Source organism: Ottowia thiooxydans DSM 14619 (genome assembly GCF_000422885.1).
Taxonomy (GTDB): Bacteria; Pseudomonadota; Gammaproteobacteria; order Burkholderiales; family Burkholderiaceae_C; genus Ottowia; species Ottowia thiooxydans.
This window is the reverse complement of the sequence record NZ_AUGX01000017.1, coordinates 56,413-112,559: the sequence shown is the minus strand read 5'-3', so window position 1 is coordinate 112,559 and position 56,147 is coordinate 56,413. Positions and strand designations below refer to the sequence as shown.

General features: G+C 59.4%; 55 protein-coding genes (2 of these 55 only partly in view). 36 read left to right on the top strand and 19 right to left on the bottom strand.

What is annotated here, in order from left to right:
• From G518_RS0116520 to G518_RS35490, 8 genes are all read left to right on the top strand, one after another.
• On the top strand, window positions 1-605 hold the 3' portion of the coding sequence (locus G518_RS0116520) for an ABC transporter substrate-binding protein (protein WP_028603507.1). 538 nt of this gene lie to the left of the window's left edge; 605 of the gene's 1,143 nt are visible here — the last part of the coding sequence; the start codon falls outside the window, past its left edge; the stop codon is at window positions 603-605.
• A gap of 11 nt (window positions 606-616) precedes the next feature.
• Window positions 617-1,483, top strand: a complete 867-nt coding sequence (locus tag G518_RS0116515) for a branched-chain amino acid ABC transporter permease (RefSeq protein ID WP_028603506.1) — start codon at window positions 617-619, stop codon at window positions 1,481-1,483.
• Window positions 1,483-2,424, top strand: coding sequence for a branched-chain amino acid ABC transporter permease (locus tag G518_RS0116510; protein ID WP_169457958.1), 942 nt, complete (start codon window positions 1,483-1,485; stop codon window positions 2,422-2,424). The genes G518_RS0116515 and G518_RS0116510 overlap by 1 nt, the downstream gene beginning before the upstream one ends.
• Window positions 2,421-3,167, top strand: coding sequence for an ABC transporter ATP-binding protein (locus G518_RS0116505; protein ID WP_028603504.1), 747 nt, complete (start codon window positions 2,421-2,423; stop codon window positions 3,165-3,167). Before G518_RS0116510 ends, G518_RS0116505 begins: the two co-directional genes overlap by 4 nt.
• A gap of 1 nt (window position 3,168) precedes the next feature.
• On the top strand, window positions 3,169-3,888 hold the full coding sequence (locus tag G518_RS0116500) for an ABC transporter ATP-binding protein (RefSeq protein WP_028603503.1): 720 nt from the start codon (window positions 3,169-3,171) through the stop codon (window positions 3,886-3,888).
• Between the two features lie 312 nt (window positions 3,889-4,200).
• Window positions 4,201-5,241 carry a MerR family transcriptional regulator gene (locus tag G518_RS0116495; RefSeq protein WP_028603502.1) on the top strand — a complete coding sequence of 347 codons (1,041 nt, stop codon included), beginning with the start codon at window positions 4,201-4,203 and terminating at the stop codon, window positions 5,239-5,241.
• Window positions 5,242-5,276: 35 nt separating this feature from the next.
• Complete coding sequence (locus tag G518_RS0116490) at window positions 5,277-6,692, top strand: carotenoid oxygenase family protein (protein WP_028603501.1); 1,416 nt, start codon at window positions 5,277-5,279, stop codon at window positions 6,690-6,692.
• Between the two features lie 226 nt (window positions 6,693-6,918).
• Complete coding sequence (locus G518_RS35490) at window positions 6,919-9,318, top strand: DUF3772 domain-containing protein (protein ID WP_036595021.1); 2,400 nt, start codon at window positions 6,919-6,921, stop codon at window positions 9,316-9,318.
• Between the two features lie 32 nt (window positions 9,319-9,350).
• Here G518_RS35490 and G518_RS35485 read toward each other — a convergent pair whose 3' ends face one another.
• The 5 genes from G518_RS35485 to G518_RS0116460 all read right to left on the bottom strand — a co-directional run bounded on the left by G518_RS35485 (window position 9,351) and on the right by G518_RS0116460 (window position 13,715).
• Window positions 9,351-10,235 (bottom strand): enoyl-CoA hydratase/isomerase family protein, encoded by an 885-nt coding sequence (locus G518_RS35485; protein WP_051236843.1) that lies wholly within the window; start codon window positions 10,233-10,235, stop codon window positions 9,351-9,353.
• A gap of 73 nt (window positions 10,236-10,308) precedes the next feature.
• The gene (locus G518_RS0116475; RefSeq protein WP_036594975.1) at window positions 10,309-11,274 is read right to left on the bottom strand and encodes a Bug family tripartite tricarboxylate transporter substrate binding protein; all 966 of its coding nucleotides are present in this window, start codon (window positions 11,272-11,274) and stop codon (window positions 10,309-10,311) included.
• A 34-nt stretch (window positions 11,275-11,308) separates the two neighbouring features.
• Window positions 11,309-12,304, bottom strand: coding sequence for an NADPH:quinone oxidoreductase family protein (locus tag G518_RS0116470; RefSeq protein ID WP_028603499.1), 996 nt, complete (start codon window positions 12,302-12,304; stop codon window positions 11,309-11,311).
• A complete protein-coding gene (locus tag G518_RS0116465; RefSeq protein WP_028603498.1) occupies window positions 12,301-13,059 on the bottom strand; it encodes a crotonase/enoyl-CoA hydratase family protein in 759 nt (252 codons plus the stop codon). The genes G518_RS0116470 and G518_RS0116465 overlap by 4 nt, the downstream gene beginning before the upstream one ends.
• A complete protein-coding gene (locus G518_RS0116460) occupies window positions 13,056-13,715 on the bottom strand; it encodes a TetR/AcrR family transcriptional regulator (protein WP_051236873.1) in 660 nt (219 codons plus the stop codon). Before G518_RS0116460 ends, G518_RS0116465 begins: the two co-directional genes overlap by 4 nt.
• 126 nt (window positions 13,716-13,841) lie before the next feature.
• Here G518_RS0116460 and G518_RS0116455 point away from each other — a divergent pair, with 126 nt between their 5' ends.
• The 7 genes from G518_RS0116455 (at window position 13,842) to G518_RS35480 (ending at window position 20,421) form a co-directional block, all read left to right on the top strand.
• On the top strand, window positions 13,842-15,065 hold the full coding sequence (locus G518_RS0116455; RefSeq protein ID WP_028603496.1) for an acyl-CoA dehydrogenase family protein: 1,224 nt from the start codon (window positions 13,842-13,844) through the stop codon (window positions 15,063-15,065).
• Complete coding sequence (locus G518_RS0116450) at window positions 15,062-16,249, top strand: CaiB/BaiF CoA transferase family protein (protein ID WP_028603495.1); 1,188 nt, start codon at window positions 15,062-15,064, stop codon at window positions 16,247-16,249. The genes G518_RS0116455 and G518_RS0116450 overlap by 4 nt, the downstream gene beginning before the upstream one ends.
• Window positions 16,242-17,132, top strand: coding sequence for a MaoC/PaaZ C-terminal domain-containing protein (locus tag G518_RS0116445; RefSeq protein ID WP_051236841.1), 891 nt, complete (start codon window positions 16,242-16,244; stop codon window positions 17,130-17,132). Before G518_RS0116450 ends, G518_RS0116445 begins: the two co-directional genes overlap by 8 nt.
• A gap of 41 nt (window positions 17,133-17,173) precedes the next feature.
• Window positions 17,174-18,322 carry a CaiB/BaiF CoA transferase family protein gene (locus G518_RS0116440; RefSeq protein WP_028603493.1) on the top strand — a complete coding sequence of 383 codons (1,149 nt, stop codon included), beginning with the start codon at window positions 17,174-17,176 and terminating at the stop codon, window positions 18,320-18,322.
• A 57-nt stretch (window positions 18,323-18,379) separates the two neighbouring features.
• Entirely contained in the window at window positions 18,380-18,823 is a 444-nt protein-coding gene (locus tag G518_RS0116435) for a PaaI family thioesterase (RefSeq protein ID WP_051236839.1), read from the top strand.
• Window positions 18,824-18,904: 81 nt separating this feature from the next.
• Window positions 18,905-19,300 carry a DUF1398 domain-containing protein gene (locus G518_RS0116430; RefSeq protein WP_028603491.1) on the top strand — a complete coding sequence of 132 codons (396 nt, stop codon included), beginning with the start codon at window positions 18,905-18,907 and terminating at the stop codon, window positions 19,298-19,300.
• A 203-nt stretch (window positions 19,301-19,503) separates the two neighbouring features.
• Window positions 19,504-20,421, top strand: a complete 918-nt coding sequence (locus G518_RS35480; RefSeq protein WP_051236837.1) for a DMT family transporter — start codon at window positions 19,504-19,506, stop codon at window positions 20,419-20,421.
• A 12-nt stretch (window positions 20,422-20,433) separates the two neighbouring features.
• Here G518_RS35480 and G518_RS0116420 read toward each other — a convergent pair whose 3' ends face one another.
• Window positions 20,434-21,627 carry a serine hydrolase domain-containing protein gene (locus tag G518_RS0116420; RefSeq protein WP_245597987.1) on the bottom strand — a complete coding sequence of 398 codons (1,194 nt, stop codon included), beginning with the start codon at window positions 21,625-21,627 and terminating at the stop codon, window positions 20,434-20,436.
• 503 nt (window positions 21,628-22,130) lie between these two features.
• Window positions 22,131-23,201, bottom strand: coding sequence for a GlxA family transcriptional regulator (locus G518_RS0116415; RefSeq protein ID WP_084651904.1), 1,071 nt, complete (start codon window positions 23,199-23,201; stop codon window positions 22,131-22,133).
• Between the two features lie 54 nt (window positions 23,202-23,255).
• Here G518_RS0116415 and G518_RS0116410 point away from each other — a divergent pair, with 54 nt between their 5' ends.
• The gene (locus tag G518_RS0116410; protein WP_028603488.1) at window positions 23,256-23,999 is read left to right on the top strand and encodes an SDR family oxidoreductase; all 744 of its coding nucleotides are present in this window, start codon (window positions 23,256-23,258) and stop codon (window positions 23,997-23,999) included.
• Window positions 23,996-24,973 carry a bestrophin family protein gene (locus tag G518_RS0116405; RefSeq protein ID WP_028603487.1) on the top strand — a complete coding sequence of 326 codons (978 nt, stop codon included), beginning with the start codon at window positions 23,996-23,998 and terminating at the stop codon, window positions 24,971-24,973. The genes G518_RS0116410 and G518_RS0116405 overlap by 4 nt, the downstream gene beginning before the upstream one ends.
• A 77-nt stretch (window positions 24,974-25,050) precedes the next feature.
• Here G518_RS0116405 and G518_RS0116400 read toward each other — a convergent pair whose 3' ends face one another.
• Entirely contained in the window at window positions 25,051-25,962 is a 912-nt protein-coding gene (locus tag G518_RS0116400) for a LysR family transcriptional regulator (RefSeq protein ID WP_028603486.1), read from the bottom strand.
• 107 nt (window positions 25,963-26,069) lie between these two features.
• On the opposite strand from G518_RS0116400, the gene G518_RS0116395 reads away from it, so the two are divergent.
• Window positions 26,070-27,236 (top strand): mandelate racemase/muconate lactonizing enzyme family protein, encoded by a 1,167-nt coding sequence (locus G518_RS0116395; protein WP_028603485.1) that lies wholly within the window; start codon window positions 26,070-26,072, stop codon window positions 27,234-27,236.
• A 108-nt stretch (window positions 27,237-27,344) separates the two neighbouring features.
• Here the strand turns inward: G518_RS0116395 and G518_RS0116390 are convergent, their stop codons facing one another.
• Entirely contained in the window at window positions 27,345-27,809 is a 465-nt protein-coding gene (locus tag G518_RS0116390; protein WP_028603484.1) for a GNAT family N-acetyltransferase, read from the bottom strand.
• A gap of 615 nt (window positions 27,810-28,424) precedes the next feature.
• Between G518_RS0116390 and G518_RS0116385 the strand changes: the two genes are divergently transcribed.
• Window positions 28,425-30,494 (top strand): PhoX family protein, encoded by a 2,070-nt coding sequence (locus tag G518_RS0116385; protein ID WP_028603483.1) that lies wholly within the window; start codon window positions 28,425-28,427, stop codon window positions 30,492-30,494.
• A gap of 232 nt (window positions 30,495-30,726) precedes the next feature.
• On the opposite strand, the gene G518_RS0116380 is transcribed toward G518_RS0116385, so the two are convergent.
• A complete protein-coding gene (locus tag G518_RS0116380) occupies window positions 30,727-31,626 on the bottom strand; it encodes a crotonase/enoyl-CoA hydratase family protein (protein ID WP_028603482.1) in 900 nt (299 codons plus the stop codon).
• Window positions 31,627-31,734: 108 nt separating this feature from the next.
• Here G518_RS0116380 and G518_RS0116375 point away from each other — a divergent pair, with 108 nt between their 5' ends.
• Window positions 31,735-32,358: a TetR/AcrR family transcriptional regulator gene (locus G518_RS0116375; RefSeq protein ID WP_028603481.1), complete on the top strand. Its 624-nt coding sequence runs from the start codon at window positions 31,735-31,737 to the stop codon at window positions 32,356-32,358.
• Between the two features lie 152 nt (window positions 32,359-32,510).
• Window positions 32,511-32,999, top strand: coding sequence for a RidA family protein (locus tag G518_RS0116370; RefSeq protein WP_028603480.1), 489 nt, complete (start codon window positions 32,511-32,513; stop codon window positions 32,997-32,999).
• Window positions 33,000-33,102: 103 nt separating this feature from the next.
• On the opposite strand, the gene G518_RS0116365 is transcribed toward G518_RS0116370, so the two are convergent.
• A complete protein-coding gene (locus G518_RS0116365) occupies window positions 33,103-34,236 on the bottom strand; it encodes a zinc-binding dehydrogenase (RefSeq protein ID WP_028603479.1) in 1,134 nt (377 codons plus the stop codon).
• 246 nt (window positions 34,237-34,482) lie between these two features.
• On the opposite strand from G518_RS0116365, the gene G518_RS0116355 reads away from it, so the two are divergent.
• The 6 genes from G518_RS0116355 to G518_RS0116325 all read left to right on the top strand — a co-directional run bounded on the left by G518_RS0116355 (window position 34,483) and on the right by G518_RS0116325 (window position 39,791).
• Complete coding sequence (locus tag G518_RS0116355; protein ID WP_028603478.1) at window positions 34,483-34,809, top strand: ArsR/SmtB family transcription factor; 327 nt, start codon at window positions 34,483-34,485, stop codon at window positions 34,807-34,809.
• Window positions 34,810-34,960: 151 nt separating this feature from the next.
• Window positions 34,961-36,247, top strand: coding sequence for an arsenic transporter (locus G518_RS0116345; protein ID WP_028603477.1), 1,287 nt, complete (start codon window positions 34,961-34,963; stop codon window positions 36,245-36,247).
• 15 nt (window positions 36,248-36,262) lie between these two features.
• Entirely contained in the window at window positions 36,263-37,450 is a 1,188-nt protein-coding gene (chrA, locus tag G518_RS0116340; protein WP_028603476.1) for a chromate efflux transporter, read from the top strand.
• Window positions 37,451-37,469: 19 nt separating this feature from the next.
• Window positions 37,470-37,901 carry an arsenate reductase (glutaredoxin) gene (gene arsC / locus G518_RS0116335; protein WP_028603475.1) on the top strand — a complete coding sequence of 144 codons (432 nt, stop codon included), beginning with the start codon at window positions 37,470-37,472 and terminating at the stop codon, window positions 37,899-37,901.
• Window positions 37,888-38,604: an arsenical resistance protein ArsH gene (gene arsH, locus G518_RS0116330; RefSeq protein ID WP_028603474.1), complete on the top strand. Its 717-nt coding sequence runs from the start codon at window positions 37,888-37,890 to the stop codon at window positions 38,602-38,604. Before arsC ends, arsH begins: the two co-directional genes overlap by 14 nt.
• A 14-nt stretch (window positions 38,605-38,618) precedes the next feature.
• Complete coding sequence (locus tag G518_RS0116325) at window positions 38,619-39,791, top strand: MFS transporter (protein WP_028603473.1); 1,173 nt, start codon at window positions 38,619-38,621, stop codon at window positions 39,789-39,791.
• 66 nt (window positions 39,792-39,857) lie between these two features.
• Here G518_RS0116325 and G518_RS0116320 read toward each other — a convergent pair whose 3' ends face one another.
• From G518_RS0116320 to G518_RS0116290, 7 genes are all read right to left on the bottom strand, one after another.
• Window positions 39,858-42,227: a DNA polymerase II gene (locus G518_RS0116320; RefSeq protein WP_028603472.1), complete on the bottom strand. Its 2,370-nt coding sequence runs from the start codon at window positions 42,225-42,227 to the stop codon at window positions 39,858-39,860.
• Between the two features lie 37 nt (window positions 42,228-42,264).
• Entirely contained in the window at window positions 42,265-42,666 is a 402-nt protein-coding gene (locus tag G518_RS0116315; protein WP_028603471.1) for a VOC family protein, read from the bottom strand.
• A gap of 43 nt (window positions 42,667-42,709) precedes the next feature.
• Window positions 42,710-43,975, bottom strand: a complete 1,266-nt coding sequence (locus G518_RS0116310; RefSeq protein ID WP_028603470.1) for an Hsp70 family protein — start codon at window positions 43,973-43,975, stop codon at window positions 42,710-42,712.
• A 151-nt stretch (window positions 43,976-44,126) separates the two neighbouring features.
• Window positions 44,127-44,870, bottom strand: coding sequence for an anti-sigma factor (locus G518_RS0116305; protein ID WP_036594970.1), 744 nt, complete (start codon window positions 44,868-44,870; stop codon window positions 44,127-44,129).
• Window positions 44,867-45,475 carry a sigma-70 family RNA polymerase sigma factor gene (locus G518_RS0116300; RefSeq protein ID WP_425414290.1) on the bottom strand — a complete coding sequence of 203 codons (609 nt, stop codon included), beginning with the start codon at window positions 45,473-45,475 and terminating at the stop codon, window positions 44,867-44,869. Before G518_RS0116300 ends, G518_RS0116305 begins: the two co-directional genes overlap by 4 nt.
• Before the next feature lie 39 nt (window positions 45,476-45,514).
• Window positions 45,515-46,087 carry a DUF3455 domain-containing protein gene (locus tag G518_RS0116295; RefSeq protein ID WP_028603467.1) on the bottom strand — a complete coding sequence of 191 codons (573 nt, stop codon included), beginning with the start codon at window positions 46,085-46,087 and terminating at the stop codon, window positions 45,515-45,517.
• Window positions 46,088-46,252: 165 nt separating this feature from the next.
• Window positions 46,253-46,894: a TetR/AcrR family transcriptional regulator gene (locus tag G518_RS0116290; protein WP_028603466.1), complete on the bottom strand. Its 642-nt coding sequence runs from the start codon at window positions 46,892-46,894 to the stop codon at window positions 46,253-46,255.
• A 151-nt stretch (window positions 46,895-47,045) separates the two neighbouring features.
• On the opposite strand from G518_RS0116290, the gene G518_RS0116285 reads away from it, so the two are divergent.
• Genes G518_RS0116285 through G518_RS0116250 form a run of 8 tightly spaced genes read left to right on the top strand, consistent with a single transcriptional unit; the run spans window position 47,046 to window position 54,093 of the window.
• Window positions 47,046-48,383, top strand: a complete 1,338-nt coding sequence (locus G518_RS0116285; protein WP_028603465.1) for an NAD(P)/FAD-dependent oxidoreductase — start codon at window positions 47,046-47,048, stop codon at window positions 48,381-48,383.
• A complete protein-coding gene (locus G518_RS0116280; RefSeq protein ID WP_028603464.1) occupies window positions 48,380-49,132 on the top strand; it encodes a DUF1365 domain-containing protein in 753 nt (250 codons plus the stop codon). Before G518_RS0116285 ends, G518_RS0116280 begins: the two co-directional genes overlap by 4 nt.
• Window positions 49,129-50,403, top strand: coding sequence for an SAM-dependent methyltransferase (locus G518_RS0116275; protein WP_028603463.1), 1,275 nt, complete (start codon window positions 49,129-49,131; stop codon window positions 50,401-50,403). The genes G518_RS0116280 and G518_RS0116275 overlap by 4 nt, the downstream gene beginning before the upstream one ends.
• Complete coding sequence (locus G518_RS0116270; protein ID WP_211231724.1) at window positions 50,400-50,978, top strand: chalcone isomerase family protein; 579 nt, start codon at window positions 50,400-50,402, stop codon at window positions 50,976-50,978. The genes G518_RS0116275 and G518_RS0116270 overlap by 4 nt, the downstream gene beginning before the upstream one ends.
• Window positions 50,979-50,995: 17 nt before the next feature.
• Complete coding sequence (locus tag G518_RS0116265; RefSeq protein ID WP_028603461.1) at window positions 50,996-52,270, top strand: MFS transporter; 1,275 nt, start codon at window positions 50,996-50,998, stop codon at window positions 52,268-52,270.
• On the top strand, window positions 52,267-52,851 hold the full coding sequence (locus G518_RS0116260) for a DUF3833 domain-containing protein (protein WP_028603460.1): 585 nt from the start codon (window positions 52,267-52,269) through the stop codon (window positions 52,849-52,851). The genes G518_RS0116265 and G518_RS0116260 overlap by 4 nt, the downstream gene beginning before the upstream one ends.
• 4 nt (window positions 52,852-52,855) lie before the next feature.
• Complete coding sequence (locus G518_RS0116255) at window positions 52,856-53,647, top strand: SDR family NAD(P)-dependent oxidoreductase (RefSeq protein ID WP_028603459.1); 792 nt, start codon at window positions 52,856-52,858, stop codon at window positions 53,645-53,647.
• A gap of 5 nt (window positions 53,648-53,652) precedes the next feature.
• A complete protein-coding gene (locus G518_RS0116250) occupies window positions 53,653-54,093 on the top strand; it encodes a nuclear transport factor 2 family protein (protein WP_028603458.1) in 441 nt (146 codons plus the stop codon).
• 80 nt (window positions 54,094-54,173) lie between these two features.
• On the opposite strand, the gene G518_RS0116245 is transcribed toward G518_RS0116250, so the two are convergent.
• Window positions 54,174-55,100 carry a LysR family transcriptional regulator gene (locus tag G518_RS0116245; RefSeq protein ID WP_028603457.1) on the bottom strand — a complete coding sequence of 309 codons (927 nt, stop codon included), beginning with the start codon at window positions 55,098-55,100 and terminating at the stop codon, window positions 54,174-54,176.
• 168 nt (window positions 55,101-55,268) lie between these two features.
• Between G518_RS0116245 and G518_RS0116235 the strand changes: the two genes are divergently transcribed.
• Window positions 55,269-56,147 carry the 5' portion of a 2Fe-2S iron-sulfur cluster-binding protein gene (locus G518_RS0116235; protein WP_028603456.1) on the top strand. 105 nt of this gene lie beyond the right edge of the window, so 879 of the gene's 984 nt are visible here — the first part of the coding sequence; the start codon lies at window positions 55,269-55,271; its stop codon lies beyond the right edge, outside the window.

Genomic DNA, 56,147 nt, shown 5'->3' with positions numbered 1-56,147 from the left:
AGTTCGGCAAGGCCTGGGTGGAGACCTTCTCGGAAGGATGGAAGAAAGCCGGTGGCCAGGTTGGAGCCTTGTCCACCTGGGTGATCGGCGCGACCGACTTCTACCCACAACTCACCTCGTTGTTGCGCGACAAGCCAGATCTCATAGGATTGCCGGGCGCTTGCCCCACGATCGCACCCATCATCAAGCAGTCGCGCGAGCTCGGCTTTACGGGTGACTTCATTGTCGACCTCGCGTGTGACCCCCACGAGCTGGGCAAGTTCGTCAAGGCCGATCAATACAAGAACTCGTATTTCCTGGGCTCGCAGTGGAACCTGGATAGCGCGGCCGCCAAGCGCTTTAGAGAGCAGTACGCCAAGGTCAGCAAAACCGATCCAACGGTGATCAGTGTCGACGGGTATGGACAGACGATGCTGGTGCTCAAGGCCATGGAAAAAGCCGGCACTATCACCGATGCGTCCAAGATTCGCCAGTCCATGGGTGAAGTTCTCGCAGGTGACTGGAACCTGCTTGGCATCAGCAACCTTCAAGCCAACGGCGAAACCACGGCTAATGTCTTTCCGCGCCGCTTCCTTGACGCAGGAAAGATGGACAACCTCAACTGAGGCGTAAGTTCATGCACGATTTCGCCCAAATTCTTGCCAATGGATTGATGGCAGGGTGTGTCTACGGACTCGTGGCCGTGTCTCTGGCGCTGGTATTCGGGGTTCTGGAAATACCGCAATTTGCCTTTGGCGCGCATGCGATGATCTCGGCATACGCGCTGGCCTACCTGACATCAAACGAGTTTTCGTACTTTACGGCTCTGGCGATGTCGGTTCTGGTCGGTATGGGGCTGGGCGCGATCGTGCAGTATCTGGTTTTCGAACCGCTTCGCGACAAACCCCATGCCACGCTGTTTATCGCGGCCTTCGGCTTGCTGCTGATTCTGCAAGGCATTGCCTTGCTGACGTTTGGACCCAACCCCATGGTGGTGGAGCCGCCTGTGTCTGGTGCGGTTGAAATCATGGGAGCCCGGGTGACCTATCAGCGCCTGATTATCATCGCCGGGGTCCTGCTGGCGGTCATGGGCTTGAACGTCTTCCTGACGAAGACGCGCCTGGGGCACGCGATCCGTGCGGCCGGACAGAATCCGTTCGGTGCGCTCGTGGTGGGCATCTCGCCGCGGAAGATCGCGATGCTGACGATGGCGGTGGGCAGTGGTTTGTCGGCGGTGGCTGGCGGGCTGCTGGCGCCCATCTCGCAGGTCTATCCCACCATGGGGGATTTTCTGGTCCTCAAGGCCTTCATCATTGTGGTGATGGCAGGCATGGGCTCCATCAATGGTGCCCTGGCGGCGGGGCTTTTTGTCGGCATTACCGAATCCTTTGGGTCAGCATATTTCTCCCCCCATATCCGTGATGCCTATTCGATTATTTTCCTGATCGCCGTCTTGATCTTCAAGCCCAGTGGCGTCTTTGGAAAGGCTGGGAGGGTTGGATGATGGAGCGCAAATCCTTGTTCGTGTGGCTGGTGGTCTTCTTTGTACTGGTCCCGCTTTTTTTCGGGTCAGACTATCACCTCCAACTGGCCACCCAACTGCTGATTTTCGTCATTCTGTTCGTCGGGGTCGATATCGCTGTGGGCCATGCCGGTCTGGTATCGGTGGCGCATGGCGCCTTGTTCGGCGTGGGTGCCTATGCCACGGCGGTGCTAACGGTAGACCATGGACTAAATTTCTGGTGGAGCATTCCTGCAGGCATTGCTCTGGCTGCGATTTTTGGACTCCTGATCGGGGTGCTTACGCTGAAGCTCGCGGGGCACTACTTTGTGATTGCCACGATGGCGTTTGCGCTTCTGATTCACATTGCGGCCAAGAATCTCAACATTACCCATGGCGAACTCGGAATTTCCAACATCGCCAAGCCGGGTGTTCTCGAGTGGCTTCCAGAAAACCAAGCCTTGGCCTTCTATTTTTTGATCGCCGTTGTTGCCTTGGTGGTCACAGCCATTTATTTCTGGCTGATGCGGTCTGCATTTGGCCGCCGCCTGCGGGCCATCCGGGACAACCCCTTGCTGGCGGACGCCATTGGTATTGACATCTCAACGGCCAAGCTTTTGGCATTCGTGGTTAGCGCGTCCATCGCCGCCATTGCGGGTTCATTTCATGCGGTATTTCTCACCTATATCAACCCCGCCGTGACCGGCTATGAACTAGGGTTTACTGCGTTGATGGCACTGATCATTGGTGGTCGTACCACCATCGGCGGGATCATTATCGGTGCCTTCATCTTTGCCATCCTCCCTGAGATCCTGCGCGATGCGGAGCAATACAGGCTGGTGATCATGGGGACCATCCTGATCGTCGTTGTCCAGCGCGCACCGTCTGGCATCTATGGAAAGCTTGTCGAATGGTCAGACCTGATTCGAAAGTGGCGTTCATGAGCGAAGTTCTTTTGAAAGTCGACAATCTGAGTCGGTCGTTTGGTGGCCTGCGCGCTGTATCCGAGGTCAGTTTTTCCGTTCACACTGGCGATATCTATGGGGTGATCGGTCCGAATGGAGCCGGCAAGAGCACGCTGTTCAATGCGATCGCCGGCGTGATCCGGCCTAACGCTGGGAGGGTGTACTACCAAGGGCAGGATGTATCCACGCTCGGAGCATTTCGGAAATGCCGCCTGGGTATTGGGAGAACCTTTCAGTCTTCTCAATCATTCGGCCATCACACCGTGGAGGAAAACCTGCAGGCTGCAGCGTATGGTCCAGCCTCGTCGATCTGGTCCTGGATTCGATCCCGGCTGACCGATGCAGAGGCAGGGCAAGTGGAATTGGTATTGGAGCTCACAGGTCTTGCCCCGTTGCGGGACCAATATCCAGCTGATTTGAACAACCTGGAACTCCAGAAACTGAGCATTGGTATGGCGCTGGTGAATCAGCCCCAACTGCTTTTGCTGGATGAGCCGTCCGGGGGATTGATTGAGGCCGAGGTCAACCTATTGAAGGAATTCCTGCGCGGTCTCAATGCCAAAGGCATCACCTTGTTACTCATCGATCACAAGATGAGCCTGGTGATGGATCTCTGTAATGACATCACGGTCATCGCTGCTGGAAAATACGTCGCCAGCGGCAATCCCCAGAGCCTGTTGATCAACCCTCTCGTTCGTGAAGTTTATCTCGGGCACAACTGAAATGAGTCAAGCACTACTGAGCGTCTCGGGGCTTTCCGTTTCCTATGGAAAAAAGGTTGCGGTGTCGAATGCGTCGTTGCGCGCGGAGCCCGGGGAGTGCGTGGCACTCATTGGCACGAACGGCGCGGGTAAATCGTCCTTGCTGAAGACGATTTCCGGTGTCCAGGCCATGACCTCCGGCCAAGTGGAGTTCAATGGGGAAAATTGCAGTGCCTGGGATACAGCGACAGCCGTTCGGAATGGCCTGATTCTGTGTCCGGAGGGAAGGCAAATATTTCCGCGTATGAGCGTGCTGGACAACATCACCTTGGGCGCGTTTCAGCGCCGGCTGTCCAAGCACCAGTTGCAGGAGGAGCTGTCCAAGCTGGAGGCATTGTTTCCCATTCTTCGTGAGCGCCGCCAGCAGGAGGTCGGGACTTTGAGCGGCGGCGAACAGCAGATGGTTGCCATTGCGCGCGCCTTGATGGGTGCGCCCAAATTACTCTTACTTGATGAACCATCGCTAGGACTCTCTCCTATCATGACCGACAAGCTTTTTGAGATTATTCGTGCAATCGTGAATCAAGGATGCACCATCTTGATCGCAGAGCAGAATGTTTATTCCACTCTCAAATGTTCAAGCCGGGCTTATGTCGTTGAGTCCGGAACGGTTTCGGATTCATACACAGCTGATGAGGTGGTTCGCGATCCCCGTTTGCTTCTAAGTCTTCTAGGCCAATAAAGAGGTTCGTCACGCATTTCCGGGGGACGACCATCCCCTGTCTGAGTGCCGACTCAGCGTGCTGCGTCCTTGGGTACCTTCAGTGCGCGCGACTTAATCTTGACCGATGTGGGTTTGGCGGAGAACCAGCGAAGGCAAACGCACGCCATGCTGAGGGGCCTTCGTTAGATTGCCTCTGGCCAGGCCGGTAACCTCGCTGGCTGAGTTCGCGGTTTGGTTGGTGAACCAAAAAAAACATGCGGGACTCTCAAAAACAGCTTGACCCTCTCGTTACGGAAGGGTCTAGGATGCTTTCTACTTGGAAGGTAAAGCATGTTTTTGAAGATTGGCGAACTCGCTCGGCGTACCGGATTGACCGTACGCGCCTTGCGGCATTACGACGACATCGACCTGCTGAAGCCGTCTGAAAGGTCCAGTGGAGGATACCGCCTATACGGCGGCAAAGACGTGGCGCGGCTCTACCGCATTCAGGCCTTGAGGCGACTTGGCCTGTCGCTGGCTGAAATACACGGTTTGCTTGACAACGCGGCCGGCGGGATTTCGGAAGTCGTGGCCCAGCAAGTTGCGCAACTCAACCGAGAAATTGAGCAGGCATCGATGCTGCGCACTCATCTGCTCACAGTACAGAGCCAGTTGCAAGCCAGTGAAGAACCGGACATTGACGACTGGCTCCTGGCGCTTGAAAGCATGGATGCGGGCTCGAAGTACCTCAGCGACGATGACCAGCGCACGCTCAAGACTCAGCGGGAGGGTTTCGCGAATGCCGTGGTGCAGGAGCGCACCGAACTGTCGGCATTGTTGCAGCGCTTGGTTGCGGCCGGCGTTTCGCCTGAAGACCCGCAGGCACAGACTCTGGCGCAACGTTGGATAGAGCTGTTGCTCGAAGAGGCTGGCGGCGACGAAGGTCTGTTGATGAAGCTCTATGCCATGCACTGGAACGAGCCGTCGCTTCACGCGATGACCGGCGTTGACCGCACGGGCATTCGGTATATCTCGCACGCGATGGCCTTCGTGCGCCTGCAACTCTACGCTCCTTACTGCAGCGCTGAAGACATGGCCACTTTGCGTCGGCATTACGTGGCGCAGACCGATGCATGGCCACCGCTCATCGCCGAAGTGCGGCAACAGATGCTGGCGGGAACTGCTTCCAAAGGGGCCGCCATGCGCGCGCTGGCGTTGCGCTGGCAAGCGCTCTCGCTCGCCAAGGCTGGAGGTGATATCGCGTTGCACGCCAAGCTGCAAAGTGCGTTCCACCACGACGCGACTCTGCGGGCTGGCTCTGGCATCGACGAGGCATTGGCTGCCTATGTGGGGCAAGCCATCGCCGATCTGGACGGCGCATCTATCTTCTGAACAAGCCCCAAGAATTTTTCGCTGTGAACACCTCAATGCAGAACAATCCTCACTTTTTTACAGGCAACTACGCGCCACTCACCGAGGAGCATGACATCTCGGCGCTCCATATCGAAGGCAGTCTGCCCCCGGAGCTTTCAGGCAGTTTGTACCGTGTCGGCCCCAGCCCGCAATACGCACCGCGCGACAATAACTACCACTGGTTCTCTGGCGACGGCATGGTGCATGCATTTCACATCGACCAGGGCAGGGTGTCCTACAGCAACCGTTGGGCGCGCACCCCGAAATGGCAGCTTGAGAATGCAGCAGGACGCGCGCTCTTTGGAACCTTCGGCAACCCCGCCACCAGCGATCCACTGGCGCAAGGCCAAAACGGTGGAACTGCCAACACCAGCATGCTGTGGCATGGCGGGCGGCTGTTCGCGCTGGAAGAGTCGCATCAGCCTTTTGAGCTGGACGCTCATACACTGGCCTCCAAAGGTCACCAAAGTTTCGGCGACCGCGTGACCTCGCGCTGCACCGCACACCCGAAAGTAGACCCCGAAAGCGGCGACCTGCATTTCTTCGCGTATTCACCCGACGGCCCTTGCTCGCCGACCATGCTCTATGGCGTGATGGATAAGGACTGTGAGGTCACGCGGCTCGAGTCATTCACGGCGCCGTATGCCAGCATGGCGCACGACTTCATGGTGACGCGTGGGCATGTTCTTTTCCCGGTCACACCGCTGACGCTTAGCGTAGAACGCGCCATGCGTGGTAAGCCACTGCTAGCATGGGAGGCGGGCCTGCGAACCCACGTTGGCGTAATGCAGCGTGGCAGTGCGGCGGAGACCCTGCGCTGGTTCGACGCCGACGCCTGCCACGTGTTTCATGTGATGAATGCCTGGGACGATGGCACCACCATCGTGGCCTATGTGATGCAGTCGGACACAGCACCCGGCTTGCCTGATGCTGAAGGCCGTCCCGGAGACCCGGCCGCCATGGCCGCGCGCCTGTGCCGCTGGACTTTCAACTTGAGCAGCTCGGACACTGGGTTCCAGCGCGAGTACCTGGACGACTTGGCGGCGGAGTTCCCGCGCATCGACGAGCGCTACACGGGCAGGCGTAACCGCTACGGCTTCTACACCTGTCATGCGACATCGCGCGCGCGGGACGACTCGGAAAGCGTGCTCTACGACAGCCTCGCTGGTTTCGACTTTGATACCTGCAAGCGCAGCATGTACACGCTGCCGCAGGGGGACGTGGTGTCCGAACCGGTTTTTGTACCACGCTCGACCGGCGCAGCTGAAGGCGACGGTTGGCTGCTTGCCGTTGCATGGCGTGAAAAGGAAAAACGCAGTGACTTGCTGGTTTTTGATGCCACGGATCTGCCGACAGGCCCGGTTGCGGTCGCCCATTTGCCGCACCGCGTGCCGTTCGGGTTTCATGGGACTTGGCGGCCGGGCCGGTAAGGCCCCACTGCTTGCGCTTGCCGCGGATCACCACTCCGCGCACCGTTCGAGCTACCGCGAAATCAACCGAAGGGCGTGAGTTGAAATGACCCGTTGCTTGCGCGCAGCTAAACCCCTCAATTCGATACCCTGCCAAGCATCATCATGAAGCATTTTGAAACATAGGTTGGCCTATTAAGCGCAAGCTATCCGTGAATCGCTTCACCGGCCTCCTATGATGCTGCAGATGACCTGGATCCATCGTTGCGCTCTCGCCTTAGCTTTCCTGTCCTGCCTGGTGCTGCCCACGGTTCAGGCCCAGCCTGCTGTGGCGGCTTCGGCGCCGGTTGTGCCGGGTGCACCGGCGCTGGCTGCCGATGCACCGCTGCCCGATGTCGAATCCCTGCGCAGCCAGTTCGAACGATTGCCCACGACCGCTGTGGGCAACGAAGCCGTGAGCGCGCTGCTGAGCAGCTATGCCGCACTGAACGCAGATGCCGCCCGCATCATCGCGGCGCGCACCGGCCAGCTAAAAGACCTGAATGCGCGGCTGGGTGAGTTAGGTGCAGCCCCGGCCGCCGGCGCTAGTGAAGACCCGGACATCAAGCGTCAGCGCCTTACGCTGACCCGTGAGCGCAACGCGGTGGATGCAGACATCAAGCTGGCGCGGCTGATCGTGGTCGACACCCAGCAACGCAGCGAGGCATTGCGCGCCCGCGAGCGTGATCTTTTTGCCGCGCAACTGACCGACCGCGCACCGTCACCCCTTGGCGGCGCGTTCTGGAGTGAGCTGGCCGATGCCTGGCCGGGCGACCGCGCGCGCTTGGCACCGTTGGCGGCAGAGTTGCAGGCCGCAGGCGCTCGTTTGGCGACACCCGAGCACCGTGGCGCCATGCTGCTAGCTCTGGCCCTGGCGCTGCTGGCGATCACCGTAGGCGACGTTCTGGCCGAACGCGGGCTGGCCCGTCTGGCGCAGCGTCTGCTGCCGGGCGGCCGCCTAAGACGCTCGTTGCTGGTCATCGCCATCGTCGCCGTCAATATGGTGGTGGTGGCGCTCGCCCTGCAGGGATTTTTGCAGACCTTGCAGGAGCGCGCTGAGTTTGGCCCGCTGTCGGGCAAGCTGATTGCCTTGGTCGATGAGTCGGTGCTGTACATCGTATTTGTGACCAGCTTGGGCCGCGCGCTGCTGGCGAACGCTCGCCCGTCGTGGCGGCTGCCACCCCTCTCCGATGCACAGGCGCTGAGGCTCAGCCCTTATCCCTGGCTGGTGGCGTTGCTCGGAGTGCTGGTCTGGGTGCCCACGCAGGTGGCAGCCATCGTCCAGCTCAGTACGGCCGCGGTACATGCCAGTCAGGCCATCACCGCGATGGCGCTGGTGTTGTTGATTGCTGCCATGCTGGCACGCCTTCACATGCCGGAGCAGGCGCAGGAGGACGAGGCGGAACCGTCCGGCCCGCGCCCGTTGTGGGAGGGGCTGGTGCTGGGCCTGGTTGCGTTGGTGCTGGTGGGCGTGGTGCTGCTGGTGGTCATCGGCTATATGAGTGTGGCCAGCTTGCTCGCGATGCAACTGGCCTGGGCGGGGTTGGTGGGCATCAGCTTCTACGTGTTGTTCAAATTCGCCGACGACCTTTTCATGGCGCTCGTGTCCTCGCGCAGCAACGTCGGTCAGCGCCTGCAAAAGAGCTTCGGTTTTGCGCCAGCTACGCTGGATCAGGCCGCCGTGGTGCTGTCGGCGCTGTCGCGCGTGCTGTTGTTTCTGTACATGCTGATCGCACTCGGCACGCAACTGGGCACACGGCCGGACGAAGTGCTCCAGCAAAGCGACCGCATCAGCGCCGGCCTCACCATAGGCGAGTTCCAGATCAAGCCGGCCGCCATCTTCAGCGCGCTGGCTGTGCTGATTGGCGGCTTCGTGGCACTGCGCGTGTTCCAGCGCTGGCTGCGCGAGCGCTACTTGCCCACGACCACGATGGAGCCGGGCATGCAGAGCTCGCTGTCCACCCTGCTGAATTACGCGGGCGTGGTGCTGGTGGTGGCCGCCGGGATGTCCGCCATGGGCATTGGCATCAACCGCATAGCGTGGATTGCCAGCGCCTTGTCAGTGGGTATTGGCTTTGGCTTGCAGGCCATCGTGCAGAACTTCATTTCGGGCCTGATCCTGCTGGCCGAGCGACCCGTGAAGGTGGGCGATTGGGTGGTGTTGGGCACTACCGAGGGGGACATCAAGCGCATCAACGTGCGAGCCACCGAGATCCAGCTTGGTGATCGTTCGACCGTCATCGTGCCGAACTCCGAGTTCATCACCAAGACCGTACGCAATATGACGCTGACCAGCACCGAAGGCCGCGTGCTGATTCGCCTGCCCATGCCGCTGTCGACGGACGCCAAGCTGGTGCGCGAGCTGATGCTGGCCGCCTGCCGCGCCCACCCCGGCGTGCTGGAGTCTCCGGAGCCGTCGCTGAGCCTGGAGGGTATAGAAAATGGCAGCCTGATTTTCCAGGCCACCGCTTATGTCGCCAGTCCGCGCCTGGCCAGCGGCGTGCGCAGCGATTTGCTCTTCACCATGCTGGACGACTTCAAGAACGCCAACTTGCCACTTGCCGTGCCCACCATGATGATGACCAGTCCGCCGTCGCCGTCACCTTGAAGTGTTCTTCATGGAAGGGGTTGCGGGGAGATTCAGGTGTCTCCCGGTTCCGAGGTGCGAGTACCTTGCCGCTTGGCAAAGAATTCCTGGACCAACAGTTCGCGTTCCGGGCTAGCCAGACACCGGAGGAACGAGTTCAGCTCGAATTCCATTCCTTCATCAAATGGGGCTTCCATGGCTCTGGCGATCGACTCCAAGGCCAACCTGGGTGCCAGTGCGCCACCGATTTTCTGTACTAGCGCGGTACGCACCGCGTTGAGTTCCGCACGGGATGCCTTGACATCGTCAAGGGCTGTCGCATCACGTGTTCGGCGCAACGGAGTTCTGGTTCGTACCAATGAACGCGCGAGGTCTACTGCCGCAAGGGCTTCGGATCCATCGTCAACAACTTGGTCAACCAAGCCTATATCCAAGGCTCTTGCAGCGTCAACGAAATCACCAGTTGCGATCATCATTGCAGCGATTGATGCCCCCACAAGGCGCGGAAGGCGCTGAGTGCCGCCACCGCCGGGAATTAACCCAAGCTTCACCTCCGGTAAGCCGAGCCTGGCCGACCGACCAGCGATGCGGGAGTGCGCCCCCAATGCCAGCTCGAGGCCACCGCCCAATGCCGCTCCGTGAATGGCGGCCACCACGGGTTTATCACCGACGTCGATCTGATGCGCGATAGCTGCTGTCCAAGGCTGCTCTCTCAGCTTGCTGAACTCGCGGATGTCGGCGCCTGCGCAGAAAAAACGGCCCTCGCCGCATAAGACAATTGCGGATACGGCGGGGTCATCCAATACTATCTTGAGCTGGGCATGGAGTGCCTGTCTCAAACCATTGGACAAGGCGTTCACTGGCGCATTGTTCAGCGTCAGGATCGCCACGTCGCCGTCAAGGGTGTAGCGAACAAGGGGGGCCGTGCGCTCAGTCATTTCAGCCTACTGGAAGAGCCGTGCCCCCGGGTTTGTATAACGCATGCTGGATACCTCTGGGCGGTTGAAATATTTACATCTTTGGAATTTTGAATTCCTTGACCAATCGAGTTTCGCGCTTGATTTCAGCTTCCTGGAACTTGCGAAGCGCAGCGGCGTCGCCGAGGAAGGCACTGAAGTTGTTCTTGTCCAGGTACTCTTTGCTTTCGGCATCGCCGTAGACTTTGAGTAGCGTTTGTTCAAGCGTGCCGCGCACAGATGCTGGCGTGCCCTTGGGCGCAAAGACTGCCCACCATGCCACTTGGAAAAAGTCCTTGTAGCCGAGCTCTTGCAAAGTAGGGACATTTGGCTCACTGTGCATGCGCTTTTCTGCGGTCACAGCCAGCAGGCGGATCTTGCCAGCCTGGATGAGCGGCGCTGCCGCACTGAGCTCGACGATGGAGAAGTCCACCTGCCCACCTGCAAGGTCTGCGATGGCTGGCGCCGATCCCTTGTACGAAATTTGTGTTGCTTTCCCGCCAGCGATGGAGAGAAGCCACTCGGTCGCAATGTTGTAGGTCGCGCTGCCGCTGGCGTAGTTCAGCTTGCCCGGATTGTTCTTGGTGTCGTTGAGGAGGTCAGTCGCGGTTTTGAAAGGCGAGTTCGTTGGTACAAAAAGGCCCATTGGCGAGTACGCGACTCGCGCCACAGGTTGGAGATCAACCAATGGGTCATAGGGAAGCTTCTCATAGAGCGCGACGTTGGTGGATACAGGGCCATTCGCAGCCCACAGAAGCGTGTAACCATCGGAAGGGGCATTGATCACGGCCTGAACCGCAATGATGGCATTGCCGCCGGCACGGTTTTCGACAACCACGGGCTGTTTGAGAGCCGCCTCAAGTCGACGCGCGGTGTACCTGGCAACGGTATCCGTGCCAGAGCCCGGTGGGTAGGGAACGATCAGCTTAATTGGTTTCTCCGGATAAGCCGGTTGAGCGGTTGCGAGAACGCCGGTTGCGGCGAGCGTAAGTCCGACTAGCAGGGTTTTTAGAGCTGACACGGTGTCTCCTTCGTTGGTAATTGAAATGGTTGAATCAGGGGTGCAGTACGCTTCTTCCGATCACGCTTTGCGCGGAAAGCGCGCTTAGCGCTTCCTTGAAGTCGGCGAGTGCGTAGGCTTGGTGGGTGCGCGGGCGCAGTTCGCCAGCTGCGACCCATCCGAGCAACTCTGAAAAGGCTTCTCTCACCTTCTGCTCCATTGCAGGCGGCGGCGATTGGCGTGCCCAGCCCATGTAGTAGCCCCAGTAGATGCCGATGATGGTCACGTTCTTGACCAGGACAATGTTGGCCGGCACGGTGGGAATGGTTCCGCCCGCGAAGCCCATGGGAATGATTCGGCCGTCTGGCGCAATGCATCTCAGTGACTCATCAAAGGTGCCGCCACCGACGGGATCGAATATGACGTCTGCACCTCGGCCGTCCGTTGCGGCGAGCACTGCCTCCCGGAACCCGCCTTGCTTGTAGTTGATCAGCACGTCGGCTCCGTGCTCCTCAGCCACGCGCAGCTTGGCGTCGGTGCTTGAACTGGCAATGACACGAGCGCCCAGTTTTTTCCCGATTTCTATGGCCGCAAGCCCGCTGCCTCCCGCCGCACCGTGGACGAGCAGCGTTTCCTGAGCTTGAAGTTGTGCGCGCCATTTCAAGGCGCCGTAGGCCGTCGCGTAGATGGTCGGAAAATGCACTGCAGCGTCGAAGCTCACGGAAGCCGGTAGAGCAAACACGTTGCGCTGAGGTGCAACCACCTCTTGCGCAAATCCCCCGGTCCGAACGCCCGCAACCACGCGGTCACCTGGTTGGAACAGAGTGACAGCAGGCCCACATTCCTCCACGACGCCGGCAATCTCGGTTCCTGGCGTAAACGGTGGTTCCCAACGGTTCTGATGCTTGCCTTCAATGACAAGCAGGTTGGCAAAACTCACGCCCGAGGATTGAACACGGATACGGACACCGTCCTCGGTCAGAATGGGTGCAGTAACTTCGCTGATTTGAGCGTTGTTCAGCCCGAATTGCGTGACTACGACCGCCTTCATTGGAGCGCTCCGTGACGCCCACTTCCGGAGGCGAATCGCGCGGCACCCTCGCCGGCCTCGAGAGTTTTTGCTTTGGCCGCGAAGGTGTCCTCAGCAATCAATGCGGCAGTGAGGTCCATGCCTTCTTGATGGTAGGCCGACATGCGATCCGAGCGCATCGCGACCTGCGGGAATTCACACATCATCTGCGCCAGAGATTCCGCCTCCGTGCGAGATTGGCCGTCTTCGACAATGCGATTGGCCAATCCCATGGCGAGGGCCTCTTCTGCGCCCACTTTGCGGGCAGTAAGCAACATATCGAGCGCGCGGCTGAGCCCGATCAGACGTGGCAGGCGTACCGTAGTGCCATCGCTCATGGGTACCCCCCATCGGCGCGAGAGCACAGCGAACGTGGCGGATCGCTCGACGACACGCAGGTCGCACCAAAGTGCAACGCCCAATCCACCGGCGCACGCGTACCCCGCGATGGCCGCAATGACGGGTTTGGCGAGCGGGCGGGACAACGGGCCGTGCTCTCCAGCCCAAGCGTCATAGACGGTGCCGGAAGCCAATTCCTTCAAGTCAGCGCCCGAGCAGAAGGCATCGCCTGCACCGCAAAGCACCGCTACGCGCGCACTCTCATCCATCTCGAATGCCCGCAGCGCTACACCCAGTGCCTCCGTCGTTTCCAGATCAAGGGCATTTCGAACCTCTGGGCGGTTGATGATGATCGTCGTGACAGCGCCGGTTTTTTCGACCAGTATCTTGGAAGTCATGGGACCGCCTTGAGGTTGCGTTCAGGCAGGAAGGCATGAATGGCGAACCGACCGATTTCCTCTGCCAACTTCTGGCGCTGCGCCGGCGTTTCACCTTCTCTTGGGTGATACCAGCGAGAGGTCCAGTTCAGCGCACCTAAGAGTGCCTTGACTGCAATTCGTGGATCGACCTTGCGAAAGTCCCCAGATTTCATGCCTGCCTGGATCACATCAAGATAGAGTTTTTCGTTGCTGTCCCGCAAAGCAACCACGCTCGCTATTTCGCGACGTTCTTCTTCTGTGGTTCGGCTGCCCAGTTGCATTTCTAGCCCTTGCGCTGCTACCCGCAGATAGTCAAGGTGCTCCATCACCAACAAGGTATGAGCAACAGACATCTGTTCGAGCCGTTGACGAGGTGTACCCGGCCCCGTGGCAATGCTCCCGATCGCCTGGCGAGTGAGTTCCATGGCGCGGCGTTGCACAGCGAAGAACAAGTTGGTCTTGCTGCGGAAGTGGTAATAAATGATTCCCTTGGACGCGGCGCCGTAGTTGTCGCTGATGTCGTCGAGCGACGTGAGCGCGAAGCCCTGCTTCATAAAAACAGCAGCGGCTGAATCCAGGATGCCCTGTTGCTTCTCGTCTCCGGCGGGTGTGCCGATCTCTCGCTTTCGTCCCACGCTGTACTCCAATTTCTGGGCTGAGCTGCCTGTTGCAAAGAATTGCTGGCGCAACGGATTGTTGTGCGCTAAAGTAATGCTACTACGTAGTAGTATAAAAAGTCCAGTATTTCTTTGAGGCAGCAAATGACTCCAGACAACGATCCGCTGACGCATCTCGACTGGCCCTTCATGGAGCCCAAACACCGGCTCCTTGCCTGTGAGCTGGAGGCTTGGGCGCGAGACCTGCGTATTCCGCAACTGGAAGATCACCAGCCTTCACGCGAGACCGTAGATAGCGCATGCAGGCAACTGGTCAAGGCACTCGGCGACGCGGGATTTCTCCGCCTTTGCGTGGATCTGGGGGGAGGCTCGGATTCCCGGCTGGACACTCGGTCGATCTGCATTGCCCGGGAAATCTTCGCCCGGCACCATGCCCTTATGGATTTTGCGTTCGCGATGCAGGGTCTGGGTTCAGGTGCCATCTCACTCGTGGGAACCGCTTTGCAACGGTCTCTCTATTTGAAAGACGTCGCAGCCGGAAAGCGCATCGCCGCATTCGCGCTTTCCGAGCCTGACGCGGGGTCCGACGTGGGCGCCATGCAATGCACGGCGGAGCGGATTGGCGAGAGTTTTGTCCTGAATGGAGAGAAGACCTGGATATCCAACGGAGGCATCGCTGACTTCTACGTGGTTTTTGCGCGAACCCCTGGAAGCCAGCGATCGAATGGAATATCAGCGTTCATCATCGACGCAGGAACCCCGGGTTTCGAGGTAGCTGAACGAATCGATGTCATTTCTCCGCATCCTCTGGCGCGTCTCAGCTTCAAGGGCTGCCGGGTGCCCGAGGCCCAACTTCTGGGGGAGGAGGGCGGTGGTTTCAAGTTGGCTATGCAGACGCTAGACATCTTTCGTACATCAGTGGCGGCGGCCGGACTCGGGTTCGCTCGCAGCGCAATGAATGAAGCGCTCTACCGCGCCAACACGAGGAAGATCTTCGGCTCCACTCTGGGTTCGCTTCAGCTAGTTCAGTCCAAGATTGCGCAGATGGCCTGTTCGATTGACTCTTCAGCCCTTCAGGTCTACAGGGCGGCTTGGTTGAAAGACCAGGGAAAGCGTGTCACCCGGGAGGCGGCGATGGCCAAGCTCGTCGCCACCGAGTCCGCGCAGATCGTGATCGATCAAGCAGTGCAAATATTCGGTGGCGAAGGTGTCAGGGTTGGCTCCAAGGTCGAACAACTCTATAGGGACATCCGCGCCCTTCGTATCTATGAGGGGGCTACCGAAGTGCAGGAAGTGATCATCGCAACCGACGTCCTCAGGAGCGCACAACGCGCAAATCAAGCTTCCGTTTCAGAGGTGTGCGCATGAGCGGCGCATTGACAGGGATCGTGATTGTGGATGCGTCCAACTTTGTGTTTGGCCCGGTATCCACTCAGCTATTGGGTGACATGGGGGCTGATGTCATCAAGGTAGAGCCACCAGAGGGCGACCCGACACGGGGAATCGGAGCCAGTCGGACAAAAGGAATGGGTTCGTTTTTCCTGAACCTGAACAGGAACAAGCGGAGCGTGGTTCTTGATCTCAAGTCTCCAGAAGGGGCCAGATCATTGCGTGAACTGCTCTCTACGGCAGACGTCTTTGTTCACAACATGCGGAGCTCGGCCCTCAAAAACTTGGGTTTGACCTTCGAAGCCCTGCATGCTGAGTTTCCTCGGCTTGTTCACGCATCGGCGCAGGGGTTTGGCTCAGGTGGCCCCTACTTCGACAGACCGGCGTATGACGATGTCATCCAGGGGTTAAGTGGTATTGCGGGTCTGAATGCCGCTGCATTCGGGCAGCCTGCGTACGCGCCCATGCTGTTGACGGACAAGCTCTGCGGCGTTTATCTCGCTCAAGCCATTACTGCGGCACTACTGCACCGCGAGCGGGAAGGTGTCGCGCAGAAAGTAGAAGTCCCCATGCTGGAGACCATGGCGTCGTTCAACTTGCTTGACCATCTGGCTGATGGCGTTCTACAGTCGTCGCCGGATGAGGTAACAAGTTGGAGGGGCTATGCCAGGGTGTTCAATCCCAGCCATAGACCGCTCCATACCAAGGATGGTCACATCAGCATCATTGCGAACACAGATTCACAATGGAGACGACTGTTCGAGTTAATAGGGAAACCTGAACTTTCAGATGATGAGCGATTCAGGACCATCGGCGACCGCATGCGGCATGTCGGGACGCTTTACACGATCGTTGAAGAAGCCCTGAGCGAAGGGACTTCGCAAGAGTGGCTTGAAAAGCTCGGGGCGGCCGATGTGCCTTGTGGGCCTATACACGATCTGGATGCTCTGCGGACGGACCCCCATCTTGTGCAGACTGGATTTTTCCGTACCTTCTCGCATCCAAGCGAGGGCGCTCTGGTCATGCCGGCACCTCCGATCGGCTTCTCAGCGTCACCAGCTTCGGTCCGACGTGGCCCGCCGAGACTTGGTGAACACAATGCGGAGGTCATTGATCCAGCGCGCGTGCCGAGTGCGCCAGGTGAAGGAGAAATCCGTGGCTGACTCAGGTGTCGCGTGCGCAGTTCCGGAGATGGAGTTGCTCAAGGGCAAAACCTTCCCGCCTGTGAGTCAAACCTACGGCGAACGAGATTGCATCCTCTATGCCTTGGGCCTTGGGATTGGAAACGATCCATGTAACGTTGAGCAACTGCGTTTCGTGCAAGGCAGCAGGATTTCCGTACTGCCCACGATGGCCGCAGTCCTGGCAAGTCCTGGTGAATGGATGCGTGATCCGTCTCTCGGGATCAAGTGGGAGCGGTTGGTCGCACTTTCACATCATCTTGATATTTTCCGCCCCATCCCATCGGCTGGAACGGTTCATTCGCTGGTCAAGATTACCGATGTGTTTGATCGCGGGCAGGCTCGTGGAGCGTTGATCCGCTGGCAGCGGGAGCTGATAGACACCTCAACCCAGGAGTGCCTGGCCATCCTTAGCGGCCAGGCGCTTGCCCGAGATAACGGCGGCTTTGGCGGGCGCGCTGCACCCGTGGTTGTGCGCGACACCGAACCAGATGGCCCGCCGCAGATTCGCTTTAGATGGACTACGCTGGAGATGCAGGCGCTGCTCTATCGCTTGTCCGGTGATCTCAATCCTTTGCATTCAGATCCTGGGGTTGCGAAGGCGGCCGGGTTCGAGAAACCCATTCTCCACGGCCTGTGCAGCCTGGGCGTGGCTTGCTTCGCGATTGTTTCCACGGTGTGCCAGGGCGATACTGCAGCGATCAAGCAGATCTCCGCACGCTACACCGGCGTGGTTTACCCGGGGGAGACTCTGGAAGTTCAAATCTGGAACGATGGTCCGAATGTGCGCTTTCGTTGCCGGGTTGAAGAACGAGATTCAGTTGTGCTGAACGGTGGCACAGTGCAGCGCCTCGTGCTGCAGTAGTGAGAAAAATGGCTTAGGTTATTGAACAATTGGAGAAGAGTATGAGCTACCCCCTCAAAGGAATCACAGTCATAGCCGTCGAGCAAGCAGCGGCAGCTCCCTACGCATCGAGTCGTCTGGCCGATGCCGGTGCCAGGGTTATCAAGATCGAGCGGCCACAGGGTGACTTCGCGCGCGGCTACGACAATGCGGTCAACGGCGACAGCACCTACTTCGTCTGGTTGAACCGTGGTAAGGAGTCGGTTGTCCTTGACTACACAAAAGATGAGGATGGCGCCCTTTTGCAAAAAATGATTGCAGGAGCTGACGTGCTGATCCAGAACCTTGGACCTGGTGCGGCTGCGCGGGCAGGATTTGGCTGGGAGGAGATGCGCAAACTCCATCCACGTCTTATCACGTGCGATATTAGTGGGTACGGGGAAGGCGGGCCACGTTCGGAGATGCGCGCGTACGACTTGCTTGTACAAGCGGAGAGCGGCATCTGTTCGGTCACCGGCACACCGGAGGCACCTGGGCGCATCGGCATCTCTGCCTGCGACGTGGGGACAGGCATGTATGCGCACGCAGCCATTCTTGAGGCTTTGCTCCAGCGCGAGCGAACAGGCGAGGGAAGTGCCATCCATGTGTCGTTGTTCGATGCCATGTGCGACTGGATGACGGTGCCGCTCCTGCACTATGACTATGCGGGTACCGTCTGGCCCCGGGTTGGACTTGCTCATCCCACCATTGCTCCTTACGGCGCATTCCCGGTGGGCGGCGAAGTAGGCGAAGCACGCAGCGTCTTGATAGGCGTCCAAAACGATGGAGAGTGGAGCCGATTCGCAGCGAAGGTGCTCGAACGGCCAGACCTTTTGGAGCGCCCCGAATTCGCCACAAACATGCTGAGGGTCGAAAACCGGGAGCAACTCGACGCAGAAATCAAGATGGCGCTTGCGAAGACTTCCCCCGAAGACGTGCGCATGAAGTTGCAGGCTGCGCAAGTAGCTTTTGCCGAGGTGAATGGAGTGAAGGAGCTGTCGTCGCATCCTCATCTGCGCAGAGCATCTGTATCGACCACACACGGAGGCGCGGATATCGTGGCTCCCCCTGCGATCTTCCGAGGAGAACCGAGAACACTGGGTCATGTCCCTGGCATCGGGCAGCACAGTGCGGCAATTCGCGCTGAGTTCAGCCCACCCAAGAAAGCGTGACGGTAGCTATTCAGGCTTCATACTGACGCTGATCGATCATTGAAAAGGTGCTGCACGATGGATCTGGATAACTTCGCTGGTAGCAGTCATGCTGCGCCGGAAGGATTTGTTGACTACATTCCCTCTAGCGAGTTCATGCGAATGATAGGGCCGGTCTATGCTCGTCTGGAGGCGGACAAGACGACCACAGTGGCCTTGTTTGTTCGAGCGGAACACCTGAATTCTCACGCCGTTGCTCACGGCGGCATGCTTGCGACTGTTATCGATAGCGCCCTTGGATTCAATGCATCGCGTATCGCCGGGGCCTCCACTGTCACGGCCAACCTGAGCATCACCTACCTGGGCGAAGTCAAGGAGGGCGACTGGCTTCAGGTCGGAGTGCGGGTCGATCGATTAGGAAAGCGACTTGTCTTTCTCAGTTGCAGAGGGCAGGTTGGTGAGAAGACCGTTGTGAAGGCGGACGGTGTCTTTGCTGTTAAAAATAGGGTTGGAGTGACCTAAGCATTGGAGAGAATCTATTGGCTTCAGGAAATTCCTAATATCCCTCCAACCAAGCACCGTCAGCAAGGAAGAGCTAGTCATATGAACGAGAACACCCGTGCCGTCATTCAGTCCACCTTCGAGGCATCGAACAATGGAAGCATTCATTTCGGTGAGGTGATTGCACAACTCACGGCTGTTGAAGTCGAGTCCTATCACGTTGACTACCGCTCAGGCCGTACTACCTATTACCTACCGGATGGCGCCTTCCTGGATTTCGGCTTCGAGCGGCCAGAACGCGGTGTTGCTGAAGCGTTTGACGGTGATGCAGTGCGGTCCGCCATTCGGGGCGCACAACAGGGCAGGGTGATGTACCCAGAGTTCAAACGACTCACCCAAACCGCAGGTTGCGTCGGCTATACGGTCTGGCTTGCCGGGCGCCATGTCGTCTACCTTGGCCGCAAGGGAGAGACACACATCGAGCGTTTTCCGGCTTAAGTTCCAGGCCCTATATCATCGGTCGTGCTAGAGGCCGAATTAGTGGCAGCCGAACGTGAAGCGGGAAATTCAGAACAGCATCAGGCCTGCTTGTGGCCCCTCTGAGCGCTGCAGTTTTGAGCCGGGCGTCTCTGGAAAATTTCTCTATAAAGCTCTTGAATCGACTTCTACCGAGCGTGCACTGTATTGCTAGCGCGTAGCCTATGAAAATCCAACCCGACCGGCGAAATGCCTACATAGGTGTCCTGTGCGGCCTCGCCGTCGCATTGATATGGTCTGGCTGGACAGTCGCTACACGCTTCGCGGTCACCACCCGCCTGGGCCCGCATGATGTGACGTTCTTGCGGTTTGGTGTGTCGGCCATGCTTCTTTGGCCTATCCTTTTGCGCAAGGGGCTTGGGCTTCAGCAGATTGGCATTTTTAGGCTTTTAGTCATGGTGATGGGTGCGGGAGTGCCCTTCATGCTGTTGGCCTCAGTGGGTATGCAGTTTGCGCCTGCCTCGCATGTCGCGACGCTGATGATCGGAACCATGCCCATCTGGGTGGCCTTTCTTTCCGGGCTTTTGTTCGGCGAAAAATTCACGAGCCGGCAATTGAATGGCATGGGCGTCGTCGTCGTTGGTGTGATCTGTATTGGTGGCTATTCCTTAATCGCAAACCGCGCTTCAGGGGAGTGGCGAGGCGATCTATTGTTCTTGCTGGCTGGCCTGTTCTTTGCAAGTTTTACCGTGGCGCAGCGCAGTTCTGGCATCAGTCCATGGCATGCCACCGCACTGGTCAACTGCCTATCCGCGCTATTGTTCGCGCCGATCTATTTTTTCTGGCTGGAGCCAAAAATATTCACTGCACAGCCGGCAGAGCTTGCATTCCAGGTGCTGGCGCAGGGCGTCATGGTCGCGATTCTGGGGATGTACTTTTACGCAGAATCCGTGCGCCGGTTGGGCGCACCTCGCGCGGCCATCTTTGGCGCACTCGCTCCAGCGCTTGCCGTGCTGATAGGCATGGTCGTGCTCAAGGAAACTCCCGCATGGCTGACGCTTTTCGGCATCGCCCTGGTCATGAGTGGCGTTGCACTTGTGGTGACGTCACGTCGCGCAGAAACGAAAGCACCAGGCTTCTAAACACCCAAGGCTTTAACGCCTCTTCATCAGATGCAGTGCCAAGGCGTGATATGCCGGCAGGGAAGTGGGGTCATTGGCTGCATTGCCCGCAACCGGGTGCGAGGCAAATCGCGCAATGACCATTTCGGCTTTGGGATCGATGTAGATGGTTTGGCCGTGTACGCCCCTGGCGGCGAAGGCTCCGTGCGCGTTGTGCGTGATCCACCACATATTGCGATAGGTCCAGCCGGGCAGTAATTTATAGCCCGCCTTGGCAAAGTCGGCGGGGTTGCCGCCGCGCCGGATGTCGGCCACCGCCTCAGCCGGAATGATTTGCTGCCCGTTCAAGGCACCGTTGTTCCGGATCATTTCACCGAAGCGTGCGAGATCACGCAGTCCGGTGTTCAAGCCACCGCCGGCGAAAGGTGTGCCGATCGAATCGACCGACATGTAGGCATCCTGCTCGGCACCCAGACGGCTCCAGATGCGTTCTGACAGCAACTCAGCTACCGACTTGCTGCTGACGCGCGCAATGATCCATCCGAGCGCATCCGTATTGGCTGTACGGTAGCCGAAAGCCTCGCCGTGCGCGCCCTGGGCCTTCACGGTCTGAAGAAATTCGTAATAGCTTCGCGGGCCGGTGTAGTCTTTCGGCTTCGGCAGGGGATTGCCGGCAGCTGCATGTGCCCACACCTCGGCGTTCGGGTCCGCGTAGTCTTCACTGAACCGGATGCCGGTGGTCATGTCCATGACTTGGCGAACGGTGGCGCTGCCAAAGGCTGATGACGCGAGTTCAGGTACGTAGTCCGCGACACGGCGTGATGGATCCAGCTTGCCTTCGGCTACAAGCGTGGCCGCGAGAGTTCCGATAAACGACTTGGTTACCGACATCGCCCCGTGTTGCCCTTGTGGCTTGAGCACTCCGAAGTAGCGCTCATAGACGACCTTACCCTTATGCAGAACCACAATGCCATCGGTGTAGTTCGCCTTGAGAGATTCCTCCCAGGTCATTGTTCGGTCAGAGCCCAGTGGCTGAAAGACCACGCGGTCAATGTCCTCACGTGCTGCCCGCCTTAGTGGCGTTGCAGAGCCCAGACCGCGCGAGATACTCACCGTAGGCATCAGCTGCCGGAAGTTGGATACGCTCCAGCGCATTGCCGGGAATCGAAAATACGAACCGTCTTCGAAGCGCAGTATGCGATCAGGGGGAGGTGGCGAACCGATCATCCAGCCTAGTTTGGCGGGGTCGCTGGCATCGGCGTCGGGGTATGTTGGCGAATCCGGCGGGGAAGCCGCAGATGCCGCTCCAACTGCGAATGCAGAGATCGCGGGGAGCAAGTAGCTCAATAGTCTTCTGGACAACATGATGGGTTTCCTGTCTTCGGGCACCGACCTGTGCTCATTGTGTCATGCCGACTTGGCGATTCGCAGGGAGGCCTGTGTATGTTAGGGCGTGTTCACACTAAATTCACCCCCGCGTGAGGTTCTGGCGATCCGCAATCAAGGCGCAAACCGCAGCCGGGTTGGACACCCGGTGAGGGTTTGCAACGCCGAGTGCGGTTTGCCAGAGCCTCACCCTTCGGGCCGGGGTTTGCCGGGCCGCATTGCCGCGTTGCGCCTCTTGCCAAGGATCGCACCTTGGCGGCACGGCGCGCCTTGCACTGCAACCCGACAAACCCCGGCGCGGGGGTGAATTTAGTGTGAACACGCCCTAACCAGGTAGGCTGACCTTACGTCATCTGCTGGCCTCGGGCCGCAAACCGCCGCCGGTAATCCCGTGGCGCCACGCCCAGTTGTCGCTGGAAGCTCACGCGCATTCGCTCCTCATCGCCGAAACCACACAATCTCGCAATCTGGTCGATGTTGCGGGTGGAATCTTCCAGCAGTCTTTTGGCGGCTTCAACCCGGAACAACTCGACTGCCTTGGCCGGAGTGCGGCCGGTCTTTTGCTTGTAGACCCGCGCGAAATTGCGAGGGCTCATGCGGGCCTGCTCGGCCAGTTGCTCCACACCCAGGTCGGCACGTTCAAGGTTGTTTGCGATCCACAGGTTGAGTTCGTCAAAAATTGCGGCCGAGTCTTCGGTTTGAGACCGCAACATGCCGCTGAACTGCGACTGGCCTCCGGGCCGTTTGAGGTAGACCACCAGTTCGCGTGCCACCTCCATGGCCACCTCGTGCCCGCAATCGGCTTCGACCAGCGCCATGGCCAGGTCGATACCAGCCGTGACGCCGGCCGAGGTCCAAACCGCGCCCTGCTGCACAAAGATGGCATCGCGGTCGATTTGCACCGTTGGAAAACGCTCGCGCATCATGTCGAACATCAACCAATGCGTGGTGGCGCGCTTCTGGTCGAGCAGGCCCGCGGAGGCCAATAGAAACGCGCCGCTGCATACGGATGCCGTGCGACGCGTCCTGCCGGCAGCGCGCCTGAGCCATTCGATCAGCGCCTCTGATTCGCCGAGCACCTGCGCCATGTGCGGCGAGCCGGGGACGACGAGTGTGTCCACGGTTGATGCGCGGAATTGCTCAAGCGCCTCAGTCTGCAGCACCAGGCCTTCGGCACTGCGCACCAGCCCGCCCCCAAGGCTCGCGGTGCAACGTTCGTAGCCCTGCAAACCACGGGATTCCATGGCCTTGGTGGCGCACCAGAACACCGTTTGCGCGCCGGTCAGGTCGAGCAGTCCAACCTCGGGGAAGGCGACGAACAGGACGCGCTTTGGGCGAGCGCGGCGGGGCGATGACCGGGGTGTCGGCTCCGGTTGCTTTTGTGAGTTTGGCAGTAATTCAGGGTTCTTTGTCATTTCAGCCATATTGTTTCATATCTACCATCGAGGCATCAACACAAGGTATAGATCATGAAAATCGTCGTCATTGGAGGCACCGGCCTCATTGGAAGCAAACTCATCACACTGTTGAGGCAACGGGGACATGAGGCCATCGCTGCCTCGCCCAACACAGGTGTCAACACGCTTACCGGCGAGGGCTTGGCAACCGCACTGGCGGGCGCGCAGGTGGTGGTTGATGTGGCCAACTCCCCCTCGTTCGAAGACGCTGCCGTCATGAACTTCTTTCAAACCTCGGGCCGCAACTTGCTCGCTGCCGAGGCGGCCGCTGGTGTGCAGCATCATGTGGCGCTTTCGGTGGTGGGTACAGACCGGCTGCAAGATAGCGGTTACTTTCGCGCCAAGCTTGTGCAGGAGCAACTCATCGAGGCCTCCGGTCTGCCGTACACCATCGTGCGGGCTACGCAGTTCATGGAGTTCCTGCCGGCCATCGCCCAGTCGGGCGCTGCTGGCGACGCCATACGTTTGCCGTCCGCGCACGTGCAACCTATTGCCGCGCAGGACGTGGCGGCTGCCATGGCCGACTGCACGCTGGGCGCGCCGGTCAATGGCAAGATCGAAGTCGGTGGTCCTGAGCGCGCCGGCATGGCGACGCTGGTCGAGCGCTACTTGCGTGCCACCGGCGACGCACGCGCGGTAGTGGCTGACCCTGCGGCGCCCTATTTCGGTGTGGTGATAGATGATGCTTCGCTCACGACGGCTGCTGACGCTCGGATCGGCCCGACCAACCTCGACGCCTGGCTGGCCGCCCGATGAACGTCGGCCGCTCGTACCGGCTGCGTGAATTTTTCTTCTGGACGCGGCGGGAGCTTTATCTGCTGGTGGCGCTGGCCATCGTGCCTGTCTGCCTCTACAAACTGGCGGGCTGGCACTGGCTGGCGATTCCTTGGACGGTGGTGGCGCTCATCGGCACAGCCACAGTGCTGATCGTGAGCTTCAACAACACCCAGACGTATGCGCGTACTGTAGAGGCGCAACAGGTTTGGACTGCTATTCTCAACAGCAGCAAGGCCTGGGGTCTGATGAGTCGCGATTACGTGCGGAACCCTGAGGCTACGCGCGAACTGGTGAATCGGCACATCGCCTGGGTGACTGCACTGCGTTACCAGATGCGCCGGCACCGTGCTTGGGAAAGCACCGGTCGAACCACCAATGCCGAATACCAGGCGAACTATTGCGTGCCTGAGCATGAAAGCTCTCTCGAGACTGAGCTGGCTCGCTACATTCAGGGCGATGCGCTCGCCGCCGTGATGGCCTCGCGCAGCAAGCCAACGCTGCTCATGGCGCAGCAGAGCGAGGCGCTCCGCAATATGTTCACGCGTGGCGAGATTGTCATCAACTTCTTCATTGAGATGGAAAAGGGAATCAAGGAGCTGCTCGATCACCAGGGGCGCAGTGAGCGTCTCAAGAATTTTCCCTACCCTCGGCAGTACGCCATCGTCAATGCGCTGTTCATCCGCTTGTTCTGCATCCTCCTGCCATTCGGCTTGCTCAAGGAGTTCGATGCGCTGCACCGTGTGTGGCTGGTGATTCCGTTCAGCGTGCTGATCTCATGGATGTATACCTCGTTGTTGCAGGTGGGTGAGAGCACCGAGAATCCGTTCGAGGGTGGCGCCAACGATGTGCCTATCGCGCAGATCGCCCGGATGGTCGAAATCGAACTGCGCACAATGCTGGGCGATGCGGACCTGCCGCCCCTGCTGCGGCCGAAGAACAACATCATTCTTTGAACCGGAGAGAACACGCCGCGCAGGCAAGACCGAACGGCTCTACTTATGCGCCTGGCCCTTCAGGCCGCGAGCTTATGTCACGGTGTGGCATTGACTTGATCAGACACGGCGTCCCACAGTGCTTGCGCAGCTCTGCCCATCGCGCGGTGTGCGCGGTACAGTCGTATCTCCAGGTCAATGCACCATTCCTCGGAGGCCGCCGCAACCAGACGGCCAGTGGCGATTTCATCGGCCACAAGACTGTGAGGTACCCATGCCATTCCTCGTGAGTCCAGGACCATCGTCTTCAGTACGGAGGCGAGATGGGCCGTGAATACGGTGTTCGTGTGAATCTTTTCTACTGCGTGTTGTTGAGTCTCACGCAAAATTCTTCCTAGTCCGGATTCATCGCTGTAGGTCAACAATGAAACTGGAGAGTGGCCTCCCTGGAGCTGGTGGACAGGTTGCCCATCTGGCCCCGGTACGCTGACTGGGACCAATACGTCCGCACCGACCTTCAGTGAAGGGAACCCTTCAACCTGGAGTTTCCCCGGTGCTTGCGGATGAGCGTGGCAGATGACGAACTGCACCTTGCTCTGCTCCATCAGCGCCTCACAACGCTGCAGCACGTCCGATTCCAATTGGATGGTGCCTGCCATCGTGAGCGACTCGAACTTACGCAACCACCCCGGCACAAAGGTAAAAGAGAGTGCATGGGTTGCGGCAAAGCGCAAAGAACTTGAGCCGGCCTCGACCACTGCGCGAGTTTCGCCGGGAATCCGGGCGACTCTATCGAGTAAGTCATGCGCAACACTCTGAAACCACTGACCGGCATGCGTCAGGCGGACAGGCTGAGAGCTTCGGTCAAACAACTCAGCGCCTATCCACTCTTCCAGCGCGCGAACGCGCCTGCCAAAAGCTGGTTGCGTCATATGCCGCTCCTCAGCCGCACGGGAGAAGTTTCCCGTCGACGCGAGGGCCAAAAAATCTTCCAACCAGGACAGGTTCATAGCCAGTGCTTTGAAAGCATTGAAGAAGAGAAAAATAGCATTGGTAAAAACCAAAGCGGGTCACGATGATACCCATCCTCAAGTCGCCATTCCTGAAGAGGTCAAGCATGAAAATCGTCGATATCCGAGAAATCACTCTTCCCATTAGCTCCCCTATACGCAACGCCTACATAGACTTCAGCAAAATGACGCTGAGCCTGGTTGCCGTGATCACCGACGTCATTCGAGACGGCAAGCCTGTGGTGGGTTATGGCTTCAACTCGAATGGGCGGTATGGCCAGGGTAAGTTAATGCGCGAACGCTTCATTCCTCGCGTTCTGGAGGCCGCACCGGACTCCCTCATTGACGATAGCGGAAAGAATCTTGATCCACACAAGATTTGGAACTGCATGTTCACCAATGAAAAGCCTGGTGGCCATGGCGAGCGTTCTGTGGCCATAGGGACCATCGATATGGCTGTTTGGGATGCAGTAGCCAAGATTGAGCAGAAGCCACTCTTCCAACTCTTGGCGGACCGATACGGTAATGGCAAGCCTGATCGCAAGATATTCGTTTACGCAGCAGGGGGCTACTACTATCCAGGCCAAGACCATGGCAAGCTGAAGGACGAGATGCGTAGCTACATTGATCGCGGCTACACCGTGGTCAAGAAGAAGATTGGTGGCGCCTCACTGGACGAAGATTTGCGCCGCATCGATTCGATCCTGAGCGTGCTGCAGGATGGTCAGAAACTGTGCGTGGATGCCAATGGTCGATTTGATCTGGATACCGCCATTCAATACGCCAAAGCACTGTCGCAATACGACTTGTTTTGGTACGAAGAGCCGGGTGATCCCCTCGATTTCGAGTTGCAAGCAACCCTGCGCAACTACTACACAAATCCCATGGCTACGGGCGAAGACTTGTTCTCCATGCAAGATGCGCGCAACCTGATTCGTTATGGGGGTATGCGTCCAGACCGGGACTGGTTGCAGTTCGACTGCGCGCTGAGCTACGGCCTGGTCGAATATCTGCGCACGCTGGACATGCTGAAGGAACACGGTTGGTCCGCAACCCGTTGTATACCGCATGGTGGCCATCAAATGTCATTGAATATCGCAGCTGGCCTGGGTTTGGGTGGCAACGAGTCTTATCCTGACTTGTTTCAACCTTTCGGTGGCTTCCCTGACGGCGTGAAAGTCATTGACGGCCACGTGACGCTACCTGAACTTCCAGGCATTGGATTCGAAGGTAAGGCAGACCTCTTTGCCCACATGCAGGCGCTATCGGCGTAACTCCCAATAGGCATGGGAGCGGCAAAGCAATAGGCTCCTTATGCGCACTGGAGTGGTGCCGCTCCGGTGCAATCCATTGATGGCAAGGCCTTGCCTTGCCATCAAGAGCTACAAAGCCAATGCGAGAAACTTGGTACCTGGAACAGGATTGAAACTCACCGGCTCAGCAGGCTCAAACCCCATCGACTCATAGAGTTTCTGCGCTGCCGTGAATTCAGGCAGAACGTCCAGGCATATACGCGAGTAGCCTGCGAGTCTGGCTTCAGCCACTATCGCGTTGGCCAGCAGTCGCCCAAGGTCTCTTCCTCGTGCGACGGGGCGCACATAAACACGCTTCATTTCACACGTTTGCTCATCAACACGGCGCAGCGCTGCGCAGCCGAGCACAGCGTCCGCTTCTCGTGCAAGGAGTAGGCGGCCTTGTGGCGCTTCGTACTTTCCAGGAAGTTCAGCGAACTCGGCTTCGTAGTCCTGAAAGTCGAGGCTGACGGTTGGGCTACTCACGTACTCACGGAAGATCGAAACAACATCGTCTCGTTCAGCGGGAAAAAGTGCTTGTCGAATGATGAACATGGAAAAGGTTCGGGAATTCTCGTTTCAATTTGAGAAGTGAGAGGGTGGTTGCGGCAGGGCTGAGCGAGTTTTCATTCGATCTGCAGAGGTCCTTGCCCAGCATTGGCGCATGCAATAGCTTGCTTTCGCGCCGAAGGCTGAGCGCACTAGGGCGTGTTCACACTAAATTCGCCCCCGCGTGAGGTTCTGGCTAGCTGCAATCAAGGCGCAAACCGTAGCCGGGTTGGGCACCCGGTGAGGATTTGCGCGGCCGGCGTCGGCAACGCCGAGTGCGGCTAGCCAGAGCCTCACCCTTCGGGCCGAGGTTTGCCGGGCCGCATTGCCGCGTTACGCCTCTTGCCAAGGATAGTACCTTGGCGGCACGGCGCGCCTTGCACTGCAACCCGGTAAACCCCGGCGCGGGGGTGAATTTAGTGTGAACACGCCCTAGCCAAGCATCGAGCCACAACCTGATTTTGCGTCATCAGCTTGCACGCGAACTGACTTCATTTCGTCATATATGGCTCCTAGACTACTTGCGAAGGTTTGAACGAATCTCTCATGCCCTTCGGACATGCGGGATTCATTCACACCTCCTGAGTCCGACAAGTAGCAGTCATTACAAGAGTACACACGATGAGCAAATTTACTACGAGCGACGCCGTCAGCAATGCGAGCGGCAACGAACCTTTCAGCAGCATTCTTGAAAAGAGCCTGTCACGCCGTGCACTCACGCGCGGAGGCTTGAGCGCTGCTCTGGCTGCACTGGCGGGTGTCAGCCTCAGTGCCTGCGGTGGCAGTGACGATGAGGTCATTCCACCTGCTCCGGCACCCACGCCTCCACCCAAGCTGGCCCTGGGCTTCCAGTCGCTGCCTGTTTCGATGACAGATGGTTGCGTTGTCCCCGCTGGCTACGTTGCCCACGTGCTGGCCCCCTGGGGTACGCCGTTCAATGACAACGCGGCTCCTTGGGACCGCGGCGGAAATAACAGCTCCAACGACCTGCTCAATTCCGCTGGCATGCACCATGACGGCCTGCACTTTTTCCCGCTGGAAGGTAGCTCCACCGAGGGCTTGCTTGCGATCAACTACGAGTACATCGACGAGAAGGCTTTGCACCCTAACGGCCCTACGCTCGTGGACGGCAAGCGCCCGGCGGAGGAGGTTCGCAAGGAAATCAACGGTCATGGCGTCGGCGTGATCCACATCCGCAGGGCGGACGGCAAGTGGAACGTGGTCAAGAACTCCAAGTACAACCGCCGTTTTACATCGGCCACGCCGATGAGCCTGGCCGGCCCAATCAGGGGTACAGCTTCGGTCAAGACGCCTTACTCGCCTACCGGCACGCTGGTGCGCGGAACCAACAACAACTGCGGCAACGGCTTTACGCCCTGGGGAACCTACCTCACAGCAGAAGAAAACTGGTATGCCTGCTTCGTGAATAAGGCGCCGGCGGCTGACCGTCCGAAGAGCCAGGTTCGCATGGAGATCCCTTCCGCCTCAGGCCGATACAAGTGGGAAACGGCCGCTGGTGACGCGACTGAGCAACAAGGTGAATTTGCACGTTTTGACATCACACCCACCGGTGCAGATGCCACCAAAGACTGGCGCAATGAAGCCAATGCCTTCGGCTACCTGGTCGAGATCGATCCCTATGACCCGACCAGCATCGCCACCAAGCGCACCGCCATGGGCCGCTTCTCGCATGAAGGCGCAGCCTATGGCAAGCCGGAAGCAGGCAAGCCGCTGGCGTTCTATACCGGCGATGACAAACGCTTTGAGTACATCTATCGTTTCGTGTCCGAAGCTGTCTGGGATCCTCTGGATGCCAACCGCGTTGATCGCCTGGCCGTAGGTGCCAAGTACATGGACAAGGGTACGCTGTATGTGGCGCGCTTTGACGCCGACGGCGCGGGTGAGTGGTTGCCGCTGAGTGAGAACGCCAAGGGCAAGGATGGCCGCACGCTGAAGGAAGAGTTCGGCAGCCTGGAAGGCATCTTGATCAACACGCGTGGCGCTGCTGACTTTGTAGGTGCAACACCTATGGACCGCCCTGAGTGGACAATGACCCACCCGGTCAATGGCGACGTGTACTTGACCCTCACCAACAACACCAGCCGCAATGCCGCTGCAGGTACCAATGCGCCTAACCCGCGCTTGAATAACGCCAATGGTCACATCGTGCGTTGGCACGACGAGCCAGGTTCGAACAAGTTCCGTTGGGACATCTTCGTATTCGGCTCCAACGCGACTGGCGCTGCCGATGTCAACCGCTCGGGCCTGACAGCAGAAAACCAGTTCGCCAGCCCTGACGGCTTGGGCATCGATCCACGCGGTATTTTGTGGATCCTGACGGACAACGGCATTGATGGTGGTCGTAACAACGATGTGGCCAAGGCCACCAATGACCAGATGCTGGCCGTGATTCCTGGCGCTTTGGCAGATTCAAAGGGCGTGGGCCCAGCCATCAACAAGGATAACCAGGGCGATCTGCGCCGCTTCTTCGTCGGCCCGAACGAGGCTGAGATCACGGGTTTCGCTTTCACCCCGGACCTGAAGTCGGTCTTCATCAACATTCAGCATCCGGTGAACTGGCCTGCTTACGATACCGAGGACGCGACCAAGGCGAACACTGGCGACAAGGTGCGTCCACGCTCCTCGACCGTGGTGATCCAGAAAACAGACGGCACCGCCATCGGCGTGTAAGTTAGTCACTCGTCAGAGTGATTTCGTGAAGCCCGCAGCAACACGGGCTATCTCGTTGGCCAAGGGCTACGCATCTCAGGTGCGTAGCCCTTGGCCGTTTGTGCATCGATTGCATTCGCGCAATACCCTCTTCATCAATGGGCGCCCCTGCGGTATTTTCTGAGCTGAAGGCCGGGATCGTTAGTGCCGTTGAAATAGCATTAATCTCTCCTGGCAAGACGGCCAAGACCATTCACGTTGCCTTTGCATCAATCTCGCGAATGAGTGCTCTTGCTTCATCTCCTTCGGGAATAGGGCGTCCACTGTCGCGCCATTCGATCGCGGATTTAAATCCGTGCTCTTGCGCGTGGCGGCGAAACCACAGGCCTTCAGGGTTGTGGCGCGTGACGCCATCGAACAAGGTGGCCATCGTTTGCGTCTGCTCGAGGCCCATATTCAGCATCACCTGATTCACTACCATCTTGTGCATGGCCAGGTGTGAGCGAGGCACGCCTGCGATCCGGCTCGCCAGTTTCATCGTAGCGCTCTCCAGTTCTTCTAGAGGAACGGCTATGGTCGCAAGGCCCCAGTCGGCTGCAGTTTTTCCATCGATTAGATCTCCGGTGAACATCATCTGTTTGGCGCGCATTGGGCCCAGACGAAAGGTCCACATTGCGGTGGTGGGGCATCCCCATACCCGTGTGGGCATGTAACCGATACGGGCGTTGTCTGCCATGACCAGAAGGTCGCAACATAAGGCGATATCGCTGCCTCCGGCCGCCGCTGCGCCATGCACTTTGGCGATGGTGGGTTTGGCGCTTTTCCACAGCGTCATGAAGTCTTCGGTATTGCGCTTCATGCAAGCGTAGTCAAGCATCGGGTCCCAAGGCGTTTTTTCTTGCTGGCAGGGGTGCTCGATATGCTGCTCTGCATAACCGGTTAGATCGTAGCCCCCGCAGAACCCTTTGCCTGCTCCCTCGATGACGATCACATGCACCTCGTCTTCTGCGTTAGCCCACTCCACTGCAGCCCTGATTTCTCGCGGCATTTCATCGCTGATGGCGTTCAACCGCTCCGGACGGTTTAGAAGCAGACGAGCGATACGAGGATTCTGGGTGTCCTTTTCAATCTGGAGCGTGCTGAATTTGGGCATGGATGGATCCTTTTCTAGGAAATTTTGAGGGCGATAAAAAACAGTCAACCCTGACTGTATGCTCGTTAAGTGATACAGTCAATGCTGACTGTTTGGCCATTCTCCACCATGACTTCTACTGCCAATAAGAACAATGAGACCGCGAAAGACGCGTTTTCAGAACGCTCTATCCGCGATCGAATCCTCGATGCCGCTGTCGAGTCGTTGATCGGGCAGGGTGCAGCGCGCACCACCACACTGGAGGTGCAGCGCAAGGCAGGTGTCAGTCGCGGCGCATTACTTCACCACTTTCCCACTCACGCAGAACTGCTCTCCGCCACCGTGACCGATTTGGTGCGCCGCAATGAGCAAAGTGTTTTCGAGATGCTGGAGAAGCTGCAGAGTGCGCCGGATGCAGTAGAGCGCGCCATACGCGCCCTGGCACTGATGATGGCTCAGCCGCCGTTCATGGCAGAGCTGGAGCTTTGGGCGCTGGCCCGCACGGATGACGGACTGCGGGAGGCGCTGCTTAAAGTTGAGCGTGGCGCCCGCAAGGAAAGCGAGCGCGTGTTACGAGCACTCTTTGCCTCCGTGGCAGACAGGCCTGGCCACGACGCGGTGATTGCCATGACCACGGATTTTCTGCGTGGATTGGTGCTGTCAGGTGTCTTGCGCAAGAACCCCATTCGCAGGCAGCAGATGATCTCCAACTGGGTGCGTGCTACTCAGATACTGCTCGAGCACTGGAAGTGAGCTACGAAGCGAAGGGGCCTTTGCGTCGGTTACGACGAGCGCTGCGTAATATCGATTCAGCCGACGAGTGGATTTGCCATAAGCTTGAGGGCCTCTTTCCTGGGGCGTAGCCTGCGCTCCAACGAAGTCCGATTCATTAGGCTCCACCGTTTATGTCGTCAGATCACCGCTTCGAAGTGCAAGCGCAGTCGCTTGGCTTTCCTCTGTCTTCACCCATCAAGATCGGCGGCAATTACACGCCCGCGTTGCGAGACGGCGATCTCATCTACGTCAGCGGTCAAATACCTCGAATAGCCGATTCCATTGCGGTGGTGGGTGCGGCGGGTGCCGAAGCGTCGTTTGAGCAAGCTTGCTTTGCCGCACAGATCAGCACGCTTCGCGCACTGGCGTTGGTCAAGCAGATATGTGGCTCTCTTGAGGCCGTGCTTCTCGTTCCCCGGATGAGCGTGTTCATCCGCTCGGCCCTTACGTTCACCCAGCACAGTGAAGTTGCCGATGCGGCTTCGGATCTATTGTCTGCCGTCCTGGGGCCGTGTTCTGCCCACTCGCGTACCTCCGTTGGCGTCTTGCAACTACCCAAAGGGGCCACTGTCGAGTTGGATTTCATCTTCAAAGTGTCGGCGCAGCGAAACAGCTTATGAAGTCTGAATCGATCTCCCGTGGGCGCTGAGCGTCCGATCGCGGTGGTGGTCTTATCGCCGCCGCGACCTTCGCCAAAGAAACGATGAAGCTGAATTGGCTTCTTTAAATGGAGGGATCAATCAACACCTTGGCACCCGTGTTGCGTGCGCCATAAAACGCGATATTCTCAGCGCTCAATGCGCCTGCCAGCGAAACGGTGCGTGCGTAGTGGCTGGCGAACGTGGTTTTCAATTCAGAGGCCACGCGGGCGCGTAGTACCTGGGCTGCCTCATTGCCGATTTTGTGGAGGAACGGAAACAGCAGCCATCCGCCCACGCTCCAGGCCATGCCAAAGTTGCGATGAATTTCGACAGGCCGAGGATCCAGTTGGCCATATAGGTAGACCTGCTTGTGCACCGCCGAACCGTAGCGGCTGTATTCCTTGGCATTGCGGCTGATAGCGGTTTCCATGCATTGCAGGATTTGCCCCGCCAGAGGGCCGCCTGTGGCGTCGAAGGCGATGGTTGCACCCGTGTCTGCCAACGCATTGGTCAAGTCTTCCAGGAATCCGGGTGCGCTGCTGTCGCAAACATACTTGGCGCCCAAATCCCGCAGCAGTTGGGCCTGCTCGGGTCTGCGCACAATGTTGACCAAGCCAATGCCGTCCTTCTGGCAAACCTTGTTAAGCATTTGGCCGAGGTTGCTGGCAGCCGCTGTGTGCACTAATGCAGTGTGGCCTTCTCGCTTCATCGTTTCGACCATTCCGAGGGAGGTCAAGGGATTGACGAAGCACGACGCGCCTTCCGCTGCCGTGGTGTCCGCCGGCAAGGGCAGGCATTGCGCGGCAGGCATGAGCCGGTATTGCGAATACATGGCGCCGCCAATTGCCGCCACCGTGCGGCCAAGCAACGCTTGTGCTGCGGGCGAAGATCCCGCGGCCACCACCAGCCCAGCGCCCTCGTTGCCGACGGGCATGCTTTCGCCGATGCGGGGAGCGAGGCGCAACATGGCTGGCTCAGGGATACGGGCAGTCGCCACCGGTCGGTCTGGGCTGCCCGTGACCTCAACTGTAGACAGGTCAGCAGGGCCCAAAAGAAGGCCAATGTCCGAGGGGTTGATGGGGGCGGCCTGCATTTGGATCAAAACCTGGTCGGCCCCGGGAGTGGGAACAGGAACGGATTCCAGGCTGAGTTGCAGGGTGCCGTCAGCTTGCACGAGGGAGCGCAGTTCGAGCGCGGTGGTGGGAAGTGTGTTCATGAGGGGCTCTCGGTGGAAATTGGATGCGGCATGCGGTTAAGACTTGAGAAAGGCTCTTTACCTTGCAGGTCCCCGCCGCTCGCTGCCTTCATTGTCGATCAGCTGGCGACACTTTGCAGCCACGGCTTTCTTCAACACTTGCCTCGGAAATGGCTTTCATGTGCCATCGTGGCGCATTCCGCCCGCGTTCTTGCAGGGTCAAGTACATAGCTCTATTTAATTCCATAATCGTTGTATAGTAGATATATGCACGAAGCTGATGCCGTTCGATCCCTCGCCGCTCTGGCCCAGGCTCTGCGCCTGCGGCTGTTCCGTGTACTGGTGGTCGCGGGCGCTGAAGGGTTGACACCTGGCGCGCTGGTGGAGCAGTTAGCGGTGCCTGGCAACACGCTGTCGTTCCACCTCAAGGAGCTGACGCATGCGGGCTTGGTAACGCAGGAGCGCCAAGGGCGAAATCTGGTCTATCGTGCTTCATTCAACATGATGAACGACTTGTTGAGTTACCTCACGGAGAATTGCTGCGAAGGCTCAGCGTGCGTGACCACCGGCACCAAAGCGACGAGTCGCTGCTGAAGAGAATGCGATGAAATTTTTGTGCCGCCACATGCGGATCAGGGAGCTGCTCCAGAGCGTCGCACTCCCTGGGTTCGATGCAGGCAACGTGATCAATCCAGTGGTTCATTCGGGCCGCCATTCCCCTTTCACTCCATAGAAGACCTCCGCCATGCTTGCGGCCATCCTGATTTTTATCTTCACCCTTGTACTGGTCATCTGGCAACCGAGAGGCCTGGGCATTGGTTGGAGTGCCTCTCTCGGCGCCGCTCTGGCCCTCGTGTTCGGTGCAGTTCACCTGGGTGATATCGCCGTGGTGTGGGGCATTGTCTGGAATGCGACCGCCACGTTCGTGGCCATCATCATCATCAGCCTCCTGCTGGACGAAGCGGGATTCTTTGAGTGGTCTGCCTTGCACGTGGCCCGCTGGGGGGGCGGCAGCGGCCCGCGATTGTTTGTCTTCATTGTGCTTCTGGGCGCTGCCGTTGCGGCTCTATTCGCCAACGACGGTGCCGCGCTGATTCTCACGCCCATTGTCATGGCGATGTTGGTCGCGTTGGGCTTCTCGCCGGCCGCGACGCTGGCCTTCGTGATGGCGGCAGGATTCATCGCGGACACCGCGAGTTTGCCGCTGATAGTGTCCAACCTGGTCAACATCGTGTCCGCTGACTTCTTCGGCATCGGCTTTAATGCCTATGCTTCGGTGATGGTGCCTGTGAATATCGTCGCCGTATTGTCGAGTTTGGGGATCCTTTTGCTGTACTTCCGTCGTAGCGTGCCGGCACGCTACGACGTGGCACAGCTCAGGAAACCTGCGCTGGCCATTCGTGATGTGGCCACATTTCGCGCAGGCTGGGTGGTGCTGGTCTTGTTGCTGGTGGGTTTCTTCGGCCTGGAACCGCTGGGCGTGCCTGTCAGTGCCGTCGCGGCCGTGGCAGCTGTGGTGCTGCTTGGGGTGGCTGCGCGCGGCAAAGCCATCAGCACGCGCAAAGTGCTGCGTGGGGCTCCCTGGCAGATCGTCGTGTTCTCGCTCGGCATGTACCTCGTGGTCTATGGCCTGCGCAATGCCGGGTTAACAGACCGCCTCGCCGGGTTGTTGAACTTGTTTGCGCAGGGGGGCATTTGGGGCGCAGCGCTGGGCACTGGCGTGCTCACTGCGTTGTTGTCGTCAGTGATGAATAACTTGCCAAGCGTGTTGATTGGTGCGCTGTCCATCGATGCATCGCACGCCAGCGGGGTGGTGAAAGAGGCCATGGTTTACGCCAACGTGATCGGCTGTGATCTGGGACCGAAGATCACGCCCATTGGCAGCCTGGCCACGTTGCTGTGGCTGCACGTGCTACAGAAGAAGGGAATGACCATCAGTTGGGGCTACTACTTCAAGGTAGGCATTGTGCTGACGCTGCCCGTATTGCTGATCACACTGGCGGCGCTGGCTCTACGCCTTAGCCTGGCTTAGCCAAGTTCCACACACATGAGGTTTCCTGCTAAATCCGCATTTGAGGTCTTTCTTGCTTTCCTGAAGCTCGGGTTGACCTCGTTCGGTGGCCCGGTGGCACACATTGGATACTTCCGCGCGGAGTTCGTGGACCACCGTCGTTGGCTCGATGAGGAGAGCTTCTTGAATCTCGTGGTCTTCTGCCAGTTTCTGCCGGGGCCTGCGAGTAGCAAGCTCGGAATCGCTTTAGGTCTTCGGCGCGCTGGCTGGTTAGGTGCGCTCGCTGCCTGGGTGGGGTTCACCATGCCATCCGCAATGGCACTCATCGTATTCGCGCTCGGCGCCTTGCAGTGGAAAGATCTCGCGTCGTCGGGCGCGGTGCATGGTCTGAAGATCGCAGCTGTGTCTGTGGTGGCTCAAGCAGTCTGGTCGATGGGCAAGGCGTTCTGTCCCGACCGCCTGCGAGCTGGGTTGGCTGTCGCCGCTGCACTGCTGGTGTGGGCGGTCCCGGGCTCCATTGGGCAGTTTGCCGCCATCGCGTTGGGAGCAGTGATTGGGCGCTGGGCGTTGCGGCTCAATCAACTGCCCGTGGTGTCGACATATGACTATGGGGTCTCCAAGCGCACAGGCGCGCTGCTCTTGGCTGTATTTATCGTTCTGCTTATAGCGCTGCCTGTGATCGCCGCTGGCACCAACTTGTTTTTGATCTCAGCCATCGCAGCGATGTACTTAGCAGGCGGCCTGGTGTTTGGCGGAGGCCATCTGGTGCTGCCGCTGCTGCATGCTGGTGTCGTGTTACCGGGGTGGGTCAGCAATGACGCCTTCCTTGCTGGCTACGGGGCAACGCAGGCCGTTCCGGGGCCGCTGTTCACCTTTGCGGCTTACCTGGGGGCGGTGATGCCGTGGCCGCTGGGCGGATGGATCGGAGGTCTGGCGCTGCTGACGGTCATATTCGTTCCGGCGTTCCTGCTGGTCGTTGGGGCACTTCCTTTCTGGGAGTCGCTGCGTCAACACCTCGGTGTGCGTCAGGCCGCCGCGGGGGTCAACGCTGCGGTCGTGGGGTTGCTTGCATCCGCCCTGTACGACCCGGTTTGGACGAGCGCCATCCATACTGCGGCCGACTGCTTGATTGCGATCATCGCTTTCGTGATGTTGGTGGTTTTCAAGATCTCTCCAGTGGCCGTTGTCGGCTTTGCCGCAGTCTGCGGATGGATTTTTTTCTAACCAACGGAAACCTCTACGCATGACTGACATCACGATTTACCACAACCCTGCATGCGGCACGTCTCGCAACGTGCTTGAGATGATTCGAAATTCCGGTGAAGAACCTCAGATCATCGAGTACCTGAAGACGCCGCCTGACCGGTCGACCCTGCAAGCGTTGATTGTGGCCATGGGGATCACGCCACGCGAGCTTCTGCGCCGCAAGGACACACCGTACGACGCGCTGGGCTTGGACAGTCTGGAGTGGAGCGACGCGCAATTGGTCGATTTCATGCTTCAAGAACCCATCCTGATCAATCGGCCAATCGTGGTCACGCCGTTGGGAACTCGGTTGTGCCGTCCTTCGGAAGCGGTGCTGGGTCTGTTGCCGAAGCCGCAGCAAGGCGCCTTTACCAAAGAAGATGGTGAGATCGTCATTGACGGGAAGGGGGAGCGCGTTGCAAAGCTCTGAAGTGCCAAACGTCGATGACGGCAGCTTTCGCCAGCCAGATCTGACGCGGCTGCTTCCGGTTGAACGGCTAACGCATCCGCCGCGCATCCTGCTGCTCTACGGTTCGGTGCGTGAGCGCTCCTACAGCCGCCTGGTGACCGAGGAAGCCGCCCGGCTGCTGCACGCGATGGGGGCGCAGCCGCGTATCTTCGATCCGCGCGGCCTGCCTCAACCCGATGGCGCGCCCGAGGACCATCCCAAGGTGCAGGAGCTGCGCGAACTTGCACAGTGGGCCGAGGGCATGGTGTGGTGCTCCCCCGAGCGGCACGGCGCCATGACCGGCATCATGAAGTCGCAGATCGACTGGATTCCTCTGTCGGTCGGATCGGTGCGGCCGACCCAGGGCAAGACCTTGGCTGTCATGCAGGTCTCTGGCGGTTCGCAGTCCTTTAACGCGGTCAACCAACTGCGCGTGCTGGGCAGATGGATGCGCATGCTGACGATCCCTAACCAGTCGTCCGTGGCTAAAGCATTTGCGGAGTTTGAAGAGGATGGCCGGATGAAGGCTTCTCCGTATTACGAGCGCGTGGTCGATGTGATGGAAGAGCTCGTAAAGTTCACGTTGCTGACGCGCGATTGCGCCGACTACCTGGTGGATCGCTACAGCGAGCGGCGCGAGAGTGCCGAGGCCGTGTCCAAGCGGGTCAACCTGCGCAGCATCTGACGAGCCCAGCGCAAGTGAAAAACCGAGCCACGATCATCGTGCTTCTGGGCGTGGCGCAGACTTTGGCCTGGGCATCGTCGTACTACCTGCCTGCTATCTTGGCGGGCGCTATTGGTCAGGCCGTCGGCGCATCGAGCTCCACCGTGTTCGGGGCATTCTCCGTGGCCTTGCTGATGTCTGCTGCCGTTGGCCCATTCGCCGGACGGCTGATTGACCGTCGAGGCGGCCGGCCTGTGCTGATGCTCAGCAATCTGGTGTTCGCGGCGGGCTTGGCGGCGCTTAGCCAGGCGCAGACGCCGCTGCACGTATTTGCGGCCTGGGCCGTCATAGGCCTGGCGATGGGCAGTGGCCTCTATGAAGCCGCGTTCGCCACAGCGGTGAGACTGCACGGTCAACAGGCACGGCGCACGATCACCGGCATCACATTGTTCGCTGGCTTTGCCAGTACGGTGGGCTGGCCGCTGACGTCCTATCTGGAGAGCAGCGTGGGTTGGCGCGAGGCCTGTCTGGTGTGGGCGGGCCTGCACCTGGTCATTGGCCTGCCGCTTAACGCCTTGTTGCCGGCTGCCGAGCAAGTAGCGTCTGCATCGAATGGGGGCGCAGAAAAGGCGGAGCAGCAAGCGGCCTTGGCCCCTCACCAACAGCGTGGTGCTGCTGTCTTGCTGGCGTTCGTGTTCGCGGTTGCCTGGTTCATCAGTACGGCCATGGCGGCTCATTTGCCTGCACTGCTGCTGGGCGTGGGTGCTAGCCTGGCGGCAGCAGTGGGCATCGCGGCGCTGGTGGGGCCGGCCCAGGTCGTAGGGCGTTTGTTTGAGTTCGCGTTTCTGAGTCGTGCGCACCCCCTGTTGTCGGCGCGTCTGGCGACGCTTGCTCATCCCTTGGGCGCGCTTTGCATTGGCCTTTTCGGAAGCTCGGCCGCGATGGCCTTTGCGGTATTGCACGGCCTCGGAAATGGCATCCTGACCATCGTCATAGGAACGCTGCCACTGCTGTTTTTCGGTGCAAAGGGGTACGGCCAGAGGCAAGGATTTCTAATGGTGCCAGCTCGCATCGTGCAGGCGGGCGCTCCGTTCTTGTTTGGTCTGGTGATGGAGCGGTTGGGGGTAGGCGCCTTGTGGTTCTCGGCGGGCTTGGGGCTGGCCGCTTGCCTCGCACTAACACGCCTGGCGTGGAGTATTTCGCGTTGAAATGGGCGAAGGGTGCATAGAACCGCGAGTCCAGCGCGGCCTTGAGTCAGGGTGTGTGAACACGCCCTAGAACAGCCTCCGCTGAGAAGTCGTCAGCGCTGAGAAGCTTTCGCCCAGCGGCGCAAGAATGGCATCCGCAATCGGTTGAAGCTGTTTGCTCAGGTAATGCGTGTAATCGATGCCAGAGCGGCGTGCTTCCAAAGGCTCCGGCCCGCTTTTGGTCATGACGTACTGAATCCATCCACCGCTCTGGTACTGTTTGGGGCGGCCGAGCTTGGCGTTGAATTCGTCGGCTATCCGGGCGGCTCTCACTTGAGGCGGTACATTCACATGGTAGGCATCCAGCCTATGGCGCAACCGCTTTCTATAGACAAGAAGTTCATCTTTTTCGCCCGCCACCGTTGAGCGTGCATAGTCGGTCACGAACTCCCGGTAGGGCGCGCCCTGAAAAATGCGTGTGAGCAAACCCTCTTGAAACTGGCGGGCTAGCAGGGTCCAGTCGCTGCGAGCCATCTCCAGACCCCGGTAGACCATTTCCTCCCTGTCATTCGCATCTACGCTCAGGCCCGCATAGCGCTTCTTGCTGCCGATTTCCGAGCCTCGAATGGTGGGCATGAAGAACTTCTTGTAGTGGGTATCCAACTCGATTTCGAGGAAGTTTTCAAGCCCTTGTTCATCACGGAGGGTTTGTGTCCACCACGCATTGATGCTGCTCACAAGCTCTGTGGCAAGGGCGTGGGCTTCGGTATTCGTGTGGGCTTTCTTGAGCCAGATGAAGATGGAGTCGGTATCGCCGTAGATGACTTCGAACCCACGGTCTTCCACGAATGCCTGCGTGAGCTTCATCATTTCGTGTCCACGCAAAGTGACAGCCGACACCAGTTTTGGATTGAAGAAGCGGCATTCGGTGGCTCCCAGCACGCCAGCAAAAGAGTTCATGAGCAACTTCAGGGCCTGTGATAGCGGCTCATTCTTTGCTCGTTTGGCTTCGTCACGGGCTTTGGAGAGCGTGGTGACAATCTCCGGCAGGCAGTGTTTTTCCCGGGAGAATAAGGTGCCCTCAGGGCCTTTCACCCATTCGGCCGAGTCAGAGTTTTGGCTGGTTTCAGCAAAGCCGACCGGGTCGACAAGGAAGGTTCGGATGATCGATGGGTACAGGCTTTTGTAGTCGAGCACCACCACCGAATCGTAGAAACCGGGCTTCGAGTCCATCACATAGCCGCCCGGATAAGCCTTGCTTGCGATCTCGCCCACGTTGGGGGCCACATACCCCTGGCGATGCATGCGCGGCAGGTAGTGGTGGCTGAACGCCGCAATGGAGCCACCGAAATGATCCGCTTGCAGGCCGGTGGTTTGCGCGCGCTCCATCACGAATTGCAGCAACTTGGTCTTCTCGAAGATGCGCAGGACCAACTCGCAGTCGCGAATGTTGTAGATGGCCAGGGCTGGCTTGTCTTGCTGAAAGCGCCGCTCAATCTCGGCCATCTTGTCGTACTCATCGCCAATGGACTTGCCTTCGCCTAAAAGCGTCTGCGAGACGTTTTCCAGGCTGAAGGAAGGGAAGCTCCATACGGCGGCCCTCAATGCGTCGATCCCATCAATGATCACCCGGCCAGGTGTGGGCGCGAAGAGATAACCTTGTTTTCTCGGGTGCGCCCGCCACTGCGTGGTTTGGCCCTCTCGGCCAAGGAGGAGCTTCACGCCGCAGTCGTCCGCCGTCTTTTGAAGAACGCGCAGATCGAACTGAATCACGTTCCAACCCAGAATGACGTCCGGGTCGTTCTCTGCCAACCAGTCGTTGAGACGTTCGATCATGACCCGGCGGCTCGGGCAGTAGATGAGCGAAAAGTCCAGGGGTTCGCTGTGAGCCTGCGGCTCCCCCAGCATGAACACAACGCGCTCAGCCATGCCATCCAGGGCCACGGAGTACAAAGCTTCATGCTGGCTGGTTTCGATGTCCAGCGACACGACCCGCAGTGCGGGACGGTATTCGGGGGCTGGCTTGAGCCGGCAGTCCACGATCGTGCGGCCTTCCTCCCGACCACCCTCGATCTGCACTCCTGCAAAGAGGAACCGCTCCATCAGGTAGCGGTCATGGGGACGCACATCGGCTTCGAACAGCGGAATGTCGTGCGGTTTCAGCGCGCGAGAAAGTTTGCCGAGCTGGCGGAATTGGGCCGCATAGATGCCGACGACCGGTTCATGATGGAAGGTCTTCAGCTCGAGCGGACGAATCTGCATACCGGGGAAATCCGCAAGTTGTGCTTCGACGGTGTGCTGGTGCCGCGCCGGAACGAACGCCACCGACTTCTGCGCGGTGAGAACGACTTTCCTGGGCCCATCGTCAGTTGCCAGCCAGAGCTCGATTTCCGTCCCGGCAGGCGTGTCGCGCCAATGGCGGGTAAGGATGAAGCCTTTGAAGACGGTGGGCAACACAGATGAATACGGTATCAGCTGATCGGCACGGACCCGGTTATGGCTGGTGTTGCCAGCTCTTGTAGACGAATTCGAGGCTGTAGCCGTCGGGATCTCTCACCTGCGCAGCGTAGTAGCGTGGGTCGTAGTGAAGCTGTGCGCCAGGCGGATGAATCTCCGTTGCACCCGCCGCCAGGGCTTGTGCGTGAGCCTGATTCACCATCTCTTCGGAGTCGGCTACCAAGCCAAGGTGTACGGCACCCGGGGCGCAAACGCCTTGTCTTAGCCAGAAGAACACGCGGCCCTTGGCTCCAAAACCTTTCAGGTCGGGGTGCCCCGCTGGGCCGTCCTTGCCTTGGTAGTCATGGCGGATGGTGATGCCCAGGAGCGGAAGCACCTTTTCATAAAAGGAAATGGAGCGCTCAATGTCGCTCACGGTTAAAAAAACGTGGTCGAGCATTGGTCAAATCCTTTGAATGGGCGAGCGGGCAGTTATCAGAAAATCAGCTTCGGCTGTAGACCAGTCCGGAAGCAACCCCTCCGAACAGATCGCCCTCCATCATGGGGACTTTGGGAAATTCCGCTTGCAATGCCTGCTGGAACGGGCGAAGGGCTGATGACCCTCCGGTGAGGTAGATTGCATCGAGTGCACCGTCTTCCAGGCCCGCAAGCTGCACACATTCGCGTGCACATGCCACAGTCTTCGCCAGCAAGCTGGCCAGGTGGTCCTGCAACTCGGCCGCTCTCATGGGCGCTAGTAGCCCGCGCTCAATGACGGAGAGATCGATCGTTGTATCTGCGCCGCTCTGTGAGCAACCGATCTTGGCCTGCTCCACCATGTGGGCAATGTGGTGCCCATGGCGCTGCTTGAGCACTTCCATCAGTCGTGCGTGCAGGCGCGGATCGCTGTAGTTCACGCGCAGCCCCTGCGCCTGGCTGAGCGCGCGCGGCAAGTACTGCCAGTGGATCAGATGCCAGGTAGCGAGATCGAAGAAGACCCCGCTGGGCACTTCGCGTTGCTGTGGCCCGAGGTGGCGATACCCGAATAAGGGCATCACCTGCTCCAGACTGAGCTTCTGGTCGAAGTCGGTCCCGCCGATGTGCACGCCAGTAGTGGCCAGTACATCGCCAGACCGATCTGATCGCACCATGCGCTCAGGGCCGAGGCGGACCACGGTGAAGTCCGAGGTGCCGCCGCCCAAATCCACCACCAACACCATGTTTTCTCGGGTGAGGCGCCTCTCATGGTCCAGTGCCGCAGCAATGGGCTCTAACTGGAAGGACACCTGTTCAAACCCCACATCGTGCGCGGCCTGCTGCAGCGACTGCTGGGCCAGCGCATCGCGTTCAGGGGCGTCGTCTACAAAGTGCACCGGACGGCCCATCACCACGCGGGTGGGCGCCACACCGAGCGCCTGCGTGGCGCGCTTGCGCAATTCGGCCAGAAAGGTCGCCACAATGTCATGGTAGCTGACCTGCTGGTGATTGACTTCCGTGGTCTCTTGCAACAGTGGGCTGCCCAGTAGACTTTTGAGAGAACGCATCAGCCGGCCTTCAGTGCCTGCCAGATACTGGGCTACGGCGTCGCGGCCAAAGTGGGTGCGGCGATCTTCGGCGTTATAGAACACCGCCGTGGGAATGGAGAGTGCCTCACCTTCGAGAGCGATAAGCTGGGCCGTGCCTCCTGGTTCGGCCCACGAGACGGCCGAATTCGAGGTCCCAAAATCGATGCCTAACGTGATTTTTGGGCGAGAAGATCTTTTATCCATAGCCTCTGATCCTAGCTCGGATAATCAGGTGATGCTCTGGTCGCGGGCAGATTGATGGCGGGAAGCCCTGACTGCGATAGCCAATGCGCTCAATTCCGCTTAGTTGGCCTGGAAAGAACGAGGTCCAGGATGGCTCTTGAACTTAAGTGGCCTACATGTGCACCGCACGGCCAATGAATTGGATGGGCCCCGTGGGCTTGCCAATCGGAGAGCCACCTGCGGGCTCCAGGGTCAGCTCGAACAACTGATTGGGCTGCAGTGGCGGAAGTTGGTCGATCGACACCTCTATCGTCTCGCCGGGCTTCACCAGACCCAGCGACACCGGCGCACTCCAGCTGTCAGCCTTGGTCCAGAACTGCAGAGATTTTTCAGTGGGGACGACATCGGTACCCAGCGGCACCAGACGCAGCCGGCCTGTTGCCTGGGCTTGTACCAGCCAGCCGGGCGCTTGGCTCTGCGGTGCGGCCAGCACCACGAAATAGCGTGGCGCGGCTGGTGGTGTGGGTTCTCGCACCAACAGCAAGGCGGAGAGCACAGCGGCCGCAGTGAAACCACCGCCGGCCAGGCTACGCCACAGCGCGAGGCTATCCCACCGCCACCAAGGGCTGCGTACGGGTTGGGATTGAGTGCGGTAAGCAGGAGCGATGCTGGCGGCAATGCGCTCCCAAAGTGCAGGCGCAGGTTCCACCGCTTCAGTGAGCGTGGTCAGCGGCAGCAGCCGTTGTTCCCATTCCTCCACGGCAGCGCGCAGTGCCGGTTCCTGGGGTAGTCGAGCTGCTATGGCCCTGCGCTGCGCTCCATCAAGAGTGCCCAGGACATACTCGCCAGCCTGAGTGTGCAGGTCGTCGTGGTCGCCGCCGTCACGCGGAAGTTCAGGAGTGATATAGCCGCTCATTGCATGCATTCCCGCAGTGCGCGAAGACTACGCTGAATCCAGGCCTTTACCGTGCCAATAGGCGCCTGCACCCGAGCGGCGATCTCGCTGTGCGAGCAACCGTCCAGGTAGGCGTGCAAGATACACGCGCGGCGTGCTGGCTCCAGGCCATCCAGGCAATGACCCAGGCGGCCCAGCGCAGCGTGTTGTGCCAACTCGCTTCCATTCTCCTGCCACGCCGCCAATGCCGCTTGGGCATCGTGTTGCGCAGCCGCCGGCTCATCCAGCACGGTTTCGCGGGCGCCGTCTCGCACCCGGTTAAGGGCCGCATGTCGCACGATACTGTAGATCCAGCCCCGGCCAGCTCCGCGGCTGGCGTCGAAGCTTGAAGCACGGCTCCAGATCGCAACAAAGGCATCATGGAGCACGTCTTCCGCTGAGGCGCGGTCTCGCACGATGCGCAGGGCCACGCCAAGCAGGTATCGCGATTCGTACTCGTAGATGCGCCGCAAAGCATCGCGGTCGCCGCGAGCACACGCTACAAGCGCGGTGTCGTGGTCGAAGCTGTCGTCGTGAATATGGGTGGTAGGCGGCACGAGCCAGAAACTGTAGAGAAGGAAGTACACAAGATCCTTCTCCGAGTGTAGCCCCGCGAACCCGTTGGCTTACATCGGCTTCCAGAAGATGTAGTCGGCCTTGTACTTCACTACGGCCTTTTGGCCTTTGGTGGCTGCGCTGCAGGGCTTGTCTGCTGGAGCTACGCCGCCTTGTAAGGCTACCCGCTGGATGTAGCTGACGCCCACCAGGTCTCCGCTGCCCATGGCTGGATTGGCTTTGACCAGTTGGTAGGGCAGGCTTCCCGCGCCCGAAGGGGCGACCGCGAGCTGTGTGGCGGTGAGCTTGGAGCCATCGTTGGCTTCCCAGGTGGCGGGAGGGCCGTAGTAACGGCCAACTTGCTTGCCGGCACGGCTTTTCAGCACGGCGTCCGGGCCAACGAAGACCCATTCCGTCTGGCCAGCGGCGCCGGCTTTGTCGCGGCATTCGTAAGTGATGTCCCCGCTGCCTACGGTTTCCCAAGCCACTTTGTGACCAGAAGGCACCTGGATGGGGGCGGGCAGGGAGGCCTGCGAGAACGTGCTCATCGGCTGCGTCATGGTGCCGCAGGCGGCGAGCAGGGTTACCGCTGCAGCCACAGAGGCGAGGGTGGCAATGCGGGGGGCAGTATTCGTTGTCAACATGAACTTCTCCAAACAGGATGGGTGGTGGACTTGAGCAGTGCTTCTTAGAACGTGTTCATAAGAGCTGCTACAGGTACTACCCACCAGATCGCTGTTTGGATGCACTCAACGAAGAAATATTTTCTCAGGCTGCAAAAAAGATGCCGCTGTCACGGGTGGCGATGTTCATCTTCCTGGCAAAGCCAAGCCATCAAAAGTGGTGCTCAACACCCAATCGATGATTTGCGGGTTGGTGTACTGTCCCGAATCCTTGAGCAGGGCCACCACAGGATCGCAGGCGCGCGCGAAGAGGGTGTAGAGCACCAAATCAGACGGTAAGTTGGCTTGCATCTGGCCGCTCGTTTGGGCTTCGGTGATCCAGATACTGAGCCGATTGCTGAGGGCAATCAGCCGGTCGATGTAGGCATCGTTGGACTGCAATGAGGTGCTCAGGTTGGAGTTCTGCGCCGGCAGCGACGGCATTTCACCTTCAAGCTGCGTCTGCATGGCCCAGCGTGTCACCGCCTTGAGCTGATCGAGTGGCCGCGTGGGCGCGCCGGCCTCGGCCGCCTGCACCGCGTTCTCGCGGAGTCTATCCACGAAAGCCAGCGCGCGGTCCAGCACACCGACCATGGCGGCCCCCGCCAGTTCTTCCTTGGACGTAAACAGCTTGTAGAGACTGGCCTTGGCCATGCCAGCTTCAGCGGCTACCTCGTCGACCGTCATGGCGTCATAGCCCTTGGTCGCCAACAAACGATTGACGGCCGCAACGATGGCCTGCTCGCGCACGCGCTGTATCTGTTCCTTGATCGACGAGCGGGTTTTCATGGTCGCATTCTAGACCTGACGGACCATATTCAAAACCAAATGGTGCAAAAAGGATTTAATTGGTTTATAGTTTGAACTGATGAGTTCACAAATTGATCTTTATGGTATCGGCGGCTTGTTTTCCGCTGCTTGTTTTCCATGAAAGGCTTCCATGCATCGCATTGCTGTCATTGGGTCGGGTGTAGCGGGGTTGGCTGCGGCGCGCCGGCTAGCTGAAGCGCCAGGCCAGCATCGCGTGACGCTGTTCGAGGCGGGAAGTCATTTCGGCGGCCATGCCAATACCTTCGATCTCACGCTCGATGGTGTGAGCCAAGGCGTAGACACGGGGTTTCTGGTTTTCAATCACCAAACCTATCCTCTGCTCACCCGTTTGTTTGAGGACCTCAAAGTGCAGACGGTCGCTGCAGAGATGTCGTTTTCGGTGCAGGTACCGATGCCCGATGGCCGGGCTGGCCTTGAGTGGAGCGGCACTTCGTTGAGCGGGGTGTTCGCACAGCGGCGCAATTTGTTGCGGCCTCGGTTTCTCAGCATGCTCGCTGAGATTGCGCGCTTCAACCGCTTGGCCACTCGCCTGGCGTTGAAGGGGGATGAGGCTCAACTGCGAAGCTCTATTGCGGATTTTCTGGCCGACTACCGTTTCGGTCCAGGCTTTCGTGAGGACTACCTGCTGCCAATGCTTGGCAGCATCTGGTCTTGCCCTACCGATCAGATGCTGCGTTTTCCTGTGGCCACGTTGATCCGCTTCTGCCACAACCACGGCCTGCTTCAGGTCACGGAAAGACCTCAGTGGTATTCGGTGCGCGGCGGCTCACGCCAGTACGTTCGGCGCATGGTGGCGGGGCTGATGCACGACGGCCGGCACGGCGCGCGTCTGCGTACATCTGTGCTGAGTCTGCGCCGCTTGCCTCAGGGCGTGCTGATCGAGACTGAGCATCGCCTGGAGCAGTTCGATCATGTGGTTCTGGCCTGCCACAGCGATCAGGCGTTGAGCCTGTTGGGCGCAGATGCCACACCCGCAGAGCGAAGCGTCTTGGGCGCCATCCGATACCAGCCGAATCTGGCGGTGCTTCATACCGATTCGAGCGTTCTACCCCAACGCCGGGCAGCGTGGGCGGCCTGGAATTACGAGCGCGCCACCGACTCAGGAACGGAGGAGGCCGGGGTTTGCCTTCACTATCTGCTCAATCGTTTGCAACCCCTGCCTTGGAAACGGCCTGTCATGGTGTCGCTGAATCCGGTGCGCCCCCTCGATGAGCGCAGGGTTCACGCGCGCATCGAGTACAGCCATCCGGTCTTCGACCTGAAGGCCATTGAGGCGCAAAGCAGGGTGGGATCTTTGCAGGGGCAAGGTCGAACCTGGTTTTGTGGCGCGTGGTGCGGCTATGGTTTCCACGAAGATGGTTTGCGTTCGGGTCTGGAGGCGGCCGATGGACTTCTGCAGACGTTAGCGTCTCTGCCTGCCAAAACTGCTGCCGAGTGTGTCGCATGAATGCCCGCCCGCTGCTCGGCTTCGGACATGTGTGGCACCGCCGCCTTAGGCCTGTGGAGCATTCGTTCCGCTATCCAGGCTACTTTCTTATGCTGCCCATGCGCAGCTTGCGCTTGCAAGCTGATGCCGTGCTAAAGCGCAACCGGCGCGGTTGGATCAGTTTTCACGACACTGACCATGGCGAGGGCGGCGCTGATGCGCTGGCATGGTTCGAGCATTTGCTGGAAACCGAGGGAATTTCAGATGCGGATGGCGAAGTCTGGTTGCACACCTTTCCACGCGTGCTCGGCTATGTGTTCAAACCCGTGAGCTTCTGGTATGCCCACCGCGCAGATGGCACGTTGGCCGCCGTGTTGGTGGAGGTGAACAACACCTTCGGCGAACGCCATGCCTATCTTCTGGCCGGGCCCAGCCTGGATTGGGGTCTGGAGCAGTCCGCTGTCAAGCAGTTCCATGTCTCACCATTTTGCGAGGTGCGGGGTGAGTACCGTTTCAGGTTCGAGTACGGTGATGGTCGGATCTTGGCGCGCGTGGACCTGCACGATGACCAGGGTCCCCTGCTGCAGACCAGCGTAGGTGGCGTGCTGGAGGCCCTGAACAGCACCAGCGTGCGCCGCGCCTTCTTCGGAACGCCGTTGATGACGCTAGGCGTCATTGCTCGCATTCATTGGCAGGCGCTGCGCCTTTGGGCTAAGCGCGTGCCTTTCCATGGCAAACCCTCGAAGCCCAAGCGCTTCGTCACACGATGAACACCACCACCGCCGCCCCCCGGTTGAGCCCTTCCGCCTCACCACCGCGACACACTCCCAGGAACGCGCGCCGTGTGCTGAATCTTCTTCATCGGTTGCCGCGCGGGCAACTCGATCTGGAACTGCCTGATGGTCGTCTGCTGCATCTATCAGAGCAGCCCCATTCGGGCCATGCGGATGGGCGATGTGTGCTGCATACCTGGCAGGCCCTGGAGCGCATACTGGCATCGGGCGACATCGGCCTGGCCGAAGGCTATATTGCAGGCGAATGGGGCAGCCCGGACTTGCCCGCACTGCTGCGCCTATGCATGGAAAACCGCGACCATGTAGAACGCCTGGTCTACGGTAGCTGGTGGGGTCGTTTGGGCTACCGGCTGAGACATCTGTTGCAACGCAACTCGCGTTCGGGCAGCGCCCGGAACATTCATGCGCACTACGATCTGGGCAACGACTTCTACCGTCTATGGCTGGATCCGGGTATGAGTTACAGCGCCGCGTGGTTCGAAGGGCGCGAAGGCGAGGCGCTGCGGCAGGCCGATCTTCAGGCCGCCCAGCAAGCCAAGATGCGGCGCACTCTGGACGAGGTACGGCTGCAGCCCGGCCAGCACCTGCTGGAGATAGGCTGCGGCTGGGGCGGCCTGGCAGAGACGGCTGCACGCGAACGGGGAGCGCAGGTTACGGGTGTAACGCTGTCGCGCGAGCAGTTGCTGTGGGGGCAGCAGCGCGTGCGTGAGGCGGGCTTGGATGGGCAGGTGCAGTTGCGCTATCAAGACTACCGCGATCTCCCCGCGCTGTATGCGGGTCAGCCAGTGGACGCGATCGTTTCCATAGAAATGTTTGAAGCCGTAGGTCGCGAGTACTGGCGCGGCTACTTTGAAACACTGCGAGATTGCCTCAAGCCCGGCGGGTACGCTTGCATCCAGACGATCACGCTGCGCGAGGATCTGTTCGCGCGCTATCTACGCTCCACTGATTTCATACAGCAGTACATCTTCCCAGGCGGCTTGTTGCCCAGCATCCCGGCTTTCGAGCAAGAGGCGCAGCGCGCGGGCTTGGTCGTCGAGGGCCGAATGGCCTTCGGGCGTGACTATTCAGAAACCATGAGGCGCTGGCGCCACGCCTTTGGGGAGAACATTGAATCCGTTCTGGGGCAAAACTTTGACGAACGCTTTGTGCGCATCTGGACCTTCTACCTCGCCTACTGCGAAGCCGCCTTTGAAACCGGTAACACCGACGTTGTCCAGTTCACTTTGCGCAAACCCCTGTCATGACCTCCATACGACGCCGCCAAGCACTGGCGTGGGGCGCCGCCAACGTCATTTTTTCTTCTCCCATTGCCATGTCCAAACAACTAAACGCCATGACCACGACTGCAGACCTTCCGGTGGAGCTACGCACCGCCTTGCCTGCCGCGCGCTTGGTGGGAACGGGCGTGTTGCGTTTCTTCGGCTTGCGTGTTTACGAGGCTCGGCTATGGGCGGCGCCTGGGTTCTTGCCGGAAAACTATGCCCAGCACGCGTTCGCGCTGGAGTTGGTCTATGAGCGTAAGCTGGAAGGCAAAGCCATAGCTGAGCGCTCTATCGCTGAAATGCGCAGGGTCGGAAACTTCACGGAAGAGCAGTCTCGGCAGTGGCTCGCACTGATGACGCAGGCCTTTCCCGACGTGGCAGCCGGGGACCGCCTGCTAGGTCTTTGCGATGGACAAGGGGAGGTGAGCTTCGTCCATAACGGCAAGCAGACCGTTCGCATACGAGACGCCGAGTACGCCCGCCTTTTCTTCGGTATCTGGCTTGCACCTCAAAGCTCTTCACCTGCGCTGCGCACGGCACTGCTTGGGTTGAGCTGATCGCTTGTGACCGAGTCATGACTCCGACCATTGCCACCCAACCGCTGTCCTGGCAAACCGGGTTGGCCTATGGTGGGCTGGCTGCTCCTTTGGCCTTCGCGTCATTGCCACTGTATGTGAGCCTCCCGCACCACTATGCCTCCGTGGCGGGTGCGCCGCTCGCCGGGCTGGGCGCCGTGTTGTTGGCCACCCGCGCTTTTGATGCCTTTTTGGACCCCGCCTTGGGGCGCCTGGCTGATCGCCTGTTGCACCGGGGGCCGTTTCCGGCTTGGTGTTTGGCGGCTTTGGGTAGCGTGTTGATGGCGCTGGGCTTTTTTGCTCTCTGGCATCCACCGTTGGATGGAGAGGCTGCGATGCTGGGCTGGCTCGCCGCCAGCTTGCTGGTATGCACCTTGGCCTACAGCGCGGTCACCATACTTCACCAAGCCTGGGGAACCCGCTGGGGTGGGGAGCCGACATGGCGTGCGCGCGTCACAGCGTGGCGTGAGGGCTCCACCTTGGCGGGTGTGCTGCTGGCTAGCGTGTTGCCAATCTGGCTGGGTTTTGATGCAACCGGCGTCGTTCTGGCACTTGGCTTGGCGCTGGGGCTGGTGGGGTTATCTCAGCTCAAAGCTCCACGCGTCGTGGTGTCGGCAACCGCCTCCACCCGCGAGACGTCGCCTTGGAGGAACGCAGGCTTCAAGCGGCTGCTCACCGTGTTTATGCTCAACGGCGTAGCTGCTGCCATCCCCGCCACATTGCTCCCCTTTTTTATCGCCGATCAGCTGCAAGCGCCGTCGCTGCAACCGGTGCTGCTGCTGTGCTATTTCGGCGCCGCCGCCTTGGGTCTGCCGCTTTGGGTGAAAGCAGTGGCGCGCTGGGGCTTGGCCCCCACTTGGCGTGCGGGCATGCTGGCCAGTGTGCTCGCTTTTGGCTTCACTCCTTGGCTGGGAGTGGGCGATTCAGTGGCGTTCGCGGCGATCTGCCTGGCGAGCGGCTTGGCGCTGGGTGCGGATTTGGTCCTGCCGGGCGCTTTGCTGACTGGCGTGATCCACGAGTCTGGCGAAGGCGGGCGCGGTGAGGGCCGGTACGTGGGCTGGTGGAGCTGCGCGACCAAACTCAATCTCGCTTTGGCCGCTGGCCTCGCATTGCCTCTGCTTTCCGCTGCGGGTTACTCCAGTGGCGGCACAGACCCGGCCGGTTTGCAGGCGCTGGCTTGGGCTTATGGCGGTCTGCCTTGTCTGCTCAAGTTGACGGCGGTCGCTTTTCTCTGGCGTGCAGAACGCCTGCATTCATCCTGGAGGCTCGCATGAAGCACGCGTTATTTTCAAGTCCCTTTTTGTCGCTGCGTCGGCTCTGCATGGGCGCCACATTCGCGGCATTCCTCGCGGCATTCCTCGCGGTGTTCCTGGTAGGGTGCGCAGCCCCTTCGGTGCAAGAGTACGCCAAGGAGCGTCCCGTACTGGACCTGAGGCAATACTTCAACGGTCCGCTGACGGCTCACGGCATCTTCACGGATCGCTCGGGCAAGGTGGTCAAGCGTTTCAAAGTGCGCATGACGGGCCGCTGGAACGGCAACGAGGGCGTGCTTGATGAGCACTTTGATTACAGCGATGGCAGCACGCAGCAGCGCGTATGGCGCCTCACGCACTTGGGCGAAGGCCGCTACAGCGGCAAGGCGGACGATGTGGTCGGGGAGGCCAATGGCCAGACTGCGGGCAATGCTTTCCACTGGAACTATGTGCTGGCCCTGCCCGTGGACGGGAGAGTCTGGAATGTCAGCATGGACGACTGGATGTACCAGATGGACGACCGGATCATGCTCAACCGAGCCGCCATGAGCAAGTTCGGCGTGCATCTGGGCGATATCACGCTGACCTTCATCAAGGAGTGATGGCATGCTGCTGTCATCCAAGGGCCTCAACCCGCCGCTGACCGACTGGAAGGGACGGTCGGCCTGGATCCTTGGGGCGTCGTCAGGCATAGGGCGGGCGACGGCGGAAGCGTTGTACAGCCAGGGCGCTCGCGTGATCGTTTCCGCGCGCGATGATGCGGCGCTGAAGGATTTTGTGCTCGGACGCACCGGGTGCCTGTCCGTGCCTTTGGATGTCACCAATGCCGGAGCCGTTGCGGCGGCAGCTCAGGCCGTGTTCGCACATGGCGGCGGTGTTCCGGACCTGATTCTCTACTGCGTCGGTCATTACCAGGCGCAGCGTGCCACCCAGTTCGACCTTCCTGAAATGCAACGCCATTTGGCCGTGAACTATGGTGGCGCGCTGCATTTACTCGAAGCGGTGCTGCCCATGTTGCTGGCTGCAGGCCGCGGCCATCTGTCATTGGTCGGTTCGGTGGCAGGGTACCGCGGGCTTCCGATGTCGCTGGCCTACGGTCCCACCAAGGCCGCCCTGAACAACCTGGCGGAAAATCTCTACCTCGATCTGCATGGCCTTGGGCTCGGTGTGTCCATCATCAACCCGGGCTTCGTCGAAACGCCGCTGACGGCGCAGAACAGTTTCAAGATGCCCGCGTTGATCCGTCCGGATGAAGCGGCTCAGCATATGCTGCGCGGCTGGGCAGAAGGGCGCTTCGAGATGAATTTTCCACGCCGCTTTACACGTTGGGTTCGGCTGATGCGCTGCATGCCTGACGCCTGGTATTTTTCGGCGGTTCGCCGCATCACTGGAGCATGAGAGCTATGAGCGCGGACATATCCGACCCAAGACTGATTCGTCTCTCCGTGGCCTACGAAACACTTCACCCTGCGCGCCTGGATGATCTGGTATCTCTGTACAGCGAGCAGGCGGTGTTCAAAGACCCTTTCAATGAAGTGCGTGGCAGACGCGCCATCAAGGGTGTTTTCAGCCACATGTTCAAGCAGATCAAGGAGCCTCGCTTCACGGTCCTCGAAGGTGCGTCCAACGGATACAGAGGCTTTCTGCTGTGGGAGCTGAGATTTCTCCGGGACTCAGGTCAGACCATGGCCATCTGCGGCACGAGCTATCTCGAATATGCGCCCGATGGCCTCGTGCTTGTGCACAGGGATTACTGGGACCCGGTAGAAGAGATATTTGCCAAGCTTCCTGTACTGGGGTCGGTTGCGCGGTTCCTTCAGAAGAAGCTGAGTGCATCGAACTGACTCAGTTTCGATGGAGAGAGCAGCCTCCGACTCTGGGCCCCACCACTGATCAGGCGTTCTTGTGTTCCCAGCTTTGTGGTTCAGGCGCGCACCACCCGCTGGCGGTTATCGGCATGCAGATCGAACACGGTGCTTCGCAGCCATTGGTTGGCGGTGTCCTTATGGTATTTGGCGTGCCAGAAAAGGTTGATGGCAATCTGGGGTAGTTCTATTGGGTGCTGCACGTAGCTGAGGCCAAAGGGCTTTGTCATGCGTTCGGCCAAGCGCTCCGGTACGGTGGCGATGAGGTCGGTAGATTGCAGGATGTGGCCTACGGCCACAAAGTGCGGCACATGCAGCTTGATCTGCCGTCGCGGCGACGCGGCATCCAGAATCTCGTCGACCTGGCCGTGGCCCGTGCCGGCCGAGATGATGGCTACGTGGTCCGCTTCGAAAAAGGCTTGGGGCGACAACTTCTTTTTGCTCAGTGCATGGCCTTTGCGGTACATGCACACGTATTGCTGCATGAAAAGCCGCTGCTGGAAGAATCCCGCTTTCAACTGCGGCAGAAGTCCGATGGCCAGATCAATTTGCCCGGCTTCCATCGCATCCTTCAGATTGATCGCGGTGTTGCGCACGGTGCTGATGGAGATGCCCGGCGCCGTCTTCTGCAATTGCTTCATCAGCAACGGCAGAAAGTAAATCTCCCCGATGTCGGTCATGCCAATGGTGAAGCTGCGCTGGCTGGTCTTGGGGTCAAAGGAATTGCGTGCGTTGACTGCTCCATGGATCATGCTCAGTGCATAGCCGATGGATTCGGCTAGCTGGTCGGCGAAGGGCGTGGGCTGCATGCCGCTGGAGGTGCGCAGAAAAAGCTCGTCACCGAAAAGCTTGCGCAGCCGCGCTAGCGCGTTGCTCACCGCCGGCTGGCCCAGGCCCAGGTTTTCCGCTACTTTGCCTACCTTTTTCTCCACGAGCAGCTGGTTGAAGATCACCAGAAGGTTCAGGTCAATGTCCTTGAGTTCCATGTCATGGGCTCCCTTTGTACAAAGTATTATTGATTTCAATGATGAAAAACATTGATGACATTGTATTGACTGATATTTCTATGTCGGTGATCATTCTTTCCATTGATCGCAGCATGCCCATACGGGCTGGCCCGTGATTTCCCACGAGACAAAGTTAGACAGAACAAAATGGAAATTTTTGTGCGCCCGCTCCAGCGTACGCTTAGCGTGGCCCCTGGGGTCAACCTGCTAGACGCACTGCGCGCCAACGATGTGCCGGTGTCTTACAGCTGTCTGGCCGGGCGCTGTGGCACTTGTCGTTGCAAGGTGTCGGGCGGTGATGTGTTGGAGTCCGGTGGTGAGGCGCAGCGGCCACAAGCAGGCCAGGAGGAATACGTGCTGGCCTGTCAGACCTTTCTGACCGAATCCTGCACCGTCGAAATCTCCGAGCCCGATGAGGTAGTGGTCCACACTGCGAAGATCATCAAGGCCACGGTCGTCGCCATTGAGGACCAGACTCACGATATCAAGCGTCTCAGGCTGAAAGCGGCCAAACCGCTGGAATTCTCTCCCGGTCAGTATGCTCAGCTTCAGTTCACGCCAGAGCACATTCGTCCCTATTCAATGGCGGGTCTGCACGGTGACAGTGAACTCGAGTTCCATGTGCGTCTTGTAGAGGGCGGACGGGTCACCAGTTACATCGCCAACACGCTGAAGGTAGGCGACGCGGTGCGCGTCAGCGGGCCGCTCGGCTCGGCCTACCTGCGCCGCAAACATGAAGGGCCCATGCTCTGCGTGGCAGGCGGCACCGGATTGGCCCCCATTTTGTCCATCATCCGCGGCGTGATTGATAGCGGGATGAGCAATCCCATCCACGTCTACTTTGGTGTGCGCTCAGAGCGCGACATTTATGGCCGCGACTGGCTGCTGGCGTTGCAGCGCCAGCACCCGCAGCTTCATGTGCACATTGCCGTGACCTCCGGCAAAGCGGACAGCTGCCGTACCGGCCTCGTGACCGAAGCCATCACGCAGGACTGGAAAAGCCTTACCGGATTTCGAGCCTATCTC

What these genes read in the sequence shown, in the direction of transcription:
- G518_RS0116515 (WP_028603506.1), top strand. Translation starts at nt 617, where the DNA reads ATGCACGATTTCGCCCAAATTCTTGCCAATGGATTGATGGCAGGGTGT.
- G518_RS0116510 (WP_169457958.1), top strand. Translation starts at nt 1,483, where the DNA reads ATGGAGCGCAAATCCTTGTTCGTGTGGCTGGTGGTCTTCTTTGTACTG.
- G518_RS0116505 (WP_028603504.1), top strand. Translation starts at nt 2,421, where the DNA reads ATGAGCGAAGTTCTTTTGAAAGTCGACAATCTGAGTCGGTCGTTTGGT.
- G518_RS0116500 (WP_028603503.1), top strand. Translation starts at nt 3,169, where the DNA reads ATGAGTCAAGCACTACTGAGCGTCTCGGGGCTTTCCGTTTCCTATGGA.
- G518_RS0116495 (WP_028603502.1), top strand. Translation starts at nt 4,201, where the DNA reads ATGTTTTTGAAGATTGGCGAACTCGCTCGGCGTACCGGATTGACCGTA.
- G518_RS0116490 (WP_028603501.1), top strand. Translation starts at nt 5,277, where the DNA reads ATGCAGAACAATCCTCACTTTTTTACAGGCAACTACGCGCCACTCACC.
- G518_RS35490 (WP_036595021.1), top strand. Translation starts at nt 6,919, where the DNA reads ATGACCTGGATCCATCGTTGCGCTCTCGCCTTAGCTTTCCTGTCCTGC.
- G518_RS35485 (WP_051236843.1), bottom strand. Translation starts at nt 10,235, where the DNA reads ATGACTGAGCGCACGGCCCCCCTTGTTCGCTACACCCTTGACGGCGAC.
- G518_RS0116470 (WP_028603499.1), bottom strand. Translation starts at nt 12,304, where the DNA reads ATGAAGGCGGTCGTAGTCACGCAATTCGGGCTGAACAACGCTCAAATC.
- G518_RS0116465 (WP_028603498.1), bottom strand. Translation starts at nt 13,059, where the DNA reads ATGACTTCCAAGATACTGGTCGAAAAAACCGGCGCTGTCACGACGATC.
- G518_RS0116455 (WP_028603496.1), top strand. Translation starts at nt 13,842, where the DNA reads ATGACTCCAGACAACGATCCGCTGACGCATCTCGACTGGCCCTTCATG.
- G518_RS0116450 (WP_028603495.1), top strand. Translation starts at nt 15,062, where the DNA reads ATGAGCGGCGCATTGACAGGGATCGTGATTGTGGATGCGTCCAACTTT.
- G518_RS0116440 (WP_028603493.1), top strand. Translation starts at nt 17,174, where the DNA reads ATGAGCTACCCCCTCAAAGGAATCACAGTCATAGCCGTCGAGCAAGCA.
- G518_RS0116435 (WP_051236839.1), top strand. Translation starts at nt 18,380, where the DNA reads ATGGATCTGGATAACTTCGCTGGTAGCAGTCATGCTGCGCCGGAAGGA.
- G518_RS0116430 (WP_028603491.1), top strand. Translation starts at nt 18,905, where the DNA reads ATGAACGAGAACACCCGTGCCGTCATTCAGTCCACCTTCGAGGCATCG.
- G518_RS35480 (WP_051236837.1), top strand. Translation starts at nt 19,504, where the DNA reads ATGAAAATCCAACCCGACCGGCGAAATGCCTACATAGGTGTCCTGTGC.
- G518_RS0116420 (WP_245597987.1), bottom strand. Translation starts at nt 21,627, where the DNA reads ATGATCGGTTCGCCACCTCCCCCTGATCGCATACTGCGCTTCGAAGAC.
- G518_RS0116415 (WP_084651904.1), bottom strand. Translation starts at nt 23,201, where the DNA reads ATGACAAAGAACCCTGAATTACTGCCAAACTCACAAAAGCAACCGGAG.
- G518_RS0116410 (WP_028603488.1), top strand. Translation starts at nt 23,256, where the DNA reads ATGAAAATCGTCGTCATTGGAGGCACCGGCCTCATTGGAAGCAAACTC.
- G518_RS0116405 (WP_028603487.1), top strand. Translation starts at nt 23,996, where the DNA reads ATGAACGTCGGCCGCTCGTACCGGCTGCGTGAATTTTTCTTCTGGACG.
- G518_RS0116400 (WP_028603486.1), bottom strand. Translation starts at nt 25,962, where the DNA reads ATGAACCTGTCCTGGTTGGAAGATTTTTTGGCCCTCGCGTCGACGGGA.
- G518_RS0116395 (WP_028603485.1), top strand. Translation starts at nt 26,070, where the DNA reads ATGAAAATCGTCGATATCCGAGAAATCACTCTTCCCATTAGCTCCCCT.
- G518_RS0116390 (WP_028603484.1), bottom strand. Translation starts at nt 27,809, where the DNA reads ATGTTCATCATTCGACAAGCACTTTTTCCCGCTGAACGAGACGATGTT.
- G518_RS0116385 (WP_028603483.1), top strand. Translation starts at nt 28,425, where the DNA reads ATGAGCAAATTTACTACGAGCGACGCCGTCAGCAATGCGAGCGGCAAC.
- G518_RS0116380 (WP_028603482.1), bottom strand. Translation starts at nt 31,626, where the DNA reads ATGCCCAAATTCAGCACGCTCCAGATTGAAAAGGACACCCAGAATCCT.
- G518_RS0116375 (WP_028603481.1), top strand. Translation starts at nt 31,735, where the DNA reads ATGACTTCTACTGCCAATAAGAACAATGAGACCGCGAAAGACGCGTTT.
- G518_RS0116370 (WP_028603480.1), top strand. Translation starts at nt 32,511, where the DNA reads ATGTCGTCAGATCACCGCTTCGAAGTGCAAGCGCAGTCGCTTGGCTTT.
- G518_RS0116365 (WP_028603479.1), bottom strand. Translation starts at nt 34,236, where the DNA reads ATGAACACACTTCCCACCACCGCGCTCGAACTGCGCTCCCTCGTGCAA.
- G518_RS0116355 (WP_028603478.1), top strand. Translation starts at nt 34,483, where the DNA reads ATGCACGAAGCTGATGCCGTTCGATCCCTCGCCGCTCTGGCCCAGGCT.
- G518_RS0116345 (WP_028603477.1), top strand. Translation starts at nt 34,961, where the DNA reads ATGCTTGCGGCCATCCTGATTTTTATCTTCACCCTTGTACTGGTCATC.
- chrA (WP_028603476.1), top strand. Translation starts at nt 36,263, where the DNA reads ATGAGGTTTCCTGCTAAATCCGCATTTGAGGTCTTTCTTGCTTTCCTG.
- arsC (WP_028603475.1), top strand. Translation starts at nt 37,470, where the DNA reads ATGACTGACATCACGATTTACCACAACCCTGCATGCGGCACGTCTCGC.
- G518_RS0116315 (WP_028603471.1), bottom strand. Translation starts at nt 42,666, where the DNA reads ATGCTCGACCACGTTTTTTTAACCGTGAGCGACATTGAGCGCTCCATT.
- G518_RS0116310 (WP_028603470.1), bottom strand. Translation starts at nt 43,975, where the DNA reads ATGGATAAAAGATCTTCTCGCCCAAAAATCACGTTAGGCATCGATTTT.
- G518_RS0116305 (WP_036594970.1), bottom strand. Translation starts at nt 44,870, where the DNA reads ATGAGCGGCTATATCACTCCTGAACTTCCGCGTGACGGCGGCGACCAC.
- G518_RS0116295 (WP_028603467.1), bottom strand. Translation starts at nt 46,087, where the DNA reads ATGTTGACAACGAATACTGCCCCCCGCATTGCCACCCTCGCCTCTGTG.
- G518_RS0116290 (WP_028603466.1), bottom strand. Translation starts at nt 46,894, where the DNA reads ATGAAAACCCGCTCGTCGATCAAGGAACAGATACAGCGCGTGCGCGAG.
- G518_RS0116285 (WP_028603465.1), top strand. Translation starts at nt 47,046, where the DNA reads ATGCATCGCATTGCTGTCATTGGGTCGGGTGTAGCGGGGTTGGCTGCG.
- G518_RS0116280 (WP_028603464.1), top strand. Translation starts at nt 48,380, where the DNA reads ATGAATGCCCGCCCGCTGCTCGGCTTCGGACATGTGTGGCACCGCCGC.
- G518_RS0116275 (WP_028603463.1), top strand. Translation starts at nt 49,129, where the DNA reads ATGAACACCACCACCGCCGCCCCCCGGTTGAGCCCTTCCGCCTCACCA.
- G518_RS0116270 (WP_211231724.1), top strand. Translation starts at nt 50,400, where the DNA reads ATGACCTCCATACGACGCCGCCAAGCACTGGCGTGGGGCGCCGCCAAC.
- G518_RS0116265 (WP_028603461.1), top strand. Translation starts at nt 50,996, where the DNA reads ATGACTCCGACCATTGCCACCCAACCGCTGTCCTGGCAAACCGGGTTG.
- G518_RS0116260 (WP_028603460.1), top strand. Translation starts at nt 52,267, where the DNA reads ATGAAGCACGCGTTATTTTCAAGTCCCTTTTTGTCGCTGCGTCGGCTC.
- G518_RS0116255 (WP_028603459.1), top strand. Translation starts at nt 52,856, where the DNA reads ATGCTGCTGTCATCCAAGGGCCTCAACCCGCCGCTGACCGACTGGAAG.
- G518_RS0116250 (WP_028603458.1), top strand. Translation starts at nt 53,653, where the DNA reads ATGAGCGCGGACATATCCGACCCAAGACTGATTCGTCTCTCCGTGGCC.
- G518_RS0116245 (WP_028603457.1), bottom strand. Translation starts at nt 55,100, where the DNA reads ATGGAACTCAAGGACATTGACCTGAACCTTCTGGTGATCTTCAACCAG.